51 protein-coding genes and 1 pseudogene (1 of these 52 only partly in view) are annotated in these 55047 nt (G+C 73.5%); 25 read left to right on the forward strand and 27 right to left on the reverse strand.

The genetic code is table 11. The features are described from left to right. Positions 1-104 precede the first annotated feature (104 nt). A complete protein-coding gene (locus tag ACIGFK_RS27895) occupies positions 105-905 on the reverse strand; it encodes a crotonase/enoyl-CoA hydratase family protein (protein ID WP_376659894.1) in 801 nt (266 codons plus the stop codon). A 172-nt stretch (positions 906-1077) separates the two neighbouring features. Between ACIGFK_RS27895 and ACIGFK_RS27900 the strand changes: the two genes are divergently transcribed. Further along, positions 1078-2709 (forward strand): acyl-CoA synthetase, encoded by a 1632-nt coding sequence (locus tag ACIGFK_RS27900; protein WP_376659895.1) that lies wholly within the window; start codon positions 1078-1080, stop codon positions 2707-2709. Between the two features lie 224 nt (positions 2710-2933). Here ACIGFK_RS27900 and ACIGFK_RS27905 read toward each other — a convergent pair whose 3' ends face one another. Next, the gene (locus tag ACIGFK_RS27905; RefSeq protein WP_400054019.1) at positions 2934-3785 is read right to left on the reverse strand and encodes an alpha/beta fold hydrolase; all 852 of its coding nucleotides are present in this window, start codon (positions 3783-3785) and stop codon (positions 2934-2936) included. Positions 3786-3892: 107 nt separating this feature from the next. Between ACIGFK_RS27905 and paaK the strand changes: the two genes are divergently transcribed. The 3 genes from paaK (at position 3893) to ACIGFK_RS27920 (ending at position 7119) form a co-directional block, all read left to right on the forward strand. Further along, a complete protein-coding gene (paaK, locus tag ACIGFK_RS27910; protein ID WP_376659897.1) occupies positions 3893-5200 on the forward strand; it encodes a phenylacetate--CoA ligase PaaK in 1308 nt (435 codons plus the stop codon). A gap of 92 nt (positions 5201-5292) precedes the next feature. After that, on the forward strand, positions 5293-6183 hold the full coding sequence (locus ACIGFK_RS27915; RefSeq protein WP_400054021.1) for a YhjD/YihY/BrkB family envelope integrity protein: 891 nt from the start codon (positions 5293-5295) through the stop codon (positions 6181-6183). A gap of 69 nt (positions 6184-6252) precedes the next feature. Further along, the gene (locus ACIGFK_RS27920) at positions 6253-7119 is read left to right on the forward strand and encodes an oxidoreductase (RefSeq protein WP_400054023.1); all 867 of its coding nucleotides are present in this window, start codon (positions 6253-6255) and stop codon (positions 7117-7119) included. A 374-nt stretch (positions 7120-7493) separates the two neighbouring features. Here ACIGFK_RS27920 and ACIGFK_RS27925 read toward each other — a convergent pair whose 3' ends face one another. Continuing rightward, positions 7494-9092: a fatty acyl-CoA synthetase gene (locus ACIGFK_RS27925; protein ID WP_376659900.1), complete on the reverse strand. Its 1599-nt coding sequence runs from the start codon at positions 9090-9092 to the stop codon at positions 7494-7496. Between the two features lie 157 nt (positions 9093-9249). On the opposite strand from ACIGFK_RS27925, the gene ACIGFK_RS27930 reads away from it, so the two are divergent. Continuing rightward, positions 9250-11685, forward strand: coding sequence for a penicillin acylase family protein (locus ACIGFK_RS27930; RefSeq protein WP_376659901.1), 2436 nt, complete (start codon positions 9250-9252; stop codon positions 11683-11685). 32 nt (positions 11686-11717) lie between these two features. On the opposite strand, the gene ACIGFK_RS27935 is transcribed toward ACIGFK_RS27930, so the two are convergent. Continuing rightward, on the reverse strand, positions 11718-12851 hold the full coding sequence (locus ACIGFK_RS27935; protein WP_376659902.1) for a calcium:proton antiporter: 1134 nt from the start codon (positions 12849-12851) through the stop codon (positions 11718-11720). Positions 12852-12982: 131 nt separating this feature from the next. Between ACIGFK_RS27935 and ACIGFK_RS27940 the strand changes: the two genes are divergently transcribed. Beyond that, positions 12983-13717 (forward strand): hypothetical protein, encoded by a 735-nt coding sequence (locus ACIGFK_RS27940; RefSeq protein ID WP_400054026.1) that lies wholly within the window; start codon positions 12983-12985, stop codon positions 13715-13717. A 12-nt stretch (positions 13718-13729) separates the two neighbouring features. On the opposite strand, the gene ACIGFK_RS27945 is transcribed toward ACIGFK_RS27940, so the two are convergent. Beyond that, on the reverse strand, positions 13730-15283 hold the full coding sequence (locus tag ACIGFK_RS27945) for an acyl-CoA synthetase (RefSeq protein WP_376659904.1): 1554 nt from the start codon (positions 15281-15283) through the stop codon (positions 13730-13732). Positions 15284-15288: 5 nt separating this feature from the next. Then, on the reverse strand, positions 15289-16404 hold the full coding sequence (locus ACIGFK_RS27950; RefSeq protein ID WP_376659905.1) for an NAD(P)H-dependent flavin oxidoreductase: 1116 nt from the start codon (positions 16402-16404) through the stop codon (positions 15289-15291). A 463-nt stretch (positions 16405-16867) separates the two neighbouring features. Between ACIGFK_RS27950 and ACIGFK_RS27955 the strand changes: the two genes are divergently transcribed. Together ACIGFK_RS27955 and ACIGFK_RS27960 are read left to right on the forward strand one after the other, a co-directional pair. After that, a complete protein-coding gene (locus tag ACIGFK_RS27955; RefSeq protein ID WP_386468537.1) occupies positions 16868-18727 on the forward strand; it encodes a serine hydrolase in 1860 nt (619 codons plus the stop codon). A gap of 435 nt (positions 18728-19162) precedes the next feature. Further along, positions 19163-19522, forward strand: a complete 360-nt coding sequence (locus tag ACIGFK_RS27960; protein ID WP_376656463.1) for a hypothetical protein — start codon at positions 19163-19165, stop codon at positions 19520-19522. A gap of 83 nt (positions 19523-19605) precedes the next feature. On the opposite strand, the gene ACIGFK_RS27965 is transcribed toward ACIGFK_RS27960, so the two are convergent. Beyond that, the gene (locus tag ACIGFK_RS27965; protein ID WP_376656464.1) at positions 19606-20160 is read right to left on the reverse strand and encodes a DUF5994 family protein; all 555 of its coding nucleotides are present in this window, start codon (positions 20158-20160) and stop codon (positions 19606-19608) included. A gap of 290 nt (positions 20161-20450) precedes the next feature. On the opposite strand from ACIGFK_RS27965, the gene ACIGFK_RS27970 reads away from it, so the two are divergent. Continuing rightward, a complete protein-coding gene (locus ACIGFK_RS27970; protein ID WP_376656465.1) occupies positions 20451-20945 on the forward strand; it encodes a DUF5994 family protein in 495 nt (164 codons plus the stop codon). Between the two features lie 58 nt (positions 20946-21003). Here ACIGFK_RS27970 and ACIGFK_RS27975 read toward each other — a convergent pair whose 3' ends face one another. Next, positions 21004-22203: a PP2C family protein-serine/threonine phosphatase gene (locus tag ACIGFK_RS27975; RefSeq protein WP_386468541.1), complete on the reverse strand. Its 1200-nt coding sequence runs from the start codon at positions 22201-22203 to the stop codon at positions 21004-21006. Positions 22204-22775: 572 nt separating this feature from the next. On the opposite strand from ACIGFK_RS27975, the gene ACIGFK_RS27980 reads away from it, so the two are divergent. Next, positions 22776-23096, forward strand: coding sequence for a TetR family transcriptional regulator (locus ACIGFK_RS27980; protein ID WP_400054030.1), 321 nt, complete (start codon positions 22776-22778; stop codon positions 23094-23096). On the opposite strand, the gene ACIGFK_RS27985 is transcribed toward ACIGFK_RS27980, so the two are convergent. Then, the gene (locus ACIGFK_RS27985) at positions 22982-23575 is read right to left on the reverse strand and encodes a TetR/AcrR family transcriptional regulator (protein WP_376656467.1); all 594 of its coding nucleotides are present in this window, start codon (positions 23573-23575) and stop codon (positions 22982-22984) included. The genes ACIGFK_RS27980 and ACIGFK_RS27985 overlap by 115 nt on opposite strands. A 77-nt stretch (positions 23576-23652) precedes the next feature. Here ACIGFK_RS27985 and ACIGFK_RS27990 point away from each other — a divergent pair, with 77 nt between their 5' ends. Both ACIGFK_RS27990 and ACIGFK_RS27995 read left to right on the forward strand, forming a co-directional pair. Then, positions 23653-24852 (forward strand): FAD-dependent monooxygenase, encoded by a 1200-nt coding sequence (locus tag ACIGFK_RS27990; protein ID WP_400054032.1) that lies wholly within the window; start codon positions 23653-23655, stop codon positions 24850-24852. Between the two features lie 76 nt (positions 24853-24928). Further along, the gene (locus tag ACIGFK_RS27995) at positions 24929-25378 is read left to right on the forward strand and encodes a nitroreductase family deazaflavin-dependent oxidoreductase (protein ID WP_376656469.1); all 450 of its coding nucleotides are present in this window, start codon (positions 24929-24931) and stop codon (positions 25376-25378) included. A gap of 5 nt (positions 25379-25383) precedes the next feature. Here ACIGFK_RS27995 and ACIGFK_RS28000 read toward each other — a convergent pair whose 3' ends face one another. The 5 genes from ACIGFK_RS28000 to ACIGFK_RS28020 all read right to left on the reverse strand — a co-directional run bounded on the left by ACIGFK_RS28000 (position 25384) and on the right by ACIGFK_RS28020 (position 31259). After that, entirely contained in the window at positions 25384-26946 is a 1563-nt protein-coding gene (locus ACIGFK_RS28000) for a phytoene desaturase family protein (protein ID WP_400054034.1), read from the reverse strand. Further along, on the reverse strand, positions 26943-29042 hold the full coding sequence (locus tag ACIGFK_RS28005) for a tetratricopeptide repeat protein (RefSeq protein ID WP_400054036.1): 2100 nt from the start codon (positions 29040-29042) through the stop codon (positions 26943-26945). The genes ACIGFK_RS28000 and ACIGFK_RS28005 overlap by 4 nt, the downstream gene beginning before the upstream one ends. After that, positions 29024-30052 carry an oxygenase MpaB family protein gene (locus tag ACIGFK_RS28010; protein ID WP_386468549.1) on the reverse strand — a complete coding sequence of 343 codons (1029 nt, stop codon included), beginning with the start codon at positions 30050-30052 and terminating at the stop codon, positions 29024-29026. Before ACIGFK_RS28010 ends, ACIGFK_RS28005 begins: the two co-directional genes overlap by 19 nt. Positions 30053-30117: 65 nt before the next feature. Continuing rightward, complete coding sequence (locus ACIGFK_RS28015) at positions 30118-30828, reverse strand: class I SAM-dependent methyltransferase (protein ID WP_400054038.1); 711 nt, start codon at positions 30826-30828, stop codon at positions 30118-30120. Between the two features lie 152 nt (positions 30829-30980). Then, positions 30981-31259: an SHOCT domain-containing protein gene (locus ACIGFK_RS28020; protein WP_376656474.1), complete on the reverse strand. Its 279-nt coding sequence runs from the start codon at positions 31257-31259 to the stop codon at positions 30981-30983. Positions 31260-31441: 182 nt separating this feature from the next. Between ACIGFK_RS28020 and ACIGFK_RS28025 the strand changes: the two genes are divergently transcribed. From ACIGFK_RS28025 to ACIGFK_RS28035, 3 genes are all read left to right on the forward strand, one after another. Then, positions 31442-31906, forward strand: a complete 465-nt coding sequence (locus ACIGFK_RS28025; RefSeq protein WP_376656475.1) for a Crp/Fnr family transcriptional regulator — start codon at positions 31442-31444, stop codon at positions 31904-31906. A gap of 25 nt (positions 31907-31931) precedes the next feature. Continuing rightward, the gene (locus tag ACIGFK_RS28030) at positions 31932-32576 is read left to right on the forward strand and encodes a CBS domain-containing protein (protein ID WP_376656476.1); all 645 of its coding nucleotides are present in this window, start codon (positions 31932-31934) and stop codon (positions 32574-32576) included. Positions 32577-32677: 101 nt separating this feature from the next. Continuing rightward, positions 32678-33403, forward strand: coding sequence for a response regulator (locus ACIGFK_RS28035; RefSeq protein ID WP_400054041.1), 726 nt, complete (start codon positions 32678-32680; stop codon positions 33401-33403). A 138-nt stretch (positions 33404-33541) separates the two neighbouring features. On the opposite strand, the gene ACIGFK_RS28040 is transcribed toward ACIGFK_RS28035, so the two are convergent. Then, entirely contained in the window at positions 33542-33682 is a 141-nt protein-coding gene (locus ACIGFK_RS28040; RefSeq protein WP_400054043.1) for a hypothetical protein, read from the reverse strand. 166 nt (positions 33683-33848) lie between these two features. Here ACIGFK_RS28040 and ACIGFK_RS28045 point away from each other — a divergent pair, with 166 nt between their 5' ends. Further along, a complete protein-coding gene (locus tag ACIGFK_RS28045; RefSeq protein WP_376656479.1) occupies positions 33849-34514 on the forward strand; it encodes a CBS domain-containing protein in 666 nt (221 codons plus the stop codon). 90 nt (positions 34515-34604) lie between these two features. On the opposite strand, the gene ACIGFK_RS28050 is transcribed toward ACIGFK_RS28045, so the two are convergent. After that, positions 34605-35360: an HAD family hydrolase gene (locus tag ACIGFK_RS28050; RefSeq protein WP_376656480.1), complete on the reverse strand. Its 756-nt coding sequence runs from the start codon at positions 35358-35360 to the stop codon at positions 34605-34607. Between the two features lie 235 nt (positions 35361-35595). After that, positions 35596-36786, reverse strand: coding sequence for an acyl-CoA dehydrogenase family protein (locus ACIGFK_RS28055; RefSeq protein ID WP_376656481.1), 1191 nt, complete (start codon positions 36784-36786; stop codon positions 35596-35598). Between the two features lie 162 nt (positions 36787-36948). On the opposite strand from ACIGFK_RS28055, the gene ACIGFK_RS28060 reads away from it, so the two are divergent. Together ACIGFK_RS28060 and ACIGFK_RS28065 are read left to right on the forward strand one after the other, a co-directional pair. Then, a complete protein-coding gene (locus ACIGFK_RS28060; RefSeq protein ID WP_376656482.1) occupies positions 36949-37500 on the forward strand; it encodes a DinB family protein in 552 nt (183 codons plus the stop codon). A 78-nt stretch (positions 37501-37578) separates the two neighbouring features. Continuing rightward, positions 37579-38271, forward strand: coding sequence for a hypothetical protein (locus ACIGFK_RS28065; protein WP_400054092.1), 693 nt, complete (start codon positions 37579-37581; stop codon positions 38269-38271). Positions 38272-38284: 13 nt separating this feature from the next. On the opposite strand, the pseudogene ACIGFK_RS28070 reads toward ACIGFK_RS28065, so the two are convergent. The 4 genes and pseudogenes from ACIGFK_RS28070 to ACIGFK_RS28085 all read right to left on the reverse strand — a co-directional run. Further along, positions 38285-38635, reverse strand: a pseudogene (locus ACIGFK_RS28070) (LLM class flavin-dependent oxidoreductase); the annotation flags it as partial. A gap of 127 nt (positions 38636-38762) precedes the next feature. Beyond that, on the reverse strand, positions 38763-39287 hold the full coding sequence (locus ACIGFK_RS28075) for a hypothetical protein (protein WP_376656486.1): 525 nt from the start codon (positions 39285-39287) through the stop codon (positions 38763-38765). Between the two features lie 19 nt (positions 39288-39306). After that, positions 39307-40143 carry a class II fructose-bisphosphate aldolase gene (locus ACIGFK_RS28080; RefSeq protein ID WP_376656487.1) on the reverse strand — a complete coding sequence of 279 codons (837 nt, stop codon included), beginning with the start codon at positions 40141-40143 and terminating at the stop codon, positions 39307-39309. Beyond that, positions 40140-41042 (reverse strand): SIS domain-containing protein, encoded by a 903-nt coding sequence (locus ACIGFK_RS28085; protein WP_376656488.1) that lies wholly within the window; start codon positions 41040-41042, stop codon positions 40140-40142. The genes ACIGFK_RS28080 and ACIGFK_RS28085 overlap by 4 nt, the downstream gene beginning before the upstream one ends. Before the next feature lie 172 nt (positions 41043-41214). Here ACIGFK_RS28085 and ACIGFK_RS28090 point away from each other — a divergent pair, with 172 nt between their 5' ends. From ACIGFK_RS28090 to ACIGFK_RS28100, 3 genes are all read left to right on the forward strand, one after another. After that, positions 41215-41994: a DeoR/GlpR family DNA-binding transcription regulator gene (locus tag ACIGFK_RS28090; protein ID WP_386468566.1), complete on the forward strand. Its 780-nt coding sequence runs from the start codon at positions 41215-41217 to the stop codon at positions 41992-41994. A gap of 236 nt (positions 41995-42230) precedes the next feature. Then, positions 42231-42962 (forward strand): IclR family transcriptional regulator, encoded by a 732-nt coding sequence (locus tag ACIGFK_RS28095; RefSeq protein ID WP_400054047.1) that lies wholly within the window; start codon positions 42231-42233, stop codon positions 42960-42962. Positions 42963-43010: 48 nt separating this feature from the next. Then, positions 43011-43340, forward strand: coding sequence for a putative quinol monooxygenase (locus tag ACIGFK_RS28100; protein ID WP_376656491.1), 330 nt, complete (start codon positions 43011-43013; stop codon positions 43338-43340). Positions 43341-43343: 3 nt separating this feature from the next. Here ACIGFK_RS28100 and ACIGFK_RS28105 read toward each other — a convergent pair whose 3' ends face one another. The 3 genes from ACIGFK_RS28105 to tdh form a co-directional block, all read right to left on the reverse strand. Next, positions 43344-44279 (reverse strand): LysR substrate-binding domain-containing protein, encoded by a 936-nt coding sequence (locus ACIGFK_RS28105; protein ID WP_376656492.1) that lies wholly within the window; start codon positions 44277-44279, stop codon positions 43344-43346. 47 nt (positions 44280-44326) lie between these two features. After that, positions 44327-45535: a glycine C-acetyltransferase gene (locus tag ACIGFK_RS28110; protein WP_376656493.1), complete on the reverse strand. Its 1209-nt coding sequence runs from the start codon at positions 45533-45535 to the stop codon at positions 44327-44329. A gap of 169 nt (positions 45536-45704) precedes the next feature. Continuing rightward, complete coding sequence (tdh, locus tag ACIGFK_RS28115) at positions 45705-46733, reverse strand: L-threonine 3-dehydrogenase (RefSeq protein WP_376656494.1); 1029 nt, start codon at positions 46731-46733, stop codon at positions 45705-45707. 213 nt (positions 46734-46946) lie between these two features. On the opposite strand from tdh, the gene ACIGFK_RS28120 reads away from it, so the two are divergent. Continuing rightward, positions 46947-47855 (forward strand): alpha/beta hydrolase fold domain-containing protein, encoded by a 909-nt coding sequence (locus ACIGFK_RS28120; RefSeq protein WP_376656495.1) that lies wholly within the window; start codon positions 46947-46949, stop codon positions 47853-47855. A gap of 9 nt (positions 47856-47864) precedes the next feature. Here ACIGFK_RS28120 and ACIGFK_RS28125 read toward each other — a convergent pair whose 3' ends face one another. Next, the gene (locus ACIGFK_RS28125; protein ID WP_386468571.1) at positions 47865-48626 is read right to left on the reverse strand and encodes a class I SAM-dependent methyltransferase; all 762 of its coding nucleotides are present in this window, start codon (positions 48624-48626) and stop codon (positions 47865-47867) included. A 114-nt stretch (positions 48627-48740) separates the two neighbouring features. Then, a complete protein-coding gene (locus ACIGFK_RS28130) occupies positions 48741-49691 on the reverse strand; it encodes a LysR family transcriptional regulator (RefSeq protein WP_376656497.1) in 951 nt (316 codons plus the stop codon). Positions 49692-49822: 131 nt separating this feature from the next. Here ACIGFK_RS28130 and ACIGFK_RS28135 point away from each other — a divergent pair, with 131 nt between their 5' ends. Next, complete coding sequence (locus tag ACIGFK_RS28135) at positions 49823-51307, forward strand: MFS transporter (RefSeq protein WP_400054052.1); 1485 nt, start codon at positions 49823-49825, stop codon at positions 51305-51307. A gap of 4 nt (positions 51308-51311) precedes the next feature. Then, positions 51312-53459 carry a SpoIIE family protein phosphatase gene (locus ACIGFK_RS28140; protein WP_400054054.1) on the forward strand — a complete coding sequence of 716 codons (2148 nt, stop codon included), beginning with the start codon at positions 51312-51314 and terminating at the stop codon, positions 53457-53459. A gap of 9 nt (positions 53460-53468) precedes the next feature. On the opposite strand, the gene ACIGFK_RS28145 is transcribed toward ACIGFK_RS28140, so the two are convergent. Further along, the gene (locus ACIGFK_RS28145) at positions 53469-53651 is read right to left on the reverse strand and encodes a hypothetical protein (protein WP_386468577.1); all 183 of its coding nucleotides are present in this window, start codon (positions 53649-53651) and stop codon (positions 53469-53471) included. A gap of 618 nt (positions 53652-54269) precedes the next feature. Here ACIGFK_RS28145 and ACIGFK_RS28150 point away from each other — a divergent pair. Further along, positions 54270-55047, forward strand: partial view of an APC family permease gene (locus tag ACIGFK_RS28150; protein WP_376656501.1) — the 5' portion only. Its footprint extends 629 nt past the window's final position; the window shows 778 of its 1407 coding nt (coding positions 1-778); its start codon is at positions 54270-54272; the stop codon falls past the right edge of the window.

The raw sequence follows: 55047 nt of genomic DNA on the forward strand, positions 1-55047 counted from the left end.
CGGCAGCGGCAGCGGCAGCGGCAGCGGCAGCGGCAGCGGCAGCGGCAGCGGCAGCGGCAGCGGCAGCGGCAGCGGCAGCGGCAGCGGCAGCGGCAGCGGCACGGCTACTCGCGGCGGTACAGCGGCGGCCGCTTCTCCGCGAACGCCCGCGCCCCCTCCTTCGCGTCCGCCGTGTCGAAGACCGGCCACCCCCGCAGCAGCTCCGCCGCCAGGCCCTCCGCCTCCGTCAGCCCGGCGGTCTCGTACACGGAGGCCTTCACCGCCTCCACCGCCAGCGGCCCGCACGCGTTGACCTGCTCCGCGATCTCCAGCGCGGCCTCGAGCGCCGTGCCCGCCGGCACCACCCGCCCGACCAGCCCGATCCGCGCCGCCTCCTCGGCGGAGTACGGGCGTCCGGTCAGCAGCATCTCCAGCGCGTGCGTGCGCGGGATCTGGCGCGGCAGCCGCACCGTGGAGCCGCCGATCGGGAAGAGCCCCCGCTTGACCTCGAACAGCCCGAAGGTGGCCCCCTCCCCCGCCACCCGGATGTCGGTGCCCTGCAGGATCTCCGTCCCGCCGGCCACGCAGTACCCCTCGACCGCCGCGATCACCGGCTTGCGCGGCCGGTGGTGGCGCAGCATCGCCTTCCAGTGCAGGTCGGGGTCGGCCTTGAGGCGGTCCCGGTACTCGTCGCCCGCCATGCCCTTGCCCGCGAGCGCCTTGAGGTCCATGCCGGCACAGAAGTCCCCGCCCGCGCCCGTCAGCACCACCGAGCGGATCTCCTCGTCCGCGTCCGCCTCCAGCCAGCCGTCGTACAGGCCCACCAGAAGCGGCAGCGAGAGCGCGTTCTTCGCCTCGGGCCTGTTCATGGTCAGCACCAGCGTGGCACCGTGCCGCTCCACGGTCAGGTGTTCCGTCCCACCCATTGCCGTCCTCCCGTCTCAAGACCTAGAACAGGTTGCAGTAGGGGCGGGTGCAGTTCAATAGTTTTCTGACACCCAGTCAGATTTCTTGGGCGGCGCCCTTCCCAGTTGCCTTCGGCGGCGCTCTAATGACCGCCGAGCAGACAGCCATGCGCGTCACGCGTCAGGAGGAACGGTGGAGTACAACCTTGCCGACCTGTTCGAGTCGGTCGTGGACGTGGTCCCGGACCGCGAGGCCCTCGTGTACGTGGACCACCCCGGCACCGGCGCCGAGCGCCGCCTCACGTACGCCGAACTGGACACGGCGGCGAACCGGATCGCGCACCACCTGCTCGACAGCGGCCTGAAGGCCGGCGAACACCTGGGCCTGCACCTCTACAACGGGGTCGAATACCTCCAGACCGTACTGGCCTGCCTGAAGGCGCGCCTGGTGCCGGTGAACGTCAACTACCGCTACGTGGAGGAGGAGCTGGTCTACCTCTACAACGACGCCGACCTCGCAGCGCTCGTCTTCGAGGGCGAGTTCACCGAACGGGTCGCGGCCGCGCTCCCGCAGACGACGAAGCTCCGCCACCTGATCAGGGTGGGCCCCACCCCCGAGGGCGCCCCGGAGCCTGCGATCGCTCCCCTCTCCTACGAGGACGCCGAGGCGGCCGGCTCACCCGAGCGGGGGTTCCCGCCGCGCAGCCCCGACGACCTGTTCATCATCTACACCGGCGGTACGACGGGCATGCCCAAGGGCGTGATGTGGCGTGCCGAGGACCTCTTCTTCGCGGGGCTGTTCGGCGGCGAGCCGTCGGGCGAGCCGGTGAAACGGCCCGAGGAACTGGCCGAGCGGGTCGCGGCGCGCGGCGCCGGGCTCACCTTCTTCCCCGCGCCGCCGCTGATGCACGGCACCTCGACGCTGACCTCGTTCGTGGCCTTCAACTACGGCCAGCGGATCGTCATCCACCGCAAGTACGCGCCGGAGGAGGTGCTCCGCACGATCGAGAAGGAGAAGGTCTCCAGCGTCTCCCTCGTCGGCGACGCGATGCTGCGGCCGCTCATCGACGCGCTGAACGGGCCGCTGAAGGGCACGGACCTGTCCTCCCTCTTCAGCGTCTCCTCGTCCGGCGCCATCATGTCGGACACGGTGAAGGCGGAATTCCAGCGGCTGGCGCCGAACGTGCTCCTCCTGAACAACTTCGGCTCCTCCGAATCCGGTTCCAACGGGCGCGCGACGGACGACTCCGGCCCGGAGAAGGGCTTCCGCCTGGAGGTCAACGAGCGCACGCAGGTCGTGGACCCGGTCACGCACGAGCCGGTGCCGGTGGGGGTGCCGGGACGCCTGGCGCAGCGCGGCTACGTGCCGCTCGGCTACTACAACGACCCGGCGAAGACCGCCGAGACGTTCTTCCAGCGGGGTTCGGAACGCTGGGTCCTGCTCGGCGACATGGCGACCGTCGACGAGGACGGCATCGTCACGGTGCTCGGCCGTGGTTCGCAGTGCATCAACACGGGCGGCGAGAAGGTCTACCCGGAGGAGGTCGAGCAGGCGCTGAAGTCCCACCCGGACGTGTACGACGCGCTGGTCGCGGGCGTCGCGGACCCGAAGTGGGGCAACCACGTGGCGGCGGTGGTCCAGGTCCGCGCGGGCGCCCCGGAGCCGACGCTGGACGAGATCCAGTCGCACTGCCGCACGAAGCTCGCGGGGTACAAGATCCCCCGCCAGCTGGTGATCGCCCCGGCCATCCAGCGCTCCCCGAGCGGCAAGGCGGACTACCGCTGGGCCAAGACGATCGCCACGCAAGCGGACACGGCCACCTGACCGGCACTTGAGGCGCACCGGCCCCCCCGGCGGGGCCGAATTCCAGCCCCGCCGGCGTTCGAGGCGCGGGGTCCGGGGCGGAGCCCCGGGGAACGGAGGAAGGGCGGGGCGGGGAGCTGCCCCGCGCAGCGGCACCCGCACCGGCCCCGCCCACCCCGCCCCCTCAGCGGCACCCGCACCCCCACCCGGCCCCGCAGCGGCACGCGCACCCGCACCCGCCGGCCTCAGCGGCCGGAGGCCAGGAACCGCTCCACCCGGGACGAGAACCACACCGCGTCGTCCAGCCACGGAAAGTGCACCGCACCGGGCTGCACGTCCACCACACCCCGCGGGAACAGCGCCGCGAGCTGCCCCGCAAGGGCCGGCCGCGGGTTCCCGTCCAGCCCGCCCGCCAGCACCAGCACCTCCCCGGCGACCCGCCGGAGCCCGGCCCGGGTGGCCGGCGGGTCGAAGGCGCCCGGCCCGGCATAGGCCGCCGCGGCCTTCTCGTTCACCTGCTGGTCACCCGCCGCCCAGTCGGCCCGGGCCGCATCGTCCCAGCGGCCGTAGAACAGCGGTGCGGCCAGGTCCCAGGCCTCGTCGCCGTCGGCGCCGCCGCCGAGGATCCCCTCGTAGGCCTCGATGGCCCGGTCGTACAGCTCGGTGCCCGCCCGCAGTCGGGCCGCCTCCAGCCGGTGTTCCGTGGTGACCGGGAGGTCCACGGCCCAGGCGGTGGGGGTGACCAGGACGATCCGGCGCACCCGGTCGGGGTGCGCGGCCGCGTAGAGCTGGGCGAGGTTGCCGCCGGCGGAGTGCGCGAGGAGGTCCATCCGCTCCAGCCCGAGGTGCACCCGCAGCGCCTCGACGTCCGCGACCTGGCGGTCGACGCGGTACGTCGACTCGTCGGCCGGCATGGCGGAGTCACCCGTCCCGCGCAGGTCGAGCAGGATCAGCCGCCGCCCGGCTCCCAGCCCGCCGAGGTCCCCCAGGTAGGCCGAGGCGCGCATGGCGCCGCCGGGAAGGCACACGAGCGGCTCACCCCCACCCTTGAAGTGGTAGGCGAGCTCGGTCCCGTCATACGTGGTGAAGGTAGGCATGCGGACCATCACAACAGACGATCACTCGTTCGAGTCATTGATTTACCTTGCCGGGACCTGGCAATCTACCGAATGATCGTTCGGTTCATTCAGGATGAGGTGGCGACATGGCGGTGCAGGCGGATCTCCACGACGAAGGGGAGCGGCTGAGCCGCGACGAGCTGGCCTCCCTCCAGTTGAGACGGCTGCGTGCGACCCTGGCCCACGCCTACGAGCGGGTGCCGTTCTACCGGCAGTCCTTCGACAAGGCGGGCGTGCACCCCGACGACTGCCGCTCCCTCGCCGACCTCGCCCTGTTCCCCTTCACCGCCAAGACCGATCTCCGCGACCAGTACCCGTTCGGCATGTTCGCCGTACCGCGCTCCGACGTGCGCCGCATCCACGCCTCCAGCGGCACCACCGGGCGCCCCACGGTGGTCGGGTACACCGACGGGGACCTCTCCACCTGGGCCGACGTGGTGGCCCGGTCCATACGGGCGGCAGGCGGGCGGCCCGGCCAGATCGTGCACATCGCGTACGGCTACGGACTGTTCACCGGCGGCCTCGGTGCGCACTACGGGGCCGAGCGCCTCGGCTGCACGGTCGTGCCCGCTTCGGGCGGGATGACGGACCGGCAGGTCCGGCTCATCGAGGACTTCCGGCCGGAGGTCATCATGGTGACGCCCTCCTACATGCTGACCCTGCTGGACGAGATGGAGCGCCAGGGCATCGATCCGCGCGCCACTTCCCTGCGGACCGGCATCTTCGGCGCGGAGCCGTGGACGGAGGAGATGCGCCGGGAGATCGAAGAACGGCTCGACATCGACGCGGTGGACATATACGGGCTGTCCGAGGTCATGGGCCCGGGCGTGGCCCAGGAGTTCGCTTCGACCAAGGACGGGCTCCACATATGGGAGGACCACTTCTACCCGGAGGTGGTCGACCCGCTGACGGGCGAGGTGCTGCCGGACGGGGAGCCGGGCGAGCTGGTGTTCACCTCCCTCACCAAGGAGGCCATGCCCGTCATCCGCTACCGCACCCGGGATCTGACCCGGCTGCTGCCCGGTACGGCCCGCCCGGCCTTCCGCCGGATGGAGAAGATCACGGGCCGCAGCGACGACATGATCATCCTGCGCGGGGTGAACATGTATCCGACCCAGGTCGAGGAGATCCTGCTGCGGACGGCCGGGCTGGCTCCGCACTTCCAGCTGCGGCTGACCACGGAGGGCCGGCTGGATGCACTGACGGTGCGGGTGGAGGCCCGCCGGGAGACGGATGCGGACCGCAGGGCGGCCGCGGCCGCCGAGGTGGTCCGGGCCGTCAAGGAAGGCATCGGGGTCTCCGTCCGGGTGGAGGTCGTCGACCCCGAGACCCTGGAGCGTTCGGTCGGGAAGATCAAGCGGCTGGTGGATCTGCGGGGCGCCGGGGCGGAATGAGACGCGCCCGGGGGCGGGTGAAACCACCCTTTCGGGCCCACTTCGGGATGTCTTCCGGGAGGCAGGCTGCCCGCGCGGGTAGGGCATGAGGCGTGACCTCGATCATCCGGCAGCTCTACGACCGGCTCCAGGGCTCCCCTGCCGGTCTGGCCTGGAGCCGCGGCCGGGAGATGGAGCTCATGCACCGGGCGATGGGCTTCGCGGCCCTCGGCTTCCTCACCCTGGTGCCGCTGCTGATCGTGGTGGCCGCCGCCGCACCCGGCAGCGGTTCGGGGTTCGGCCGCTGGCTCGGCCAGGCGCTCGGGGTGACCCGGGCCTCCCGTGCCCGGGTCGAGCTGCTGTTCGGCGCGGCGGACCTGGCGCTGGAGCGGACCACCGCCTTCGGACTCGCTGCGCTGGCCGTCTTCGGCCTGACCTTCGGATCCGCCGTGCAGACCGGCTACGAGAAGGTCTGGGACCTGCCGACCGCCCGTTGGCACACCATGTGGCGGCACGTCGTCTGGCTGGCCCTGCTGGTCTGCTACCTCGCCCTGCTGGTGGAGATCCCCGCACCGTCGCACCGCATCCTCGGCACGGTCGTGGGCATCCTGGGCGACCTGGTCGGCACCTGCCTGTTCTTCGTCGCTTCGCAGCGGCTGCTGCTCTGCGGCCGGGTCCGCTGGCGCGCGCTGGTGCCGGGTGCGCTCGCCACCAGCCTCGGGCTGCTCGGGCTGCGGGTCTTCTCCCAGCTGGTGTTCTCCCCGCTGATCGCGTCGAACGCGGTGATCTACGGCCCGTTCGGCACCCTGCTGGTCGTGCAGTCCTGGCTGGTCGGAGTGGGCTTCGTGGTCTACGGCGGGGCGCTCGTCGGACGCCTCGTCCACGAACACCTCACGCTGACCCGCCTGCGGCGAACCGGACTCCTCCCCTCCGAGGGCGACCCCGGCGGCGACCCCGGCGGCGGCCCCGGCGGCGGCCCTTCCCATGATCCCGAAACCGGCTGACCACACCGCTCCACGGATGGCAGGATCGGTCCGCACCGCCGTCAACAGGCTTCACGCACAGGGGGATTGATGACAAAGCAGCATGCCGTGAGCGAACCTGCCGGCCGGGTCTGGCTGATCACCGGGGCCTCGTCCGGCTTCGGCAGGACCCTCACCGAGGCCGCGCTCGCGGCCGGTGACACCGTGGTCGCGGCGGCCCGCCGCACCCAGCCGCTCGAAGCGCTGGCGGCCGGACACCCGGAGCGGCTCCTGCCGCTCGCCGTGGACGTCGCGGACACGGCGCGCGCCGAGGAGGCCGTCGCGGAGGCCGTGGACCGCTTCGGCCGGATCGACGTCCTGGTCAACAACGCGGGCCGGGGTCTGATCGGGGCCGTGGAGGAAACCTCGGACGCCGAACTGCGGGACCTGATGGACCTGCACTTCTTCGGCCCGGCGGCGCTCACCCGGGCCGCGCTGCCCCACATGCGGGCCCGCAAGTCGGGTGCCGTCGTGCAGATGAGCAGCATGGGCGGACGGCTGTCGTTCCCCGGGGTCGGGGCGTACTCGGCGACGAAGTTCGCCCTCGAGGGCCTGACCGAGGCGCTCGCCGGCGAGGTCGCGGCCTTCGGCATCAAGGCGCTGATCGTGGAGCCGGGTGCGTTCCGTACCGGCTTCGCGGGCGGGGCCGCGCTGCAGCAGACCGCCACCGAGCTCGAGGCCTACGCGGACACGGTGGGCGGGGTGCGGGCGGGTCTGCCGGACAGCGACGGCAAGCAGCCCGGCGACCCCGTCAAGGCGGCCGCCGCGATCCTCGCCGCGTTGGACGCCGAGCACACGCCGCTGCGGCTCGCGCTGGGCAACGACGCGCTCGACGCGATCCTGGCCCACGCGGATGCGGCTCGCGCCGAGGCCCTGGCCTGGGAGCCGACGAGCCGGGGCACGGACTTCGAGGCCTGACCCCACCCCCGGCTTCCCGCCCCGATCCCGGGACGGGAAGCCGAACCTCGCGGTCGGCCCCGACACCGGGACCCGAGCCCTGGGCCGGAGCCGGAGCCAAGGACGGGGAGCCCGGGACCGGAATCGGGGCCGGAATCGGGGCCGGAAGCCCAGGGCCGAGGCCCGGGGGCGGAGTCCCTCACGCCACTCGGGGCCGGGGCCAAGGGTTGTCAACCCCGGTCGGGGCCAGGGCCGAGGCCCGGACCTCTTCGCCCCGGCCGGGGCCAGGGCCGGGGGCCAAGTCGGGGCCGAGCCGGGGCCAGGGCCGATGGCCGGGGCCAGGGCCGAGGCCAGGGCCGGGGCGGGGGCCGGGGCCGGGGGCTGGGCGGCGGGGGTCAGTGGGAGTCGGCCGGCGGGCGTTCGGCGAAGCGGTCGCGGAGTTCGCGCTTGAGGATCTTGCCGCTGGCGTTTCGCGGGAGGGCGTCCACGAACAGGACCTGCTTCGGGGCCTTGAAGTGGGCCAGCTTCTCGCGCGCGTACGCCATCAGGTCCGCCTCCGTGACCTCCCCGCGCGGTACCACCACGGCCGTCACCGCCTCGATCCACCGCTCGTCAGGCAGCCCGACCACTGCCGCCTCCGCCACCCCCGGGTGCGTGTACAGCACGTCCTCGACCTGCCGGGAGGCGACGAGCACCCCGCCCGAGTTGATGACGTCCTTGACCCGGTCCACGACCGTGAAGTAGCCCTCCGCATCGCGCACCGCGAGGTCGCCCGAGCGGAACCAGCCGTCCCGGAAGGCCTTCTCCGTGGCCTCGGGATCGTTCCAGTACCCGCGGCACAGCTGCGGCGAGCGGTAGACCACCTCGCCCGCCGTCCCGGCCGGCACGTCCTTGCCGTCCTCGTCGACGACCTTCGCCTCCACGTGCCGTACCGTCCGCCCGCAGGAGTCCATCCGCCCCTCGTGCTCGTCCGGCCCCAGCACCGTGGCCAGCGGGCCGATCTCGCTCTGTCCGAAGCAGTTGTAGAACCCCAGCCCGGGCAGCCGCTCGCGCAGCCGCTCCAGGACCGGCACCGGCATGATCGAGGCGCCGTAGTACGCCTTGCGCAGGGCTCCGAGGTCGCGCCGCCCGAAGTCGGCGTGGTTGGCCAGGCCGATCCACACGGTCGGCGGGGCGAAGAGACTGTCCGCCTCCCCCGCCTCCACGAGGTCGAAGACCTCCTCCGCGACCGGCGCGTCCAGGATGGTGTTGCTCGCCCCCACCGCCAGGTACGGCAGCAGGAAGACGTGCATCTGCGCCGAGTGGTAGAGCGGCAGCGAGTGGACCGGCCGGTCCTCCTCGGCCAGGTCCAGCGCCTCGATCGCGCTCTCGTACTCGTGCGCGAGCGCCCGGTGCGTCATCATCGCGCCCTTGGGCAGGGCCGTGGTCCCGGAGGTGTACAGCAGCTGCGCCAGCGCGTCCGGTTCGCTCCGGCCCCCGAAGGGCAGCGGCTCGGCGAGTTCGGCCAGGAAGGATCCCCCGGCGTCCCGCAGCGGCCGTACCCGGTACCCGTCGGGGATCCGCGCGGCGAGGTCCGGATCGGCGAGGACCAGGGCGCTGGCGCTGTTGTCCAGGATGTACGTCAGGTCCTCGCCGGCGAGGTTCTGGTTGACCGGGACGTGCGTGAGCCCGGCGCGGGCGCAGGCGAGGAAGGCGAGCAGGTAGGCGTCGGAGTTGTGGGCGAAGGTCGCGACCCGGTCGCCCTCCGACAGCCCGTACCGCTCCCGCAGGACGGCTGCGCCGGTGGTGGCGGCCCCGTCGAGTTCCGCGTAGGTCCAGGTCCGCTCGCGGTAGCGGACGGCGACCCGGTCGGGCACCCGGTGCGCGCTGTGGCGTACCAGTCCGTCCACCGTCCGGTCCCGCACCGCCCGCTGCGCGCCGTCCCCGCCCTCGACCGGTCCTGCGGGCCCTGCCTGCACTGGCTGCCCTGCCTGCACTGCCTGATCTGGCGTCATGGCGCGATCCTCATGCCCCGTACGCCCAAGGTCAATAACCGGGATACCGAACGGGATGTTGACAGATCATCGGACCGCCTGCATGAGTGTGGGGGCACCGACGCACCGCCTGCCCCACGGGCAACCACGCCCATCCGAAGGCTACTTGGGAGGCACGTTGCACCTCAGGACCCGTCCGATACTCCGGCGCGTCGCCCTCGCCGGCGCCGCGCTGCTCGCCGCCGCGGCCGCGGCGCCCCAGGCCTCGGCGGCGACCGGGGAGCGGAACCCGTCCGGCGGCGGCCTGTCCGCCGTCATCCGCTACACCGAGAACGGCATTCCGCACATCCTCGCCCAGGACTACGCGCACCTCGGCTTCGGGACCGGCTGGGCGCAGGCCGCCGACCAGGTGTGCGTGCTCGCCGACGGGTTCGTGACCCTCGCCGGGGAGCGCTCCCGCTGGTTCGGCCCGGACGCCGCGCCCGACGGATCGCTCTCCTCCGCCACCCGGAACCTCTCCAGCGACCTGTACTTCAAGGGCGTCCGGGAATCCGGCACGGTGGAGCGGCTCCTCGCGACGCCCGCTCCGGCCGGCCCGGGCAAGGACCTGAAGGAGCTGATGCGCGGCTGGGCCGCCGGGTACAACGCCTGGCTCGCCCAGAACAGGATCACCGACCCGGCGTGCAAGGGCGCCGCCTGGGTCCGCCCGGTCACCGCCACCGACGTGGCCGCCCGCGGCTTCGCCGTCTCCGTCCTCGGCGGCCAGGGCCGCGGCATCGACGCCATCACGGCCGCGCAGCCGCCGGTCGCCCCCGCGGCCGCCGCCCGCACCACGGCCCCGCAACAGACCGATCCGGCGGACGCGGCGGAGGCGGCGCGGGAGTTCTTCGACACCTCCCGCTACGACATGGGCTCGAACGCCGTGGCCTTCGCCGGCTCCACCACCGCGTCCGGCCGGGGGCTGCTGCTCGGGAACCCGCACTACCCGTGGCAGGGCGGGCGCCGCTTCTGGCAGTCGCAGCAGACCATTCCGGGCGAACTGAACGTCTCGGGCGGCTCCCTGCTCGGCACCCCCGTGGTCAGCATCGGCTTCAACGAGAAGGTGGCCTGGAGCCACACGGTGGCCACCGGCACCCCGGTCAACCTGCACCAGCTCACCCTCGACCCGGCCGATCCGACGGCCTACCTGGTCGACGGCAAGCCGGAGGCGATGACCCGGCGCACCGTCACCGTCCCGGTGGCGGGCGGCGATCCGGTGACCCGCACCCAGTGGTGGACCCGCTACGGGCCGGTGATCACGGGGCTCGGCCCGGGCCTGCCGCTGCCCTGGACCCCGCAGACGGCGTACGCGCTGAACGACCCCAACGCGGCGAACCTGCGCGGCTCCGACACCGCCCTGGCCATGGGCAAGGCCCGCTCGGTCGCCGGGATCCAGGAGGCCCTGGCCCGCACCCAGGGGCTGCCCTGGGTGAACACGGTGGCCGCCGATTCCGCGGGCGGCACCCTCTTCACCCAGTCCCAGGTGGTCCCCCGGATCACGGACGAGCTCGCCGCCCGCTGCTCCACCCCGCTGGGCCGGGCCACGTATCCGGCCTCGGGGCTGGCGGTGCTGGACGGGGCGCGCGCCGACTGCGCGCCCGGCACGGATCCGGACGCGGTGCAGCCGGGCGTGTTCGGCCCGGGGAAGGCACCGACGCTGCGGGACGCCCCGTACGCCGAGAACTCCAACGACAGTGCCTGGCTGGCCAATGCCGACCGGCCGCTGACCGGCTACGAGCGGATCTGGGGCAATGTCTCCACGCCCCGGTCGATGCGCACGCGCGGTGCGGTCGAGGACGTGTCGGCGATGGCCGCCAGGGGCGGGCTGACGGTGGCCGACCTGGAGCGGCAGCAGTTCGCCGACCGGGTGCCCGCGGGTGACCTGGCGGCGGCCGACGCGGCGAAGGCCTGCGCCGCGCTGCCCGGAGGTACGGCCACGGCGGGCGACGGCACGGCGGTGGACGTCTCGGCGGCCTGCGGAGTGCTGGCCGGGTGGGACCGTACGGCCGACGCCTCCAGCCGGGGCGCGCTGTTCTTCGACCGGTTCTGGCGCAGACTGACGGCCTCGACGGCGCCCAAGGACCTGTGGCTGGTGCCGTTCTCGGCGGCCGATCCCGTCCGCACCCCCCGGACGCTCAACCAGACGGTGCCGGGCATCGGCCGTGCGCTCGCGGACACGGTGGTGGAGCTGAAGGCCGCCGGGATCGCCCTGGACGCGCCGCTGGGCGAGCACCAGTTCGTGGTCCGCGGGGGCCGGAAGCTCCCGGTGGGCGGCGGCACGGAGGCCCTCGGCGTCTGGAACAAGATCGAGGCGCCGTGGAACGCGGCGGCCGGCGGCTACCCGGAGGTCGTGCACGGCTCCAGCCACATCCAGGCGGTCGGCTGGGACGGCAGCCGCTGCCCGGTGGCCCGCACCCTGCTGACGTACAGCCAGTCCTCGAACCCGGACTCGCCGTACTACGCGGACCAGACCCGGCTGTTCTCGGCGGAGCGCTGGGTGACCTCGCGGTTCTGCGAGCGGGACATCCTCACCTCGCCGAAGCTGAAGGTGGTGTGGCCGCGCGAGCGGCGCTGACGGCCGCCGCACCCTGTTCCCGGCCGTGCCGTCTACGGGCTCACGGCCAGGAACAGGTACGCGGCCAGCACCACGAGGTGGACCCCGCCCTGCAGCAGGGTGGCGCGGCCCGGGGCGATGGTGAGGGCGCTGAGCACGACGGTGAGGGCGAGCAGCACCATGTGGGTCGGCCCCAGGCCCAGCAGCAGCGGCCCCGAGAGCCAGACCGAGGCCAGTGCGATGGCGGGGATGGTCAGCCCGATGCTGGCGATGGAGGATCCGTAGGCCAGGTTGAGGCTGGTCTGGACGCGGTCGCGGCGGGCTGCCCGGACCGCGGCCAGGGTCTCGGGCAGCAGCACGAGCAGGGCGATGATCACACCGACGACGGCGTTCGGCAGGCCGGCGTCCGCCACGCCCTTCTCGATGGTCGGGGAGACGGACTTGGCGTCGCCGACCACCGCGACGAGCGCGACGAGCAGCAGGCCGACGCTGATCAGGGCGGCGCGCGGGGTGGGCCGCTCGGCCTCGTCGTCGCCGTCCCCGGCCCCGTCCCCGGTCGCGCCCGCCGCGCCGGTCGGGCGTTCGGCCTCCACGGGCAGGAAGTACGACCGGTGACGGACCGTCTGGACGGCGATGAAGAGGCCGTACAGGGCGAGCGAGGCGACGGCCGCGAAGGTGAGCTGGGCGGTGGAGAACTCCGGTCCGGGCTTGCTGGTCGTGAAGGTCGGCAGCACCAGGCTGAGGGTGGCGAGGGTCGCGACGGTGGCGAGTGCCGCGCCGGAGCCCTCGGCGTTGAAGACGGCGACCCGGTTGCGCAGCGCGCCCACGAACAGGGACAGGCCGACGATGCCGTTGCAGGTGATCATGACGGCGGCGAACACCGTGTCCCTGGCGAGCGAGGCGGTCTTGTCACCGCCGTCGGCCATCAGGGTGACGATCAGTGCCACTTCGATGACGGTGACGGCGACGGCGAGCACGAGGGAGCCGAAGGGTTCGCCGACCCGGTGGGCCACGACCTCGGCGTGGTGGACGGCCGCCAGCACCGCGCCCGCGAGGCAGAGCGCGACCAGGACCACCCCGAGCGAGGGCAGCTCGCGTCCCCAGCTGAAGACGAGGGCGACGAGCGCCACCACGGGGACCAGGACGGTCCAGTCGGTCAGGGGCGATTTGCGGGTTGCCGTACTCATATACGCCAACTTGCCAGAACCATCCCTCCACTGCGGCGCAAGGAGCCCTTCCGGGGCCCTGACGTGTCCCTTCTCACGCGTCACCGGGCGTGGCGGGGCCGCCCGTCCGGTGGTCCGCCCCAGACTGGGGCATGGCTTCAGCGGATGCGCCGTCACCCTGGTCCGAGGACGATCTGGCCGAGTTCCACCGCATCGTCCTGTGGGCATTGCTGCGCTGCGTCTCCCCGCCGCCGGGGGCGGAAGAGCACTGCTCGGGCCGGCCCGTGCGCGGGGTCCTGTGGCCCCCGGGCCGGCCGGAGCACACCCGCATCGTCCTGTGGGACGGCCACGACACGGCGACGTCGGTCGCCTACGACCTGCCGCTGCTCGCCCCCGACGGCTCCAACGTGCCGTGGAGCGCGATCATCGGGATGCTGCGGCAGCTGGCCTCGGGCCCGGGCGCGGCGGAGCTCGCCGCAGCGGGCCCGGTGGCCCGGGACGGCCTGGGCATTCCCGTCGTCGACGCCGGTGCCGAGGCCTCACGGTTCCAGGAGGAGCCCTCGTACGATCTCACCGACGCGCTGCACGCCGCCGTTTCCATGGTCGGGCCCTACGCGTGGGAGCCCGAGCCGGAGCGCGAGGAGCTGCTCACCGGCTTCGTACTGCTCGACACCGGCACGGTGCGGATGTACATGGACCGGCCCCAGGGTCCGCCGGGGCGGATCGGCCTGGACTTCTCGCTGCGGGACGACGCGGGCCGGGTCCGGGAGGGGTTCACCGGGACGATGGCCGCCGTGCCCTCCCTCCTGCGGGACGACCTGTCCTGGGCCCGCTCCCCGGCCGAAGACCCCTACTGCGTCGCCGTGTACGACCTCACCCACTGGTGAGACGGCGCCGGGTCACATGGCCCGGTCGTGGCCCTCCCAGTACGGGTCGCGCAGCCGCCGCTTGTACAGCTTGCCGTTCGGGTCGCGCGGCATCGTCCCGATGAAGTCGAGCGTCTTGGGGCGCTTGTAACCGGCGAGCTGCCGCTCGCAGTGCTGGAGGATCTCGGCGGCCAGCGCGTCGCCCGCCTCGAAGCCCTCCGCCGGTTCGATGACGGCCTTGACCTCCTCGCCCCAGTCGGCGTGCGGAATGCCGAAGGCGGCGGCGTCCGCGACCGCCGGGTGGGTGAGCAGGGCCGACTCGATCTCGGCCGGGTAGATGTTGACCCCGCCGGAGATGATCATGTCGATCTTGCGGTCGCGGAGGAAGAGGTACCCCTCCTCGTCCATCAGCCCGAGGTCGCCGACGGTGAAGAAGTCGCCGATGCGGTTCTTCTTCGTCTTGCCCTCGTCCTTGTGGTAGCTGAAGCCGCCGGTCTTCATCTTCATGTAGACGGTGCCCAGTTCACCGGGGGGCAGCCGGTTGCCGTCGTCGTCGAAGACGGCGAGTTCGCTGATCGGCCAGGCCTTGCCGACGGTTCCGGGCTTCTTCAGCCAGTCCTCGGCGGTGGCGAAGGCGCCGCCGCCCTCGCTCGCCGCGTAGTACTCCTCCACGCAGGTGCCCCACCAGTCGATCATGGCCCGCTTGACGTGGTCGGGGCAGGGCGCGGCGCCGTGGATGGCGTGCCGCATCGAGGAGACGTCGTACGCGTCCTTCGTGGCCTGCGGGAGCGCGAGGAGCCGGTGGAACTGGGTCGGGACCATGTGGGTGTGGGTGCAGGCCCGCGCGTCGATCAGGCGCAGCATCTCCTCGGGGGCCCACTTGTCCATCAGGACCAGCGGGTGCCCGATGTGCAGGGCCGCGCCCGCGAACTGGAGCACCGCGGTGTGGTAGAGCGGCGAGCAGACCAGGTGGACGTTGTCGTCGAAGGGGCGGATGCCGAAGATGCCGAGGAAGCCGCCGAGGTAGGTCTCCTCGGGGAGCTTGCCGGGCAGCGGGCGGCGGATCCCGCGGGGGCGGCCGGTGGTGCCGGAGGTGTAGTTCATGACCCAGCCGAGGGTGCGGTCCGCAGGGGGCGCGGCGGGCTGCCCCTCCAGGAGTTCCGCGTACGGGCGGAAGCCCGGGACGGCTCCGACGGCGTAGCGGTGGCTCGCGGGCAGGCCCGCCTCGTCGGCCGCGGCGGTGGCGGCGTCGGCGAAGCGCTCGTGGGCGACGAGGACCTTGGCGCCGGAGTCGGAGACGATCCAGGCGATCTCGGGGCCCACGAGGTGGTGGTTGACGGGGACGAGGTAGAACCCGGCCTGGGCGGCGGCGAGGTAGGCCGTCAGGAACTCGACGCCGTTGGGCAGCACGACCGCGAAGACGTCGCCCTGCTCCAGACCCGCGGCGCGCAGGCCGTGGACGAGCCGGTTGACGTCGGCGTGCAGTCGGCCCGCGGTCCATTCCTCGCCCTCGGGGCTGACGAGTACGGTCCGCCCGGGGTCTGCGGCGGCCTGGGCCCAGAAGCCGTTGGGGGGCTGGTCGGTCACGCTGATCACGCCTCTCGGACTCGGCCTGCGATGCGGTTGATGCGGTCGATGGCTCGTTCGAAACCACTGGTGAGGTCGTCGAAGACGGCCTGGACGCTGCGCTCTTCGTTCATCCGGCCCACGATCTGGCCGACGGGGGTGCCGAGGAGCGGCTGCACCTCGTACTTCTGGATCCGCGAGACGGCTTCGGCGACGAGCAGCCCCTGGAGCGGCATGGGGAGGGCGCCCGGGCCCTGCGGGTCGTCCCAGGCGTCGGTCCACTCGGTGCGCAGCTGGCGGGCGGGCTTGCCGGTGAGCGCGCGGGAGCGGACGGTGTCGCCGGAGCCGGCGGCGAGCAGCTTCTCGGTGAGGGCCCGGGAGTGCAGGTCGGCCTCGGTGGTGGTGAGCCAGAGGGAGCCGAGCCAGGCCCCCTGGGCGCCGAGGGCGAGTCCGGCGGCGATCTGCTCGCCGCTGCCGATACCGCCGGCGGCGAGGACCGGGAGCGGGGCGACGGCTTCGGCGATCTCGGGGACCAGGACCATGGTGGAGATGTCGCCGGTGTGGCCGCCGGCCTCGTAGCCCTGGGCGACGACGATGTCGATGCCGGCTTCGGCGTGACGGCGGGCGTGCTTGGCGCTGCCGGCGAGGGCGGCGACGAGGACCCCGTGCTCGTGGGCGCGGGCGATGACGTCGGCGGGCGGGGAACCGAGGGCGTTCGCCAGGAGTTTGATGGGGTAGTCGAAGGCGACGTCGAGCTGGTTGCGGGCGACCTGCTCCATCCATCCGGTGATCCGCCAGCCGGAGGCCTCGCCCTCGGGGAGCTCGGGCACGTGGTGCTTGGCGAGGGTGTCGCGGACGAAGGCGCGGTGCGCAGCCGGGATCATCGCCTCGATGTCGGCTTCGCTGATGCCGTCGACGGCCTTCTTGGCGGGCATCACGACGTCGAGGCCGTAGGGCTTGCCGTCGGTGTGCTCCTGCATCCAGTCGAGGTCGCGCTTGAGGTCGTCGGGAGCGGTGTAGCGGACCGCTCCGAGCACGCCGAACCCGCCCGCGCGGGTGATGGCAGCGGCGACCGCCGGGAAGGGCGTGAAGCCGAAGATGGCGTGCTCGACTCCCAGTTTCTTGCTCAGCTCCGTCTCCATGGGCGGCAGGATGCCGCAGCCCGGTCATCGAGGGAAGAGATTTTCTGATGCAGTGTCAGATTCTTTACAGGCCTGTCGATGGGGAGGTCGCCCGCAGGGCGGGCACATACCCACTAACGTGCGGGCACAGCCGTCCCCGCGGGCACTCCCACCCGACGTCACCGACCCGCTCAACCCCGCCACCACGCAAGGCGGGACCACACCCGGCCCCGCCACCACATGAGGCCGGACCGCACTCGGGCCCGCCGCCACATGAGGCCGGACCGCACTCGGCCCCGCCGCCACACAGCGCGGGACCCCACCCGGCCCCGCCGGCTTGGAGGCGGGCCATGTACGACCTCGCCGCCCTTGGAGGCGGCGGGGGCACATCCAGCCTCGCCGGCGTTTGAGGCGCGGAGTCCGGGGCGGAGCCCCGGGAGACGGCGCCGCAGGCCGGCTCGGACAGCAGACAGGAGGGCCGGACATGGCAGCGACAACGGGGGCCGGCGGGACGGCGGCCGAAGGGGCCGCAGCCGCCGACGGGCACGGGCACGGGCACGGAATCAGCCGCCGCAGGCTGGGCGCCCGCCTGCTCGCACTCGGCGGCGTACTGGTGCTCCACGCCGCCCTGCCGGGAGGCCCCGGCGCGGCCGCGGCCGGGAACCCGGCCGAGCGCCGCGCGCTCCAGGGGCTGCGCCTGCGGTACGGCTCCGCGCGCCAGGCCGGCCTGGTGGAGCGGCACCTCGACGGGGTGGCGGAGGAGGCGCGGCGGTTCCTGGGCCCCTCCCCCGAACACCCCTACTACGCCGGGGCCGTGGTCCTCGCCGGCCGGGGCCGCACGGTCGCGCTGCACCGCGCGATGGGTGACGCCGTGCGGTACGCGGACTACGACGGGCGGACCGACCGGGTCCGGGAGTTCCCGGCGGCCGAGCGGATCGCGATGGCCGAGGACACGGTGTTCGACCTGGCCTCGCTGACGAAACTGTTCACGTCGATCCTGGCCGTGCAGCAGATGGAGCGGGGGCGCCTGGCGCTGGAGGCTCCGGTACGGGAGTACCTGCCGGAGTTCACGGGCGGCGGCAAGGAGCTGATCACGGTCCGTCAGCTGCTGACCCACACCTCGGGGTTGCGCTCCTGGGCTCCCTTCTACCAGCAGTCGACCCGCGAGGGGCAGCTGAAGCTCCTCTGGTCGGTCCGGCCGCAGGAGACGCCGGGAACCGTGTACCGGTACTCCGACCTGAACCTGATCTCTCTCCAGCTGCTCCTGGAACGGATCACCGGCCGCACTTTGGATGTGCTGCTCCACGACGAGATCACCGCTCCACTCGGGATGCACCGCACCCGTTACAACCCACCGCTCTCCTGGCGCCGCATCACCGCCGCCACCGAGGTGCAGCGTCCGCCCTGGTCCGGCCTGGACCGCGGGCTGATCTGGGGCGAGGTCCACGACGAGAACGCCTACGCGCTCGGCGGAGTCGCGGGCCACGCCGGGGTGTTCGGCACCGCCTGGGACCTGGCCGTCCTCGCCCGGACCCTGCTCGACGGCGGGGCCTACGCGGGCAGGCGCATCCTGTCCCCCGCCTCCGTCGAGCTGCTCTTCACCGACTACAACACCGCCTTCCCCGGCGACGACCACGGGCTCGGCTTCGAGCTCTACCAGCACTGGTACATGGGCGCGATGGCCACCCCCCACTCCGCCGGCCACACGGGCTTCACCGGGACCTCCCTCGTCCTGGACCCCTCGACGGACTCCTTCCTGATCCTGCTCGGCAACTCGGTCCACCCCGTCCGCACCTGGCGGGCCGGCAGCGCGCCGCGGGTCGCCGTGGGCAACCGCTTCGCCCGCGCCGTCCCCGTCCGTACGAAGCACGGCGGGGCGGCCTGGTTCTCCGGCATCCAGCCGGGCGCCTCGGGCACGCTCACCCTGCCTCCGCTCACCCCGGCCACTGCGGCCGCCAAGCTGCGCTGCGCCGTGTGGTGGGACACGGTGCCGGGCGAGGGCGCCCTCCACCTGGAGGCCTCACCCGACGGGGAGCACTGGGAGCCGCTCCCCTTCACCACCCTGCGCACCACCGGCGGCACCCCCGAGGAGTGGCCCCGCGGCGCCGCCACCGGCTGGTCGGGCCGCATCTGGCACCGCCTCGAAGCCCCCCTCACCGCCGCCTGGGCGGGCCGGGAGGTCCGGCTGCGCCTGCGCCACTCCGCGACGGGCCGCTACGTCGGCCGCGGGATCTACGTGGACGTCATCCGCGTCGCGGAACCGTCCCGCCTCCTCTTCGCGGAGGACCGCCCGTCCGACGCCGCCCGCCTCGTGGCGATCGGCTGGACCCGGTCCGGGGACTAGGCGTTCAGGCCGTCGAAGCGGCGGTCGCCGGGCGAGGGCGGCTCGGGCAGACTGGGGCGATGGACTTCGGGGCGGGGCTGGGCGAGGGCGGCCGGGACGGTGACGGGGCCCTCCGGGCCTCGCTGAGGCGTTCGGCCGAAGGGCTCGGGCTGGTCCTGCCCGGGTCGGACCGGGAGTGGGGCCGTCTCGCGGAGTACGTCGACGCGGGGAGCGGCCGGCGCGTGATGGTGTACCCGCCCGACGGGGACGCCGGGCCTTCCGGGCTGCGGCGCCTCATCCGCCAGGCCGAAACCGGACTCGACACCCTCGCCACGCAGGAGCGTGAGGAGATCCGGCAGGCCACCGCAATCCAATCCTGCGCAAGACCCGAACCGTCCAGCTCGGCATGCCGACCGTCCGACCCGCCGCGAGCGACGTCCGACTTGGACGGGAACCATGAGCCGACCGGGGCCGGCCGACCAGCTCGCGAGGGCCCGCGCGGATGACTCGGCCCGTAGGGGTCACCGCGTGCTGGCCGCCCCGGACGACTTGACCCGCGACGGCCTGACGATCACCGTGTCCGCTGTGGCGCGCATGGCCAACGTCCACCGCAGCCCGGTCTACCCGCACAGCGATCTCCGCGCCGGTGTACTGGCCCGCGCCTCGCGACCGCCGGAAGGGCCCACCGGACCGCAGGTCAGCCGCCAGTCCCTCCTGGCCGACCTCGCCAACCTGACCGCCCGCAGTACCGGCCAGGCCCAGCGCATCGCCCAGCTCGAACAACGCCTGTCCCACGTCCTCGGCCCCGTGAGTTGACGGCCACCTCAACAGCGGTCCACACCGGCGTCACGGATCTTGAACGGAGTGGGGGAGTCAGCGGGGCTTCGGAACCGCTCCTCTCACCTCCGCATGTTCCAAGGCAGGGGGATCATCCGTGCTCCGACGACCGGGTGCCGCTCGGGCGTTGCGGCGGTCCCGCCGTCGGTCTCCTCGACCTCTTCGCTGCTTCGAACATTGCGGATGCGGAGGCTGGTGGCGGCTTCGTCAGTCATGAGGGTGCCGACGGCCCGGACGTTGCCGGGGAGTGCGGCAGCGGCCATAAGACGGCCTGCTGCTGCGGCTTCGGTATCGGGCGGAATCACCAGCAGGTCGCAGCGACCGACAGCATAGGAGAGCAGGGTCAACTTGTCGGAATCCTGCTCCGAGAACCAGCCCACCTGCACGATGTGGCCCTCGGCGACGGAGATCCCGTGCGGGAACTCCAGCCAGCAGGTGGGGTTCGCCGTGATGCGCGTGATGCGCCCGAAACTGCCATTCAGCGCGTCGACCAGGAGCGGAAGCTGTGCTGCCAGATCGCGGGACCTGGGCCACCAGGCGCCGTCCAACAGGCCAGCGAGGGCGGTCTTCGGTGTCAGGGCCAAACGTACCGGGGACACGAAAGCGGTGCTTGTCATGATCGCGGGCTCATTCCCGGGCTGCCCAGCAGGGGCGGCGCCATGCTCGATCGCCGGAAACGACGTCCGCGTGGAAGCGGGTGTGCGAGTTACTCCCGGTAATCCGAGTCTACTCCGTGGCGTGTCAGACGACTGAATCCCAGAAAGGTTGGCATCCAACGGGATGCCCCCGGTGCCCCCGGCCGACTCTCGCGTACGACCTGATCACGAACGTGCGGAGTACCGTGAAAGCACAGCGGTAATGCGCCGGCACGAAGCGTCGGCTGCCCCCGCAGGACAAGGCGGACCCCGTGGCCGAACCCAACCCCCCCACCCCGTCGAAGCTCCTTCCGGACGAGATCCACCAAGCGGTCAAGCCAGGAACAGCCCTTCTCCGGTTGCAGACGACGCACTCCCGCGAAGGTGTCCTGGACGGCGCCTGGTGGCCCCGGTCTCGGTCCATCAGGGCAGAGCTGCCCGCCCTGATCCAGGTTCTCACCGACCACCTCGGCCCCATCACGAGAGTCGGCCTGGACAGCGGTGCCTGGGGCGAACTGCCCACGCGCCTCGTCATCGACGCCCGCGTCGTCCACCTGGACTCGTTTCCTGTCGGCGACGACACCGTCCTCATCACCCGCGGCGACAACGATCACTTCGCCCTGTTGGTAGTCCCGCCCCAAGCCCATGCTGATGCAGCCCGGCAGGCAATGGCCCGTGCAGTGGACGCCGACAACACCACCCAGGCCGCAGAGATCCTCCTCGCCACACTTGCCGAACCCTCGATCGAAGACGAGGGGCCGGCGTAATCCCGGGCGTAGCCCCTCCGGCGCTACGTGACGCCCTGCCCCTCCGGCACGCCATCCGTCATTCGCGCCATTCGACCAGCACGAGGGTTGCGTCGTCGGAGGTGACGTCGCCACGTGCCCGCGTAAGCGTGTGGGAGAGATCCCGTGCCACCTCGCGGACCCCTCGGTCCGTCTTCTCCAACTGGTTCACCCAGTCGATGAGCTGGTCCTCGCCGAACTGCTGCTGCCCGCTCTCATGTTCCTCGATCAGCCCGTCGGTGAAGCAGAGGATGCGATCTCCCGGTTCGAGCGCCACCTCGCTGACCTGCGGCTGCGCTCCCCCGAAACCGACAGGCAGGGTAGTGGGACTGTTCATGCGGCATATGACGCGGTGACCGCGAATCAGCATGGGGTCAGGGTGTCCTGCGTTGACCCACTGGAGGTGGCCCGTGTCAGTGTCCAGGCGCATCATCTGCGCGGTGACGAAGTGGTCAGGGGCAAACTGCTCGGCCACCGCCCGGTCCATGAAGTGGTAGATCTCGGCGAGCTCGATGCTGATCCGGCGGGCGTGGCGGTACGCGCCGATCGCCACCGTCGCCATCGTGGCCGCGTTCAAGCCGTGTCCCATGGCGTCGATCATGGCGAGGTGAAAGGTGTCCCCGTTCAGCGCGTAGTCGAAGCTGTCACCCGCCACGTCGTAGGCGGGTTCCAGGGCTCCGGCAACGCTGACCCGCGGCGTCACCATGGCCAAGGGCGGCATCAGCGACCACTGGATCTCCGCGGCAACGCTCATCGGCTCGCTGCGCCGAGTGCGGAAGAAGAGGTCGGTATAGCCGTTCTTGCTCTCCAGCACGGAGGCGATCAGGCCCGCGATCCTGCGCAAGAGCCGGCGGTAGTCGTCATTGATCCGGTCCAGCGTGACAGCCAGCACTCCCACCTGGTCGCCACCGCCCCACAGCGGCGCATAGACCCGTACCCCCTCGCTCAGCACACGTTCGACGGGCATGGAGGTGAGGAGGCACCGGCCCGCTTCCGAACCGTCGATACGCAGCGGTTCACCACCTGCCAGCCCCTCGCCCTCCAGAGGGACGAGCCTCTTCTGCCCGTAGTCCTGGAGGAGAATCTGCGGCTGCCGTCCTCCCAGCCGGGCCACGATGCCGGCCAGGACCGGACCGACCAGGTGAGGTGGCAGCTCCGGAGCGAGGTCCAAGAACCCGCCCAGCAAGTCCTCCCCGAAATTCGCGGAGCGATCCGGATCCCCACGCTGTCCGACTGCCATCCAGGCGCCTCCAACCGCACACGCTGCGCAACCCTGATCCGGCACTCCCTCAGAACGATGCCGGCACGGGCTCCGCCATCCCGTGCCCGGAGCCGAACAGCCACTGCGTTGGAACCCGCACCAGGGTTCCCACCATCAAGAATGCGCCTCGGCTGCCAGACGGGCCACACCGCTACCAGGAACGACCGGGCCGGCGCCCCCTCAGAGGACGATCACTGTGTGGCCGAACATGATCGATTCACCGGACGCCCTGTCGTGTTCCCCAAGCCCGCCCTCCGTCGCCACGTCCCGCCCCAGGCTTCCGCCAGCCCGCCTGCGGTCCCGGTTCAGCGCCTGGCTCGCCACCGGCATCAACAGACTCGGCTCCGCCTCGCCGAAGCGCGTGAGGGGAAGACCCGCTGTCCACGACACCTGTCGCACACCGGATGAACCCATCACCGGGACAGCCGACCAGGGCAAACGTGGATCGCCAGCGCCGATCCGCCGTCCAACCCAACAGAAAGGACGACTTGGGCGAACCGCTCCTCGAGGGCGGCCCGTCGCCGTCATCGACGAGGAAGGGCGGGAGACACATGGGTGGCGCACAGGAGCGCCCCCTGCGGGCGGACGCGGCCCGCAACCGGGCCAGGCTGCTCGACACCGCCACGGAGGTGTTCACCACCCGCGGCGTCGGCGTGCCGACCGAGGAGATCGCCCGCGCCGCCGGGGTCGCCGTCGCGGCCCTCGGCGACCACCGCCCCACCGCCCCCTTCGCCGCCCCGGCGCGCCCGAAGGCCCGTCACCCCGCCTGGGGCGCCAGCGCAGCGTCGATCATGCGGCGGGCCACGACGGTGAGTTCGGCCAGGTCCGGGGCCGGGCGGGAGCGGGCGAGGGCGCCCGCCAGGCGGTCGTAGAGGAGTCCGTCCGTCCAGGCGGCGACGAGTTCACCGGCCTCCCGGGGACGGTCGGCCCCGAGCGCGGCGAGCAACGCGGCCGCACGGGATCGGGACCCTTGGCCCGCGCGGTGGAAGTCGGCCTCCAGTTCGGGGTTGCGGGCGGCCTCCAGGCTGAGTTCGAACCGGGCCAGCTGGCGTTCGCGCCCCGCCGTCAGCCAGTGCATCAGCAGTCCGGCGAGCGCCGCCGCGGCCCCGTCCCGGCCGGCCAGGGCGGTGGCGGAAGGGTCGTCCGCGCCGAGGTCGCCCAGGTCCAGCTCCGCCAGCCGCTGGAAACAGGCGCCGATCAGGGCCGCCCTCGTACGGAAGTAGTACGAGGTGCTGCCCGCCGGCAGCTGCGCGGCGGCGTCGACCGCCCGGTGGGTGAGCCCCCGGAGGCCTGCGGCGGCCACCAGGCCGATCGCGGTGTCGGCGATCAGGGTTCTGCGATCCGTTGACATGAGCTCACTCTACAGCTGTAGAGTGAGCTCATGGGCCTCTACGGATGTAGAGGATCGCGGAAAGGGGAGGGATTGCCATGTCGGGACTCCGGCGTCATGCGGTCGTGTCGGGTGCGGGGATCGGCGGACTCACCGCGGCACTGGCCCTGCACCGGCGCGGCTGGAGGGTCAGCGTGTGCGAGCGTGCGGCCGGGCCGACCGCCGTCGGCGCCGGGATCGTCCTCGCCCCCAACGCCCTGCGCGCCTTCGACACCATCGGGTTCGACGCCACCCGCGCCGGGGGCCGTACGGTCCCGGCCGCGATGGGCGTGCGGCGCGCGGACGGGCGCTGGCTGACCCGCGCCGACACCGCGGCGCTCACCGCGCGCTACGGCCGCCCGCCGCTCGCCCTGCACCGTTCGGCCCTCGCCGACGCCCTGGCCGCCGCACTCCCCGAGGGCACGATCCGGTACGCCACCGCCGTCACCGCAGTCACCTCCGCGGACGGCGCGGCCGGCCGCCCGGTGGTCCGCACCGCCGAGGGCGACCTCGAAGCCGACCTCGTCCTCGCCGCCGACGGCATCCACAGCCCGCTGCGCCGCCAGTACTTCCCGCACCACCCCGGCCTGCACTACAGCGGGGAGACCGCCTGGCGCACCGTCCTCCCCGCGTCCGCCGCGGCCGGAGCCGGAGTGGACACGGCCGAGACCTGGGGCCGCGGGGAGCGCTTCGGCACCGTTCCGCTCGCCGACGGCCGCGTCTACGTCTACGCCACCGCCGTCGTCCCCGAGGGGTACCGCCCGGCCGACGTCCGCGCCGAACTCCTGCGCCGCTTCGGCACCTGGCACGACCCGGTCCCCGCACTGCTGGAACGGATCGACCCGGCCGCCGTGCTCCAGCACGACCTCCACGACCTGGCCGCCCCGCTCCCCCGCTTCCACCACGGCCGCCTCGCCTGGCTCGGCGACGCCGCGCACGCCATGACCCCCAACCTCGGCCAGGGCGGCTGCCAGGCCGTCGAGGACGCCGCCGTGCTCGCCCACCTGCTGGGCGACGCCGAGGACGCCCGCGACGTGCCGGCCGCGCTCGCCGCCTACAGCGCGGCCCGCTGCGCGCGCACCGACGCCATCCGCGTCCGGGCCCGCCGCACGGGCCGGGTCGCCGCCCTCACCCATCCGCTCGCGGTCGCCCTGCGCGATCTCGCCGTCCGCGCCACCCCGGCCTTCGCCACGAACCGGGCGATGGACGGGATCGTCGACGGCTTCCGGCTCCCCGGACTGCCCGCGCGCCCGGAATGAACCGCGTGTCCCCCGGTGTTGGCACTCGTTGTCGAGGTTCGTTGGCCATTCAACGCACGAAGGCAGGCTGAATACCGTGACGACCGACATCGACTGGGACCACCCGACCGATCCGAAGCCGGGCAGCTGGCAGCTCGACCACGTCAAGCTGTACGTGGAGTCGAACGGGGCCGAGGGCCAGTACTGGAACGGCACGCAGACGCTGCTGCTCACCACGGTGGGCAGGGTCTCCGGCAATCCGGTGCGCACGCCGCTCATCTACGGGGAGGACGACGGCCGCTACCTCGTCGTCGCCTCCAAGGGCGGCGACCCGGCGCACCCGCTCTGGTACCGCAACCTCACCGAGCACCCCGAGGTCCGCATCCAGGTCGGGCCCGAGATCCTGCAGGGCACGGCCCGCACCGCGACGGCCGGGGAACGCGCCGCGTACTGGCCCCTGATGCTGCGCCACTGGCCCTCGTACGACGAGTACCAGGCCAAGACGGACCGCGAGATCCCGATCGTCGTGATCGAGCCCGTCCGGTAGCGGGGTCAGTGCCCCAGCACGGCCATCGCCGCGTTGTGGCCCGGGACCCCGCTGACGCCGCCGCCGCGGACCGCCCCCGCACCGCACAGCAGTACGTTGCGGTGGGCGGTCTCCACCCCCCAGCGGCCGCCGCCCGCTTCGGCGTACGGCCAGGACAGGTCGCGGTGGAAGATGTGGCCGCCGGGCAGGCGCAGTTCCCGCTCCAGGTCGAGCGGGGTCTTCGCCTCGATGCACGGGCGGCCGTCGCCGTCGAAGGCGAGGCAGTCGGTGAGCGGTTCGGCCAGATGGGTGTCGAGCTGCGCGAGGGTGGCGGCGAGCAGCACCTCGCGGGCCTGGCGGTTGTCCTTCTCGAACAGGCGGGCCGGGGTGTGCAGTCCGAAGAGGGTGAGCGTCTGGTAGCCCTGCTCCACCAGCTCCGGCCCCAGGATCGTGGGATCGGTCAGCGAGTGGCAGTAGATCTCCGAGGGCGGTACGGACGGCAGTTCGCCGGACGCCGCCTCCGCGTAGGCCCGGGCCAGCTCGCCGTACCCCTCGGCGATGTGGAAGGTGCCGCCGAACGCCTCGCGGGGGTCCACGGTGGTGTCCCGCAGCCGGGGCAGTCGGCGCAGCAGCATGTTGACCTTGAGCTGGGCGCCCTCGGGGGCCTTCTCCTGCGGTGCCTCGCCGAGGAGTTCGGCCAGCGCCTGCGGGGAGGCGTTCACCAGCACCGTGCGGCCGACGACCCGCCCCTCCCCCGTGGCCGTGCGGAACACGACCTCCGCCGGTGAGGTCCCGTCCGTGTCGATCCGCAGTACCTCGTGCCCGGTGGCGATCTCCGCCCCGGCGGCCCGCGCGGCGGCGGCCAGGGAGTCCGTCAGGGCCCCCATGCCCCCCACGGGCACGTCCCAGTCCCCCGTCCCGCCGCCGATGACGTGGTAGAGGAAGCAGCGGTTCTGCGCGAGCGAGGCGTCGTGGGCATCGGCGAAGGTGCCGATCAGGCCGTCCGTCAGGACGACTCCGCGCACCAGGTCGTCGGCGAAGTGCGTTTCCACCGCGCGGCCGAGCGGCTCCTCGAAGAGCATCCGCCAGGCGGCCTCGTCGTCGATCCGGGAGCGCAGCTCCGCCCGGGTGGGCAGGGGTTCGGTGAGGGTCGGGAACACGGCGCGTGCCACGTGCCCGGTGGTCCCGTAGAACGCCCGCCAGCTCTCGTACTCGCGCTCCGAGCCGGTCAGCCGCGCGAAGGACTCCCGGGTGCGCTGCCCGTCGCCGCCGACGAGCAGTCCGCCGGGCCGGCCGTCGCGTTCGACGGGGGTGTACGAGGACACGGTGCGGCGGCGGACGGCGAACCGCAGGCCCAGATCGCGAACGATCTTCGACGGGAGCAGGGAGACGAGGTAGGAGTAGCGCGAGAGCCGGGCGTCGACGTCGGCGAAGGGGCGGCTGGAGATGGCCGCGCCGCCGGTGTTCCCGAGCCGTTCCAGGACGAGGACCGCGCGGCCCGTCCTGGCCAGGTACGCGGCGGCCACCAGGCCGTTGTGCCCGCCGCCCACGATCACGTCGTCGTATACGTCCCGCCCGAAGGTCGTCATGGCTCTTGGTAGCACACCTGGCCGAGCCGCTCCAGACAGTAGGCCTCGTCGGCGTGGGCCAGCACCGTCTCGGGGTGCTCGTCGCCCAGGGAGCGCTCGCGGATGCCCGAGAGCTCGCGGTAGATGGGCAGCGCTTCGTCCCAGCGGCCCAGCCGGCCGAGGCCGACGGCGAGTTCGCGGCGGCTGACCAGGGTGTCGGGATGCTCGGCGCCGAGCACCTTGGCCCGTACGGTCCCCACCTGCCGGGCCTCGGCCACCGCCTCCTCCCAGCGCTCGAGGCGGCCCAGGTTGACGCCGAGGACGTGCCGGGCGCGCAAGGTCTCCGGGTCGGTGGCGCCGTAGGCGCGGGTGCGGTCGCGGACCAGTGCCTGGAACAGGTCGAGGGCCTGGGCGCTGTTCCCGGTGCGGCCGAGCGCGATGCCGACCTCGTAGCGCGCGGCCAGGGTGCCGGGGTGGTCGCGGCCGAGCACCTGCTCGCGGACCGCGGCGACCTCGCGGAAGCCCGCGAGGGCCTCCTGCCAGCGCTCCAGGCGGCCGAGGGCGTACGCCACCTCGTAGCGGGTCAGCAGGGTGTCGGGGTGCTCGGCGCCGAGGACGGCCGCCCGGTCCGCGGCGACCGCGGCCGCGGTGGCGTGGGCGTCCGCGTACCGGCCGAGGGCGCCCAGGGCGCAGGCCAGGTTGTGGCGGCAGCGCAGGGTGTCGGGGTGGCGCGGTCCGACGGTCCGGTCGCGGGCGACGAGCACGGCGCGGTAGATGTCGTGCGCTTCCTGGTGACGCCCGAGCCGGCCCAGTTCGTACGCCGCTTCCTGGCGCGCGGCAAGGGTGTCGGGGTGGTCCGCGCCGAGCGCGCGGGCGCGGCCCTCGGCCACCGCCGTGTACGCCGCGAGGGCCTCCTCCGGGTGGCCCGAGCGGCTGAGCGCGAACGCGCGGGTGTGTCCGGCGGTGAGCGCGTCGGGGTCGGTCTCGCGCGGCCCGGGGATGCGCAGGACGCCGTACGCCACGGTCAGGCGCGGGTCCTCGGCGGGCGCGGGGCGGCGGAGGGCCGGGGGCCGGCCGGTGTGCGGGGCGTGGTGCGGGGCGGGCTGTTCGCCGCTGGGGCGTGCGGCCGTCCAGGAGCCGGTGAGGACGGCCCATTCACCGCTCGCGGGGCGGGCGTCGATCCCGGCCTTGCGCCCGGCGGTCATTCCGCGGGCCCAGGCGGGGAGCGGGGCGAGGGCGCCGGGCAGCCCGCCGGGGCCGAGGCGTGCCTCGACGAGCCGGCGGTGCAGGTGGCGGGCGTCGCCCGGCCGGTCCTCGGGGCGCTTGGCGAGGAGCTCGAGGACGAGCTCATCGAAGTAGGCGGGAAGTTCGGGGCGGTGCTGCCGGAGCGGCACGGGGGCGTTGTCGCGGTGGCCGACCAGCACGGACCAGGAGTCGCCGAGGTCGAAGGGCGGGGCGCCGGTGGCGATCTCGTACAGGACGCAGCCCAGGGAGTAGAGGTCGCTGCGGTGGTCGACCTCGCCGCCCGCGATCTGCTCCGGCGACATGTAGTGGGGGGTGCCCATGGCCATGCCGCCGCCGGTGAGCTTGGCGGTGAAGCCGATGTCGTGGGCGAGGCGGGCGATGCCGAAGTCGCAGATCTTCACCGTGCCGTCGGTGAGCCGCATGATGTTGGCGGGCTTCAGGTCGCGGTGGACGACGCCCTGGTCGTGGGTGTAGCCGAGGGCGGCGGCCATCTGCTCCGCGATGTCGACGACCACGTCCACGGGGAGCGGGCGGGTCTCGTTCTCCTCCAGGAGCTGGCTGAGGTTGCGGCCCTCCAGGAGCTCCATCACCAGGTAGAGGCAGCCGCCCGAGGCGCTGTCGTCGCCGAAGTCGTGGACGACGGTGACGCCCCGGTGCTGGAGGGAGGCGGCCACGCGGGCCTCGCGCCGGAACCGTTCGCGCAGCACCTGGGTGAAGTGGGCGTCCTGGTCGGCGCCGATCGGCTTGAGGCACTTCACGGCGACCTGCCGGCCCAGGGATTCGTCCCGGGCGCGCCATACCTCGCCCATGCCACCGCGCCCGATCAGGTCGAGCGACCGGTACCGGCCCTGGATCAGTCTGGACTCCGCCATGTCTTAAAGCCGCCCCCGTCGTCGTGCGATGCCCTCCCCGGCCCGTCCAGTATGGAGGCTGCCGCGCGCAGCCCGTGCGTCGAGGGGCGGCTCCCGGGGCCCATGCGACGCATCGCTTTCAAGATGTGACCTGGCGGCAGCTTCCAGCGTAGACCTGCGGGAATGCTGCGCAGCACGCGCCCTGTGAGGCGCAGGCGCCTGGTGACCGCGCGCGGGGGCGGTGCGGGCTTCCCGTACAACCGGTGCGCCCAGCCGGGGAGGGAACCGTACGCGAGGGCGGCGACCGGGCGCCACAGCAGGTTTCGGCCAGGTATGAGAAGGGAAGGGACCGGCGGGCCCTGCAGGAAGTCGTACACGGCGTGGGCATCGGGGCCGGCGGCGAGCCCGGGCCGGACCCGCTCGAAGTAGGCGGCGAGCCCGGCGGTGTCGGCGGGGACCCCGGCCGGATCGAGGCCGACGAGGCGGGCGTTCACCCTGTTCTCGTCGACGTAGCGGTCGGCCTGTGCCGGGGTGAGGCGGACGCCGGAGCGGCGCAGCACGTGCAGGAAGCTGTCGATCTGGGCGCAGTGGACCCAGAGCAGCAGCTCGGGGTCGTCCACGGGGAACCGCTCGCCGGTGACCGGGTCGGTGGCGGACAGCCTGCGGTGGATCGCACGGACGCGGGCGCCCGCTCGCTCGGCGGCCTCGCCGGTGCCGTAGGTGAGGGTGCCGACGAAGTCGGCGGTGCGCAGCAGCCGGCCCCAGGCCTCGTTCCGGCCCCTCTGACCGGTGAAGGCAGCGGAGTTCTCCATGACCCCGCGGACGGCCCGCGGGTGGAGCGCCTGGAGGTAGAGGGCGCGGACGCCGGCGATCCACATGACGGGGTCGCCGTGGCAGTGCCAGGTGACGGACGAGGGCCCGTACAGCCCGGGATCGGGTCCTGTGGGGCGGTTGGGGCTGGTGGAGCCAATGGGGCCGGTGGGGCTCGTGGGTTCCGCGGGGTTGGCGGGTCCGGTCGTGGTGTCGCCCATCCCCGTACCTCCCTGCCACAGGCGCCCGGAGCGTCCAGCCTAGCCGAGGCGCGCCCTCGGCCGTCTCAACCCGCGCCCCCGGACGACGCGTCCCCCGGTACGGCCTCGGGCTGCCGCTCGGGCAGGGTCTGGGTGATCCGCCACAGGCGCCGGGGCAGCTCCCCCTCCTCGAAGGCGTGCACCTCGTCGAGGCGCCAGCCTTCGGCGAGGGCGTCGACCAGGCGCCGGGAGAAGAAGTGGACGGCGAAGCCGCCGTGTTCGTGGATGTCGTCGCCGTGCGCGGTCCCGGCGCCGTAGTGCGCGTCGCCCGTGTGGCGCACGGTGTAGACGAAGGTGCCGCCGGGCCGCAGCACCCGGCGGACCTCGTCGACGAGGGCGTGGATCTCCCCGGTGGACAGGGCCATGCACAGCAGCATGTGGGCGAAGACGGCGTCCACGGAGCGGGAGGGCAGGGCGAGGGGTTCGCGCACGTCCTGGACGGCGGTGGCGACCCGCTCCTCCAGGCCCTGGTCCCGGGCCGCCTGCCGGAGCTGCTCCAGCCCGGTGGCGCTGACGTCGGTGGCCCGGACGGCGAAGCCGCTGCGCGCGAAGTACAGGGCGTCGCGGCCGTGCCCGGCGCCCAGCTCCAGGACCTCCCGCGCGCCGGCCGCCCGGAACACGGCCGCCGCGTGGACGGCGGGGCCGGAGGGCTGCTGTCCGTACATGCCGGGGTGGGCGGCGTAGGTGGCCTCCCAGTGGGCGCGCTGCGCCGCGGCCAGGTCTTCCTCGTCGGTCACTGCCGCCCGCCTCGCCCTCGCGTCCGCCCCGGCTCGGGCCGGGGCCGCTCGACACGCATACGTGAAGCGTACGAGCCGGGCGGCCGGAGCGGGGGCGCCGGGCGGGAGGGGCCGGGCGGGAGGGGCCGGGTCCCGTCCCCGCCGTCGCCGTCTCACGGGGCCGTCGGGCCCCGGGCACGGCGACGGAGCACGGCGAGCCGCCGCTCGTACTCCTCGTCGTCGATCTCACCCCTGGCGTACCGCTCCGCGAGCAGGGACTCGGCCTCCCCGGCGGAGGGGGCGTCCGGGACCCACGCCCGTCCGGCCGCACCGTCGCGCCTGAGGGCACGGACCACGAGGACGGCAGCGGCGGCGATCAGGCCCCAGACGAGCAGCGTCGTGAGGGACATCGCGAACCAGCCCCAGGCACCCATGTGATCGTTCCAGTACATCGCGCACCTGCCGGATCCGAAGGGACGGGGCGGCCGTGGTCGTTCGGCCGTCTGCTGCCAGGATCCCCGGGCGGGCCGGCACCGGGCATGGGCCGGTCGGGCCGACCAGGGGACCACAGGGCCCATGCCCCGAGCGGGGCGGGCGGCGAAGACTGGAGGCGACTCGACCCTGGAGGCCTTCCATGAGCACCCCCTCCTCCACCCGTATCGCCACGGCGCTGCCCGCCGACCACCGTTCCCGGCTGATGGAACAGGCCCGGGAGGTCGCGTTCGCCGAAGGCGCCCGGCTCTTCCGCGAGGGCGGCCACGCCGACCGGTTCTGGATCGTCCGGTCCGGCACCGTCATGCTGGACGTGCACGTGCCCGGCCGCCGCGCCGCCGTCATCGAGAACCTCGGGGCCGGCCAGCTGGTCGGCTGCTCGTGGCTGTTCAAGCCGTACACCTGGCGGCTGGGCGCCGAGGCCGTGACCCCGGTACGCGCGTACGAGTTCGACGCGGAGCGCGTCCGGCTGCTGATGGACGCCGACCCCCAGTTCGGCTCGGCCGTCGGGCACTGGGTCGGGCAGGTGCTCGCCCATCGCCTCCAGGCGGCCCGCGTCCGGCTGCTCGACCTGTACGCGCCGTACGGCAGCGGCATCCACCTCTGATCACAGCACGCCGAAGGAGCCGGCCATGCCCGCATCCCGCTACACCGTCAGTGACGTCATGACGCACACCGCCGTCGCGATCGGCCGCGAGGCGTCCTACAAGGAGATCGTCGAGCTGATGCACCAGTGGAAGGTGAGCGCGGTGCCCGTGCTGGAGGGCGAGGGCCGCGTCGTCGGTGTCGTCTCCGAGGCGGACCTGCTGCCGAAGGAGGAGTTCCGGCGTACCGAGCCCGTCCTCCCCGACCAGCTGGAGGAGGCCTCCAAGGCCGGCGGGGTGCTGGCCGAGGAGCTCATGTCGAGCCCGGCGATCACCGTGCACCCCGGTGCGACCGTTGCCGAGGCCGCCCGGATCATGGCCCGGAAGGGCGTCAAACGCCTGCCGGTGGTGGATGAGGTCGGCATGCTGGAGGGCGTGGTCAGCCGGAGCGACCTGCTGAAGGTCTTCCTGCGGCCCGACGGGGAACTCGCGGAGGAGATCCGCGAAGCGGTGCTCGCCGGGTCGGCACCGGGTAAGGCCCTGGACTGCACCGTCGAGGACGGCATCGTCACGCTGCGCGGCCCCGTACGCGACCGCACGCTGCTGCCCCTGCTCGCCCGGGCGGTCCGCGCGGTCGAGGGCGTCGTGGACGTCCGGGTCGAGCTGGACAGCCCCGTCGGCGCCACCCCCTGACCGGTGGCGCTCCGTCCGCGTCGGCTGCCACGGGGTGCGCCGCACGGCTTCCTGAGACAATGCGGGTGGAAGCGCACAGCGCGGCTGGACCAGGGGCGATCATGTCCGACGAGCCGAATGCCTCCCCCGAGGCGCCGGTCAGGGTGTTCCTCCTCGACGACCACGAGGTGGTCCGCCGCGGGCTGCGGGACCTCCTCGACTCCGAACCGGACATCACCGTCGTCGGCGAGGCGGGCACGGCCGAACAGGCCCTGGCCCGGGGGCCGGCGCTCCGTCCGGACGTCGCCGTGCTCGACGTGCGGCTGCCCGACGGCAACGGCATCGCCGTCTGCCGGGAGCTGCGGTCCCACATGCCGGAGCTGGCGTGCCTGATGCTGACCTCCTTCGACGACGAGGAAGCCCTGCTGGACGCGATCATGGCGGGGGCGGCCGGGTACGTGCTGAAGCAGATCAAGGGCTCCGACCTGGTCTCCGCCGTACGCACGGTCGCCACCGGGCAGTCCATGCTGGACCCGGCCACGACCGCCCGCCTGATGCACTCCCTGCGCGACCCGGAGGCGGCCGGGGAGCCCGAGGACGCTCGCCTGGCGGTCCTCACCGAGCGGGAGCGGGCCGTCCTGGAACTCATCGGCGAGGGCCTCACCAACCGGCAGATCGCCAAGCGGCTCTACCTGTCCGAGAAGACCGTGAAGAACCACATCTCCCGGTTGCTGGGCAAGCTCGGCGTGGAACGCCGGGTCCAGGCGGCGGTGATCGCCGCTCAGGTCCACGAGCACGAGCACGACCACGGCGGCGAGCACGACCACGGCGGCCGGGCCGGGCGGTGAGACGCCGGACGGCCGTTCCCGTCCGTACGCCGGACGGAAAGAGCCCATCCGCTTCTCGCGGATCCCGATTGTGCGGTGCACGGCCGTGAGCCGCTTCTCCGCATCCTTTCAGGGACTCTTCCCGTCACCTCCATGACATCACAGCTCCTGGCGGCCCACCAGGGAGGTCGGGTCCTCGGCGTCGCGGCGCCGGTCCGCCGGCTCCAGCGCCAGGGTGGCCTGGCCGGCGAAGCCGGGGAGCGCGGCGGTCTCCGCGGGTCCGCTGGGGGCGCCGCCCACAGGGGCACCGGGCCCGCGGGGGAAGAGGGCCGCCCGGGACCCTTCCGGTCCCCGGCAGGGACCGTTCGGCCCTCGATCCGCGGCCCGCCCCGGCGGATGGTGGGTGGCACACGCACCCCACGGCAGCCGCGCGCCCGACGCGGCACGGGTGAAGCAGGAGGACCTCATGAAAAGCCTCAAGGTGGCGGACCTGATGACCGACGAGGTCGTCTCCGTGGCTCCTGCGACCGCCTTCAAGGACGTCGTGAAGCTGCTCGCCCAGTACGACATCAGCGGTCTCCCCGTCCTGGACGAGGAGGACCGCGTGGTGGGCGTGGTCTCGCAGACCGACGTACTGGCCCATGCCGCACCCGGTGCGCAGGCGCCCCCGCACGACGCCGCGCCGTCCCGGCCGACCACGGCGGGCGAGATCATGTCCGCCCCCGCGGTCACCGTCCTCGCCGGCGAGACGGCCGCCGACGCGGCCCGGCTGCTGACCCGCCGCGGCATCGAGCGGCTGCCCGTCGTGGACGAGGAGGACCGGCTCGTCGGCATCGTCACCCGGCGGGACCTGCTGCGGATGTTCCTGCGCCCGGACTCCGAGATACGCCACCGCGTCCAGGAGGTCCTCATGGACGTGGCGGGCGCGTCGGCCGACGACGTCGAGGTGCACGTGGTGAACGGCATCGTCACCCTGGAGGGCCGCGTGGCGCTCCGCAGTCAGCTGCCCGTGATCCTCGGTCTCGTCGAACGGCTCGACGGCGTGGTGGCAGTGGCACCGCGGATCACGGCCCGCACCGACGACGCGACGGCCACGGGTGCCGGCCCCGTCCGCCATGCGATGCCGTGGTGACTCCCGGCCCGCCGCCGGGTTCGCCGCCACTGAGGTGCCCTCGGTGGCGGACGGGATCGCAGTGCCGGTACTCCCGGCTCCAGTCCGTGTTCACGGCCCGGGTCCGTCGAGCGCGGCGGGGAGTCCGAGGAGATCCGGCAGGACGAGGTGGGCGCCGTGCGCGCGCAGGGCGAACGCCGTGCGCGGGTCGTGGCTGCGGTCGAGCCCGATGACCGGCCGGAAGCGGCCGCTGCGGCCGGCCTCCACGCCGACGAGGGCGTCTTCCACGACGGCGGTGTGCCCGGGGGCGGCGCCCAGCCGGCCGGCTGCTTCGAGGAAGAGGGCGGGGGCGGGCTTGCCCGGAAGGGCCAGCGCCTCCGCGTCCAGGCCGTCCACCACCGCGCCGAAGAAGGCGATGAGGTCTGCGGACCGGAGGAGGGCGCGGGCGTGCCGGGAAGCGGAGACGGCCGCGCATCCGACCCCCCTCTCCCGCAGCAGCCGGAGGGCGGGCCGGACGTCGTCGAAGGCGTCGACTCCTGCGGTCCGCACCATCTCGGAGAAGACCGCCTCCTTGCGGGCGGCGACCGCGTGCGCGGTGGCGCATCCGGGCGGGTCCTCCGGGGTTCCGGGCGGGAGGCCGATGCGGCGCGCCGTGAGGAAGGCGCGCACGCCGTCGAGCCGGGACCTGCCGTCGACCAGGTCACGGTAGTCGTGGACGGCGTCGAAGGGGCGCTGCCGTTCTCCGGACCGCTGCCCCCACTCGGCGAGGCAGCCGTCGAAGGTCTCCTTCCAGGCGGCCGCGTGACGGCCGGCCGTGTCCAGGAGCACTCCGTCGGTGTCGAAGACGACCGCGCCCGCCCTGCTCATGACCGGTGGGTCACGCACGCGGTTCCCGGGCTGCCCTTCACGGTGCTCACTCCTCGGCGGCACGCGCACGATCACCGGGAGCGGGCTGCTCGCCGGCTGCGGACTCTTCCAGGGTGCCGCGGACCTGCCGCACCGCAACCGGGGCGGGCCGCCCGGCGACGCCGCCGGGCCCGCGGCGGCGGAGTTCCGCGAGCACCGGCCCGGGGCGGCTCGGTGATGCCCGGTCCGCAGGGCCCTACCGGCGTACGCGGGGCATGCCGAGGCCGATCCAGGAGATGATCTCGCGCTGGATCTCGTTGTTGCCGCCGCCGAAGGTGAAGATGACGGCGCTGCGGTAGCCGCGTTCCAGTTCCCCGTGCAGCACCGCGCCGGCCGAGCCGTCCTTGAGGGAGCCCGCCGCGCCGACGACCTCCATCAGCCAGGCGTACGCGTCCCTGCGGGCCTCGGAGCCGTACACCTTGACGGCGGAGGCGTCCTGGGGGGTGAGCGTGCCCTCCTGGACCGCGTTCACCATCTGCCAGTTGAGGAGCTTCATCGCGTCGAGCCGGGCGTGGGTGCGGGCGAGGCGGCCGCGGACCCAGGAGAGGTCGATGACGCGGCGGCCGTCGGCGAGTTTGGTCGCGGCGGCCCAGCGCTGGACGTCGTGGAGGGCGCGGATGGCCATGGTGCCGTGGGCGGCGAGGGTGACCCGCTCGTGGTTGAGCTGGTTGGTGATCAGGCGCCAGCCCTTGTTCTCCTGCCCGACGCGGCGGCTCGCGGGGACGCGGATGTCCTCGTAGTAGCTGGCCGTGGTGTCGTGCGAGGCGAGGGTGTTGATGAGGGTGCAGGAGTACCCCGGGTCCGAGGTGGGCACGAGGAGCATGGTGATGCCCTTGTGGGCGGGAGCGTCCGGGTCGGTGCGCACGGCGAGCCAGACCCAGTCGGCGGTGTCGCCGTTGGTGGTCCAGATCTTCTGGCCGTTGACCACGTAGGTGCCGGTCTCCTCGTCGCCCTCGCGGACGGCCTTGCACTTGAGCGCGGCGAGGTCGGTGCCGGCGTCGGGCTCGCTGTAGCCGATGGCGAAGTCGATCTCGCCCGCGAGGATCTTCGGGAGGAAGTACGCCTTCTGCTCGTCGGTGCCGAACTGCATGATGGTCGGACCGACGGTGTTGAGCGCCATCAGGGGCAGCGGTACGACGGCCTGCGCCGCCTCGTCGAAGAAGATGAACTGGTCCATCGGGGTCATGCCACGGCCGCCGTACTCCTTCGGCCAGCCGACCCCGAGCCAGCCGTCCGCCCCGAGGCGGCGGATGGTCTCCCGGTAGAAGCGCTTCTGGGCGGCCGGGTCCTCGTAACGGGAGTAGACGTCCTCAGGCACCAGCTCGGCGAAGTAGGCGCGCAGCTCGGTGCGCAACTGCTGCTGTTCAGGCGTGTATTCGAGGTGCACGGCCCCTCCGGGAGTCTCGCGGTCCAGCCGGTTCGCTGCGGCGGCGGTGATGGCGGCGGTCAGAGTAGAACCTGTTCCAAAGAATCGGAAGGGCCGGTGGCGGTCGGCCGTTCCGGGGAATCCCCGTGCCGCCGTTCCGGTGCAGCGCGCATACTTTCGACCATGACCACCCAACAGAGCAGAGCGGACTTCTTCGTCGACCCGGAGCGCGACCGCCGCTTCACCGGCCCCGCGACCGGTGACGAACGGCGCATGCTGGCCGCCTTCCTGGCGGACCACCGCGCGACGCTGGAGCTGAAGTGCTCAGGGGTGGATGCCGAGTTGGCGCGGCGGTCGGTGGAACCGTCCACGCTCTCCCTGCTCGGGCTGGTCCGGCATCTCGCCGACACGGAGCGGCGCTGGTTCCGCAAGGTCCTGGCGGGCCAGGACGCCGATCCCCTCTTCTCCTCGGCGGAGGCACCCGACGGGGACTTCGACGGAGCCGTCGACGACCCCGCGGTGGTGGCGGCCGCCTGGGAGGCGTGGCGCAGCGAAGTGGCTTTCGCCGAACGGTTCGTCGCGGACGCGCCCGACCTCGACGTCGAGGGCGATGACGAGTGGCGGGGGAAGGTGTCGCTGCGCTGGGTCCTGATCCACCTGGTCGAGGAGTACGCCCGGCACAACGGCCACGCCGACCTGCTCCGCGAGCGGATCGACGGGGCCATCGGCATCTGATCCACGCGTGGCGGCCCCGGACACCGGCGGCCTGCCGCACAATGGCCGTCCGGGCGAAGGAAACGGGGGCGGACCGACGTGGACCACGGGGCAAGGCGCCGGGAGAACCCCGAGTACGGCGTGGCGGTGACCCAGATCCACGAGCCGGGCGCCCTGCCCGTGGACGCGGAGATCCCCGCCCGCCACCAGTACTGGGAAGAGCGGCTGCCCCGGGACGTCCGGGCCCGGCTGCTGGAGAAGGCCGGCCGGACGTTGACCTGGTGGGCCGGGCCCGATGCCGACGGGCGGCCCTCCGCCCTGGTGGTGGGCGGTCGCGGGCTGTGCCGGCTCCGGCAGGAACTGCGGGACGGCACACCCGAGTTCCGGGGGCAGCGGGTCCGGGTGGAGCCGGGCTCGCTGCGCAGCCGGTCCTTCGACGCAACGCCCTCGCCCGACGGGCGGGCCGCGGCGCCCGGGGCTCCGGTGGTACGGCTCGCCCTGGGGGCCCAGGCGCAGGGGGTCCTCGGCCATTTCCCCCTCCCCGTGCAGGACTTCCTGCAGCGTCCCTTCCTGTCCGGCGCCGCCGGGACCGGAGGGGTCACGGCCGACTGGTACTACGACGAGACGGTCGGGCCCGAGCGGACCACCTGGTTCCTCGCCGTCTGCCTGTCCACCGGCCACGCCCTGACGGTCGCCGAGGGCACCCGGACCCTTGCCCGGGGCGCGCGCCCGGAGCGGGCCGAGAGTCGGCCATCATCTCCCGCGAGCGCAGCGGGTCGACGCCCATCATGAAGGCGTCGGAGGGCAGTTGCCCCGGCCCGACGCCGAGCATGGCCCGGCCGCGGGACTGCTGGTCGAGCTGGCAGATCCGGTCGGCGAGGATGAGCGGCTGGTGGTACGGGAGGGAGTTGACCCCGGTGCCGAGCATGATGCGGCCGGTCCGCTCGGCCGCAGCCGCCAGGAACAGTTCGGGTGAGGCGATGATCTCGTATCCGGCGGAGTGGTGCTCCCCGGCCCATGCCTCCTCGTACCCGAGCCGGTCGAGGGCGCCGACGAGGTCGAGGTCGCGGCGCAGCTGGAGCGCCGGGTCGCGGTCGGGCCGGTGGTAGGGGGCGAGGAACACCCCGAAACGGCCGGGGAGTCGGTGCTGCGGCATGGAGGTCAAGCCCTTCCGTCGTACGGATCGGCAGGTCTGCCGTACGACGGAACACCGTGGGCGGCGCACGTTCAACGGTGCCGCGGGCGTCCTCCCGCTGAGTGGGACATCAGGGGCGTCGGGGGCTTCAGGAGAAGAGGTAGAGCACGTCGAAGCGGACGAGGTCGCGCTCCACGTCGAAGTGGTACTCGCCCGACGTGCTCGTCGCGTCCGAGCTCCTGCCGTTCAGGTGGGCGTCGAACTCCGGGCTGTGCTGCCAGGCCGCCGCGGCGGGCACGTACGTCTTCAGCCGTTCGGGCAGCGCGGAGGGCTCGGCGGGCGCGAAGGTGCGGCCGGGGGCGCGGACGACCGCGGCCGCGCCTCCCGGCGGCAGGTGGGCGATGCCGACCAGCCGGATCCGGGAGTCCGGGCCCGGGATGGTGCGGCTGTCGTGGCCGGCCTCGTCGATGTCGTAGCCCAGCCAGTGGGCCTCGCTCAGTGCGCCCAGGTCGGGCCCGAACCGCTCGTTCAGCGGCTCCAGGTCCGTGCGGACCGGGTTGCGGTACGGCTCGGGCCACAGGAGGTACGTCATGCCGCCGCCCACCGCCAGCAGCGGGAGGCCCGCGATCAGGAGGAACCGCCGCCGGTTCGTACGTCCCCGCTGCGTGTCCACGATCGCCCCCCGGTACCGGTCAGTTCAGGGCGCTGATCATAGCCGCGGCCGTCGCGGTCATCGCCGTGCGGGCTGCCGTCAGGTACGGCCGCGGGTCCGCCGGGGTCAGGTGGGCGCGGATGGCCCCGGTCATGGCCACGTTGAGCGCGGTGCCGATGTTGACCTTGCGGATGCCGCCCGCGACGGCGGCCGCGAGTTCGGCGTCCGGCAGCCCCGAGGAGCCGTGCAGGACGAGCGGCACCTCCACGCTCTTGGCCAGCCGGGCGAGCAGCACGTGGTCCAGGGCTGCGGTCCGGGTGGTCATGGCGTGGCTGCTGCCGATGGCGACGGCCAGCGCGTCGACCCCGGAGTCGGCGACGAACCGCCGTGCCTCGTCGGGATCGGTACGGGCGCCGGGCGCGTGCGGGTCGAGCGGGGCCGCGCCGTTCTTGCCGCCGACCTCGCCCAGCTCGGCCTCGATCCACAGCCCGTTGGCGTGCGCCCAGTCGGCGGCGGAGCGGGTCGCCTCCAGGTTCTCGGCGTAGGGGAGCTGCGCGGCGTCGTACATCACCGAGCTGTAGCCCGCGTCGCAGGCCTGGCGGAGCAGTTCGGAGCTCTTGACGTGGTCGAGGTGCAGGCCGACGGGGACCGCGGCGGCTTCCGCGCAGGCGGCGGCCGCCCGGGAGATGGGGAGCAGGCGCCCGCCGCGGAACTTCACCGCGTTCTCGCTCAGTTGGAGGATGACGGGCAGACCGGCCGCCTCCGCCCCGGCGACGACGGCCTCGGCGTGCTCCAGGGTGATGATGTTGAAGGCGGCGACGGCGCGGCCTGCCCGGGCCGCCTCCAGGACCAGGGGGCCCGCGGGAACGAGGCTCATCGGACCGCCTCCTCTCCGGCGGTGAGGACCACCGAGCGGGTGAGGTGGCGCGGCGCGTCCGGATCGAGCCCCTGCTGGGCGGCGACGGCGAGGGCGAGGCGGTGCACCCGGACCAGTTCGGCGAGCGGGTCGAGCCGCCCGGCCACCCACTGGGAGCCGGTGGCGCGCACCTGTTGGGCGAGCCCGTCGGGGGCCTCGTCGAGCGACCAGGTGACGGTGCCGGGCCCCGAGACGCTGATGGGCCCGTGCCGGTACTCCATTGCCGGATAGGACTCGGCCCAGGACAGCGAGGCCTCGCGCATCTTCAGCGCGGCTTCGTTGGCGAGCCCGACGCTCCAGCCGCGGCCGAGGAAGGTGAACTGGCCGTGGCTCTCCAGCCCGGCGGGCAGCGGCTCGGCGAGGGCGGCGCGGGCGTCGGCGACCACGGAGTCGGTGTGCAGGCCGAGGTGGGCGCGCAGGAGGGTGAGGGCGGTGGTGGCGAAGCGGGTCTGGACGACGGACCGCTCGTCGGCGAAGTCGAGGACCACGGCCTCGTCGGCGAGGGTCATCACGGGCGTCGCCGGATCCCCGATGACGGCGGTCGTGGGGACGCCCGCCTCGCGCAGCCCGGCCAGCAGGTCGAGCACCTCGGTGGTGGTGCCGGAGCGGGTGAGGGCGACGACCCGGTCGTAGCGGCGCCGGCGCGGGAACTCCGAGGCGGGGAACGCGTCGGTCTCCCCCTGTCCGGCCTCCTCGCGCAGCACGGCGGCCGCCTGTGCCATGTAGTACGAGGTCCCGCACCCGACGATCGCGATCCGGTCGGCGGGCCGGGGCAGCACCGGCCGCTGCGCCGGGGCCAGTTCGGCCGCCCGTTCCCAGCATTCGGGCTGAGTGCTCAACTCGTACGCGACGTGACTCATGGGGCTCCCTAGCGGGTGGGTGCGAGTGTGTCATCCTTGCGTGTTTCTGCAAGATAGCGGCGAGTTTCACGCAACTTCAAGCATCATGGGGGGTGATCGGCTGAGTTAATGTCGGCGTGTAGGCCAATGGAGAACATGCCGGAAGGCGGCGCAACACCCGAGGGGGCTGCTGATGACCCGCAAAGAGCGCTGGCAGGGGCTGCTGGATCTGCTCGTGGAACAGGGCGGGCTGGAGGTGGAACCGGCCGCGGACGCCCTCGGCGTGTCCGCCGCGACGATCCGCCGCGACCTCGACCAGCTGGCCGAGCAGCAGCTACTGGTCCGCACGCGCGGCGGGGCCGTCCCGCACGGGGTCTCGTACGAACTCCCCCTGCGCTACCGGACGTCACGGCGGGCCGCCGAGAAGCAGCGGATCAGCAGCGCGGTGGCGGCCCTGATCAGCCCGGGCGAGGTGATCGGCCTGACCGGCGGCACCACGACCACCGAGGTGGCCCGCGCTCTGGCCGGGCGTCCGGACCTGGCCTCGGGCTCCCCGGCGCTGACCGTGGTCACCAATGCCCTCAACATCGCGAGCGAGCTGGTGATCCGCCCGCAGTTCAAGATCGTGCTGACGGGCGGCGTGGCCCGGCCCCAGTCGTACGAGCTCACGGGCCCCCTCGCCGAACAGGTGCTGGGCCGGCTCGCGGTGGACACCGCCGTGGTCGGCGTGGACGGCTTCGACCCGGCGGACGGCGCGGCGACCCGCCACGAGGACGAGGCGTCGATCAACCGCCTGCTGTGCGAACGGGCCGGCCGGGTGGTCATCGCCGCCGACTCCAGCAAGCTCGGCGTACGGGCCTTCGCCCGTATCTGCGACACGGCTTCGGTGGACGTCCTCGTCACGGACACGGGCCTGTCGGCCGAGGTCGCGGAGCGTTTCGCGGGGGCGGGGGTGGAAGTGGTGAGGGTGTGAGGGCGGCCGGTGGGCCGGCCCCGGCATCCTCGGCGGCCCCGGTCTCCGACCGTGGGCCCGGGTTCCCGACCACGGGCCCGGGTTCCCGGCCGCGGGCCCGGGTTCCGGGCCGGGCCCGGGTTCCCGGCCGCGGGCCCGGCCCGGATGGTGACGCCGGAGCCGTCGTGACCACCGGCACCGCCGGCCGCGGGCGGCGGTACGCTCGTGGGTCCGACGCCCCCGAAAGGACCGACGCCATGTCCGTGCCGCAGTCCGTGGACCGCGCGCTGGCCCTGCTGGACCTGGTGGCCGATGCGCCGGGACCCGTGAGCGCCAAGGCGCTCGCGCGGGGCGCGGGGTGCTCGCTGTCGACCGCGTACCACCTGCTGGGCCCGCTGACGGCGCGCGGATATCTGGTACGGGGACCGGAGGGGTACGCCCCCGGGCCCCGGGTCCCCGCCCTGCACCGGTCCTTCCGGCGGCACTTGGGCGCCGGGACCGCGGTCGCCGCGCTACTGCCGCACGTACGCCGGGTCACAGGCGCCGAGGCGTACTTCACCGCCTACAGCGGCGGACGCATCACCGTCATCGACAGCACCACGCCCCTGACCGGCTCCGAGGACCCGTTCGCGCCCGGGCCGGAGACCCGGGCGCACGCCACCGCGCACGGCAAGGTGCTGCTCGCCCCGCTCTCCCGGGCCGAACGGCGGCGCTACCTCTCCGACCACGGGCTGGCGCGCCTGACCGAGCGCACGATCACCGACGAGGAGCGCTTCGAGGCGGAGCTCGCGGCTGTCCGGAACCGGGGCGTCGCGGTCTCCGTCGGTGAGGCGGACCCGGCCTACACCTGTCTGGCCGTGGCGCTGCCCTCTCGTCCGGACCGGGCCCTGTCCGTCTCCCTCCCCCTCGAGGAATTCCGGCGCCGCCGGGACGAGATCAGCTCCCTCCTCGTGCTGGCCGCGGCCGCGTTTCCGGCAGGGTCGGAATGAGCCCGTACTCGGCTGGCCGGAGGCCGCCGGGGACGGCATCGTGGAGCCATGATCTTCATCGCCGTGCGCTTCACCGTCCGTCCCGAGCACTCCGACGAGTGGCTGTCCCTCGTGGGCCCCTTCACCGAGGCGACCCGCGCCGAACCGGGCAACCTCTTCTTCGACTGGTCCCGCAGTGTCGACGACCCGAACCGGTTCACCCTGCTGGAGGCGTTCGCGGATGACGACGCCGCAGTCGCCCATGTGAAGTCCGGGCACTTCACGGCCGGGCTCGCCGCGATGGCCACCGCCATCGCCGAGACGCCCGAGATCATCAACGTGAACGCCCCCGACCAGCACGGGTGGGGCCCCATGTCCGAGCTCTCCCCGCAGGCGTAGGCCTCAATGCTCCGGCAGCCGCTCCGACTCCCTCACCAGGGCCGCCAGGACCGGGGCGATCAGCGGGTGCGATTCGGCGCCGCGGCGGGTCGCCGCGAAGACCCGGCGGGTGGCGGCCGGGCCCGATGCAGGGCCCCCCGCCGGGGCCACCGGGCGGACCTGGACCTCCTTGAGGTCCATGCCGCGCAGGGCGGACCGCGGGACCAGGGCGACCCCCGCCCCGGCGCCCACCAGTGCCGTGACCGCGCGGAAGTCGTCGGAGGAGTGCACGAACCGGGGCTGGAAGCCCGCCAGTTCGCAGGCCAGCAGTGTCACGTCGTGGCACGGGTTGCCCGGGTACTGGCCCACCCAGTCCGAGTCGGACAGGTCCGCCAGCGACACCGCCGGGAGGTCGGCCAGCGGGTGCCCCGAGGGGAGCACCGCGTCGAAGGGTTCCGCGTACAGCGGCAGCACCGACAGCCGCCCGTCGTCCGCTCCCGGCGCGCCCCGGTACTCGACGGCGAGGGCCACGTCGGCCTCGCCGTCCAGGAGCAGCGGCAGGCTCTGGTCGCCCTCCGCGTCCCGGACCCGCAGCCGGATGCCGGGGTGTTCGAGGGCCAGCCGGGCGATGGCCGGGGCGAGCACCTCCGCGATGCCGGTGGCGAAGGCGGCCACCGTGACCTCGCCCGCGGAGCCGCCCGCGTAGGCGGCGAGTTCGGCCTCGGCCCGCTCCAGCTGGGCCAGTACCTCGTGGGCGTGCCCGAGCAGGATCTCGCCGGCCGCGGTGAGCCGTACGCCCCGGCCGCTGCGGGTGAGCAGCGCGTGGCCCGTCTCCTGCTCCAGTGCCGCGAGCTGCTGGGAGACGGCCGAAGGGGTCAGGTACAGGGCTGCGGCCGCGGCGGTCACCGTACGGTGGTCCGCCACGGCCCGCAGGATGCGCAGCCGGCGGGGGTCGATCACCCCACCATTGTCTCAGGCACCGCAGGTCACCCGACCCGCGCGTCCCCTCAGGCCTCCTGGCCCTCCAGCGCCGCCCGGGCGTCCGTGAACGCCGCCACCGCGCGCTCCACGTCGGCCGTGGAGTGGGCCGCCGAGAGCTGGACGCGGATGCGGGCCGCGCCCATCGGCACCACGGGGTAGGAGAAGCCGATCACGTACACGCCGCGCTCCAGCAGGAGCTCCGCCATCCGGGCCGCCTTCGCCGCGTCGCCGATCATCACGGGGGCGATGGCGTGGTCGCCGGGCAGGATCTCGAAGCCTGCCTCGGTCATCTTCGTACGGAAGAGCGCGGTGTTGGCGGCGAGGTGCTCGCGCAGGTCACCCGCGGACTCCAGCAGGTCGAGGACCTTCAGCGAGGCCGCCGCGATGACCGGGGCGAGGGAGTTGGAGAAGAGGTACGGGCGCGAGCGCTGGCGCAGCAGCTCGACGATCTCGGCGCGGGCCGCGACGTAGCCGCCGGACGCGCCGCCGAGGGCCTTGCCGAGGGTGCCGGTGATGATGTCGACGCGGTCCATGACGCCGTGCAGCTCGGGGGTGCCGCGGCCGCCGGGGCCGACGAAGCCGACGGCGTGCGAGTCGTCGACCATCACCATGGCGTCGTAGCGCTCGGCCAGGTCGCAGATCTCCCCGAGCGGGGCGACGTAGCCGTCCATGGAGAAGACGCCGTCGGTGACGATCAGCTTGCGGCGGGCGCCGCCCTCGGTGGCCTCCTTCAGGCGCGCCTCCAGCTCGGCCATGTCGCGGTTGGCGTAGCGGAAGCGGCGGGCCTTGGACAGCCGGATGCCGTCGATGATCGAGGCGTGGTTGAGGGCGTCGGAGATGACCGCGTCCTCGGCGCCGAGCAGGGTCTCGAAGACGCCGCCGTTGGCGTCGAAGCAGGAGGAGTAGAGGATCGTGTCCTCCTGGCCGAGGAAGGAGGACAGGCGCGCCTCCAGCTCCTTGTGCACCTCCTGGGTGCCGCAGATGAAGCGGACGGAGGCCATGCCGTAGCCCCAGCGGTCCAGGGCGTCCTTCGCCGCGGCGACGACCTCGGGGTGGTCGGCCAGGCCGAGGTAGTTGTTGGCGCAGAAGTTCAGGACCTCACCGGGGGCACCGCCGGCGGTCACGGCGACGGCGGCGCTCTGCGGGGTGCCGATGACGCGCTCGGGCTTGTGCAGGCCGGCGGCGCGGATCTCGTCGAGGGTGGCGCGGAGGTCTTCGCGGACGGTCTCGAACATACTGCGTTCTCCTTGTGCGGCGGAGGCGAGGAAGGCGACGACGTGAGGGGGCCGGGCCCCGCGGAGGGGGGAGGGTGTGCGGAGCCCGGCCGGAGGGAGATGGTTCAGGGGGACCGGTGTGCCGGCGCGCGGCGGAGCGGCACGGCGGTGGGGCGGGAGGCGGGAGGCCTTACGCCGTCCAGTCCAGGATGATCTTGCCGCTGCGGGCGGTGGACGCCTCGTCGAAGGCGGCCTCGAAGTCGCGGTGCGAGTAGCGGCCTGTGATGACCGGGGTGAGGTCGAGGCCGCCCTCGAGCAGCACCGTCATCGCGTACCAGGTCTCGAACATCTCGCGGCCGTAGATGCCCTTGATGGTGATCATCGAGGTGACGACCTTCGCCCAGTCCACCGCGAACTCCTGCGCGGGCAGGCCCAGCATGGCGATCCGGCCGCCGTGCGTCATGTTGTCGATCATGTCGCGCATGGCCTCGGCGCGGCCGGACATCTCCAGGCCGATGTCGAAGCCCTCGCGCAGGCCCAGCTGCGCCTGGGCGTCGGCGATGGAGCGCTCGGCCACGTTCACCGCGAGCGTGGCGCCCGCCTTGCGGGCGATTTCCAGCCGCTCGGGGCTGACGTCCGTGATGACCACGTTGCGCGCGCCGGCGTGCCGGGCCACGGCCGCCGCCATGATGCCGATCGGGCCGGCGCCGGTGATCAGCACGTCCTCGCCGACCAGCGGGAAGGACAGCGCCGTGTGCACGGCGTTGCCGAACGGGTCGAAGATCGCGGCGACGTCGAGGTCCACCGCGGTGCGGTGCACCCACACGTTCTGCGCGGGCAGGACCACGTACTCGGCGAAGGCGCCGTCACGGCCGACCCCGAGGCCGATGGTGCTGCGGCACAGGTGGCGGCGGCCGGCCAGGCAGTTGCGGCACTTGCCGCACACCAGGTGGCCCTCGCCGCTGACGAGCGCGCCGATCTCGATGTCGCGGACGTCCGCGCCGAGCGCCGCGACCTCGCCGACGAACTCGTGGCCGAGGACCAGGGGCGTCTTGACCGCGCCCTGCGCCCAGCCGTCCCAGGCACGGATGTGCAGGTCGGTTCCGCAGATGCCGGTGCGCAGCACCTTGATCAGCACGTCTCCGGGGCCGTACTCGGGCTCCGGTACGTCCATGAGCCACAGCCCGGGCTCGGCCTTGTGCTTGACGAGTGCCTTCATGGGGGTGGCTCCAGGCATGCGGAAGGGGGCGCGCCGGGCGTGCGGGCCCGAGCGGCGTCGGTGACGGCACCAATCTGCCGATCGGCACGGTGATCAGTCCATCGAGACTTTCTTAAGCGGGTCGACAGCGCAGCTTCACGCCTATGCTCCTCCAGTGACGGGGCAGGGTCCCGGGCCGGAACGACGGCCCGGGGAAAAGGGGAGGTGAGGGGCGTGCCGAGTCTGCGCAGCAGGGCGCTGTCGGCGGCGCTGATCGCGGCGGGCCGGCGAAGACGGTTCGCGAGCGCCGAGGCGGTACGGACCCGGGTCGCCGAGTCCGCACGGCGGCCCGCATCGCATCTGCCGCCCCGCGCTCTGGGCCGGGTCTCCGAGATCTCCCGGACGTTCGTCGGAGCCTGGCCGGTGTACGACGTGTCGCCGCTCGGGAGCGAGCCGGAGTCCCAGGTGCTGTACGTGCACGGCGGCGGGTACATCAACGAGCTGGTGCGCCCGCACTGGGCGCTGGTCCGGCAGCTGGTCACGCAGGCGCGGGCGCGGGTGGTCGTGCCGGCGTACATCCTGGCCCCGCGCGGGACCGCGGACCGTACGGTCCCGGTGGCCGCGGACCTGCTCAGCGGCCTGATCGAGAGCGGCGGCGCGGGCGGCACGGTGCTCATCGGGGACTCCGCCGGCGCCGGGCTGGCGCTGGCCGCCGCGCAGCGGCTGCGCGAGCGGACCGGGGCGCAGCCCTCCCGGATCGTGCTGATCTCGCCCTGGCTGGACGTGTCCATGAGCCATCCCGACCAGGCGGGGATCGAGGCCGCCGATCCGGTGCTGGCCCGCCCGGGGCTGCGCGAGGCCGGGCGGCTGTACGCCGGGACGCTCGCCGCGGACGATCCGCGGGTGAGCCCGCTGCACGGGTCCTTCGCGGGGCTGGCGCCGCTGACGGTGTTCACCGGGACCCGGGACGTGCTGACCACGGACAGCAGGGAGCTGCTGAGCCGGGCCCTCGCCGCCGGGGTGGACGTGGAGTTCCACGAGGAGGACGGGCTGCCGCACGGGTACCCGCTGCTGCCGGTGCCGGAGGGGCGGGCCGCGCGGGAGCGGATCGTGGCCCTGGTCCGGGCCGCGGCGGACGCCTGAGTCCCACGCCTACGCCGTGCAGGTCATCAGCGAGCTGACCGGCCAGGCCCGGTACCCCGTCCAGTACTCCTCGTCGCGTACCGGGTCGGCCGGCGGGGTCCGGGTCGGCTGCCAGCCGACGGTGGCGAAGCCGGCCTCGACGGCTGCCTCGGCGAGGTCGGCGTGGGTCCATTCGCGGAACTCGAAGGGCACCGGCGGCTCGGTCAGGAAGTGCGCCTTGAGCAGGGGTGCGTCGCCCTCCGGGAGCCGGTCGAGGATGCGGAGCCCGTACGGGGACCAGTCGACGCGGGGGAACGCCCCGGCATTGGGCACGATGGCGAGGAGTTTGGCCCCGGCCCGCAGATTGGCGCGGACGGACCGGAACATCGCGTGCAGGGAGCTGCGGTCGGGGGCGTGGTTGAACAGGTAGACGGCGGTGGCGAGGTCGAAGGGGCCGAGGTCCGGCAGGCCCGCGGCGTCGGCGACGTGGTACTCGATCTCCGGCCGGCCCCCGTCCGGCTCGTCCGTCCCGTGCCCGGTCGTCTCGTGCGCGCGGGCCAGCCTGATCATCTCCTCCGAGATGTCCACGCCGACGGTCCTGCGGGCCCCGCCGCGGGCCAGCAGCCGGGTGTTGTGGCCGTGTCCGCAGGCCAGGTCGAGGGTGTCCAGGCCGCGGACCCCGCCGAGTTCGTCGAGGGCTCCGAGGAGGGTGTGGGTGTCGGCCGCCGAGAAGGCCGCCGTGCTCTTGGACTCCGCGTAACGCTCGCCGATGGCGTCGTACTGGTAGCGCATGCTCTGCCTTCCGGTGGCCCGCCGGGGTGTGGGACGCGTGCGTATGGTGCCCCGCCGTGCGGGCGGTGGCGGTCCGTACGGCCGTGCGTCCCCCGGACGAGGTAAGCGGTCGGCCTATTGCGGTGGCCCGGCCGGCACCGGTCGCAGGGCACGTGCGCAGTCGCGCAGCCAGGCATGTGCCGGGTCGGCGTCGTGGCGGGGGTGCCAGGCCATGCCGAAGGGCAGCGCCGGCAGATCGAGCGGGATCTCGAAGACCTCCAGCCCGAGTGCTTCGGCGAGCGGCACCGCATGGGTGCTGAGCAGGCCGACCAGGTCGCTCTCGCGCAGCACGAACAGGGAGGTGGGGAAGGTGCCCACCGCCCCCACCACCCGCCGGGACAGGCCCTGCTCGGCCAGGGCGGTGTCCACCGGGCCCTCCAGGCGGCCGCGCCGGGAGGCGATCAGGTGGTCGGCGGCGGCGAACCGGCGCGGGGTGACGCGGCCGCGGAGCAGCGGATGGCCGGGGCGGGCGACCGCGAGCATCCGCTCGTCGAAGAGGTGCTCGACGTGCACTTCCGGGGAACGGGTGTCGACGACGCCGAGTTCCAGGTCGGCCACGCCCTCGCGCAGGGCCGGGACGTCCACGTGGCTCTCCGCGAGGAAGCGCAGCCGGACCCCCGGCGCCTCACTGGTCACCCGGGTGAGGAGGGTGGCTCCGTAGACGGCGGTGAAGGCCTCGTTGGCCAGCACGGTGAACGTCCGGCTGAGGGTGGGCAGGTCGACCCGGCCGCCGGTGAGGAAGAGGGAGCGGGCCCGTTCCACGACGGCGCGGACCTCGCCCTGGACGGCGAGGGCGTGCGGGGTGGGGACCATCGTCCGGCCGGCCCGGACCAGGACGGGGTCGCCGAGGGCCTTGCGGATGCGGCCGAGGGTGCGGCTCATGGCGGGCTCGGACAGGTGCAGGCGCGCGGCGGCCCGGGACACGCTCGACTCCTCCAGGAGGACGTCGAGGGCGACGAGGAGGTTGAGGTCGAGGCCGACGCCGGAGCCCGGGCCCGGAGTCTTCACGGATTGCGTCACACGCATTCATCCCTTGCACAACTTGCACTGGAACGCAGGTCACTCCAACTCTACGGTGAGGAGCGGGGGATGGCCGCGCCGCGGTCCCGCTCCGCCGCCTCCCCCTTCCCCCTCACCACCGACTCCTAGGAGGAGCCGTGCTCCGCCCTGCCCTGGATCGCCCCGCCCCCGCCGGGACGGCGCAGCAGCCCCCGCCCCTGTCCCGGCCCGCCCTGTTCGTCCTGTTCGCCTGCGTCCTGGTGGCCCAGGGCATGGTCGCCGCCGTCAACCTGCTGATCCCGCAGCTCGCCGCCTCCGCGCTCCGGCCGAGCCCCGGCGAACTGCTGTGGTCGGTCGACGCGTACGTCATCGTCTTCGCCGCGCTGCTGATCCCGGCCGGGGCGCTCGGCGACCGGTACGGCCGCAAGGGCGCGCTGCTCGCCGGACTGGCGCTGTTCGCCTCGGGCGGGGCGGTCAGCGCGCTGGCCCAGGCGCCGGGCGTGCTGATCGCCGGGCGCGGGCTGTGCGGGGCCGGAGCGGCCCTGATCATGCCGGCGACCATGTCCGTGCTCGTGCACCTGACCCCGCCCGAGCGGCGCGGCCGGGCCCTCGCCACCTGGACCCTGGCCGCGGGCCTCGGAGGGCTGGCGGGCAATGTCGGGGGCGGCCTCGCCGGGGAGTTCCTGACCTGGCGGGCCCTGTTCTGGGCCGTCGTCCCGCTCGGTGCGCTCCTCGCGGCGGCGGTCGCCCGTACGGTCCCGCGTACGCCGTCCCGGGCCGACGCGGCTGTCGACCCGCTCGGGGCGGCCCTGCTCGCGGGGGCCCTGCTCTCGGCGGTCTACGGGATCATCGAAGGGCCTGCGTACGGCTGGGGATCGGTACGGGTGCTGGCCGCGTTCGGCGGCGGCGCCGGGCTGCTCGCCGCCTTCACCGGGTACGCGCTGCGCGCGGCCCGTCCCCTGCTCGACCCGCGGATCTTCGCCTCGCGCAGGCTGCGCGCCGGGACCCTCGGCATCGGCGCCGCCTTCTTCGGGCTCTTCTCCCTCTTCTTCGTCAATGCGCAGTACCTCCAGTACGCCAAGGGCTTCTCCCCGGTGCAGACCGGCTTCGCGATCGTTCCGCTGACCGTCGGCATGGCCCTGGTGCCCCGGTTCGGTGCCCGGCTCCAGGAGCGCACCGGGCCGCGGCTGCCCGTCGGCGCGGGGCTCGGGCTGATCGGGGCGGGACTGCTCATGGTCTCCACCGCCGGCACGGGCACTCCGTACGCGGTCTACGCCTGCTACCTGTTCGTGCTGTCGGTCGGCACCGGGCTGTGCGCGCCCTCGCTGACCCTGACGGTGGTGACCGAGCTGCCCGCGCACCAGGCGGGGCTCGGGTCCGGGCTGAACACGGCGGCCCGGGAGATCGGCGCGGCCCTGGGGGTGGCGGTGGTCGGCACGGTGCTGGCCTCCCGCTTCCACGGCGACCCGGGCGATCCGGCGCAGACCGGCGCCTTCACGGATGCGATGGGCTCGGCGCTGCGCACCGTGGCGGTGGTGCTGCTGCTGGTGTCCGCCGGGGTGGTGGCCGGGTACCGCGCCTCCGGCCGGGGGCGGCGGGGCGAACGCCGGGGTGCGGCGCCCGTCGCCGAGGGCGCATCCTGACGGTGTGACCGCGAGAGGGGACAGCCCAGGACCGGCCCCCGACGCCACGGCCCAGGCGCTCGCACGTGGCACGGCGCGCGCCGTGGAGGCCGTCGGCGGGTACGCGGGCGGGGTCTACTTGCGCTCACACACCGACGAGCTGCTGCTGGCCGTACTCATGGGTCTGCCGGGGCAGCTGTTCCGGTCCTGGTGGCGGATGCAGGTCAACCGCCCCTACCCGGTGGCCGAGGCGTACCGCTCCGGGCAGTCCGTGCACCTGCCGGATGCGGAGGCGGTCATGCGGCGCTTCCCGCAGCTGTCGGCCGGGCTGCCCTTCCCCTTCGGTTCGCTGTTCGAGCCGGTCACCGCCGGGTCGGAGCGGTTCGGGGTGCTGATGGTGGTGCGCCCGGCCACCCCCGGTGTCCCGGTCCGAGCCGCCGACCGGGAGGCCATGCGCGACGCCGCGGCCGCCATGGCCGCGGAGCTCGCGCACCTGACGGCGGCGGGGGCGCCGGCGCTCTGGTCCGGGGACCCGGTGTGCATGCCGTCGCCCGACCCGGCCGGGGGTGCCCGCGCCGCCGTGGACCGGCTCACTCAGGCGGTGCTCTCCGTGGACCGCCAGGGCAGGATCCGTTTCGCGAACGCGGCCGCCGCGACGGTGCTCGGCCTCGGCCGGGAACGGCTGCTGGGGCAGGTGCTGTGGGAGGCCCTGCCCTGGCTGGGCAAGCGCGCCTACGAGGACCATTTCCGGGCCGTGTTCCTGTCCGGCGAGACGGTGCACTTCCCGGTCCTGCGCGGCCGGCACCGGCCCCGGGAATGGCTGTCGGTGGACCTGTACCCCGGTTCCGGCGGGGTCACCGTGCTGATCGGCGCCGCCGAGCAGCCCGACTACCCTCCCGAGTCGCCAGCCCAGCCGAACCCGAACGTCGGCTCCGTGGCCGACCGTGCCTCGGCGCTCTACCGTCCGGTGGCCCTCGCGATCGCGCTGACGGAGGCGGTCACGGCCCGCCAGGTGTCGGCGGTCGTCACCGACGAACTGCTGCCGGCCTTCGGCGGCCGCCAGCTGGCGATCTACATGCTCGACGAGCGGCACCTGTACCTCGCCTGGGAGACGGGGTTCCCGAAGGGCTTCCTCGACCGGTTCGACGGCGTCTCGCTCGAGGCGGAGCTGCCCGGCGTGGAGACGCTGACCTCGGGGCGGCCGATGTTCTTCGAGTCGATGGAGAAGCTGGCCGCCGCCTATCCGGGGATCCCGCTGGACGCGCACGTCGGTGCCCGCGCCTTCCTGCCGCTGATCGCCTCCGGCCGGCCGGTGGGCTCCTGCATCCTCGGCTTCGACGCGCCGCGCGGCTTCAGCCCGGAGGAGCGTACGGTGCTGACCGCGCTGGCCGGGCTGATCGCGCAGGCCCTGGAGCGGGCGAAGCGGTACGACAACGAGGCGGCGCGCGCCCGGGGACTCCAGTCGGCCCTGCTGCCGCACCGGCTGCCGGTGCGCGAGCACGTGGACACCGTGGCCCGCTACCTGCCGGGCTCGGTCGGCATGGACGTCGGCGGCGATTGGTACGACGTGATCGAGACGGACGACGGGCTGCTGGCGCTGGTCATCGGCGACGTCCAGGGCCACGGCGTGGCGGCCGCGGCCACGATGGGGCAACTCCGCAGTGCGGTACGGGCCTTCGCGCTGAGCGGCAGTTCCCCGCAGGAGGTGGCGAGCGGCACCAACCGGCTGCTCATCGATCTGGACCCGGGTCAGTTCGCCAGCTGCTGCTACGTGTTGCTCGACCCCGTGTCGGGCCACGCGCGGGCGGTGCGCGCCGGGCACCCCCAGCCGCTGATGCGGCACCCCGACGGCCGGACCGAGGTGCTCGACCTGGCGGGCGGAGTGGTGCTCGGCATCGACCCGAAGGCCTCCTATCCGGTCACGGAACTGCGGCTGGCGACCGGCTCGGTGCTGGTCCTGTACACGGACGGGCTGGTGGAGAGGCCGGGCACCGACATCGACGTCGGTGTGGAGCGGCTGCGGGCGGCGCTGGCGGCGACCGGGCCGGCTCCGCTGACCGAGATGGCCGACCGGCTCATCGGGGACGCGGGCAGCTCCGCCGACCGGCCGGACGACATCGCCCTGCTGCTGGCGTCCCGTACGGGCGGTGACGCGGACAACGGCGAGCCGTAGACCGGGACTTCAGGCGGCGGACCGGCCCGGGGTGGCGCGGGCGTACGCGTCACCGGCGAGCAGGGCGTCCGCGGGCATCTCGGGGGCGACCGGGAACGGCATGTCCGGCTCTTCGGTCGGGGCGCCCTCCACGACCAGCCGGGCGGGGGCGTCGACGTTGACCTTCTCCCCGTGCATCATGCCGCGCATCATGCCGCACACCTTTGGGCGAGACGGTCAGGCCGTCGTGGATCCCGTGCGCGGCGGCCGGGCCGCAGGTCGGCCGCGCCTGCCGTGGCGCCGGAAGCTGCCGGGGAGGCCGCGCAGGGGGCCGGGGCCGCGCGGGCGACCCGTACGGGCCGGGTCGGGGTGGTCCTGGTCTGGCACAGCGAAGGCCGCCTCAGCCGTGGCAGTGCCGTACGACAGGGGCAGCGCGTGCCGACCCTGAGGTCGCTGCCGGCCGAGAGCCCACCCCGCCGCGGCCGAGGACGCCCGCCGGTACCGCGAGCGCTGAGCGCACGGACGCACACAGCCGGACACCGCCCTGCATACCGGGCGGCGTCCGGCAAAGCGGAGGGAAATTCTTCGGCGGGAGAGCTGCGGTTATCGCACCCGCCGCCTACGCCGTCTTAACACGGCCTTTACGCCGCGCAGGGGTGCACGGAAGGGCCCGGGACAACGGAATCCGCAGGTGAACAGCTCTTGACCTGCGGTTCTCGCAGAGATTCCATGTCGGCCCGGGAGCCACCGAACAACTTGCTCATCACCGCCTCGGAGGCGATACAGCTCCCGCGCTCATTTCCCAGCTCTGCCGATCGGAACACCGCACCGATGACTGACACGATCAGCGCACCTCAGGCCCTCTCCCCCGCCACGGGGCCCGCCCCTCAGAAGCTCAAGCGTTCCATCGGCGTCGTCGGCGGCACTCTGCTGACCCTCTCGTGCGTGACGCCCGCCTCCACCCTGTTCGTCGTCGTTCCCGACCTGTTCTCGAGCCTCGGCACGTGGACGGCTCTGACCATCGCGATCGGCTCCCTGCTCTGCATCGGCGTCGCGTTCTGCTACTCGGAGCTCGGGACCCTCATCCCCAGCGCCGGCGGCGAGTACGCGATGGTGTCCACCATGGCGGGCCGTCTCGCCGGGTGGCTGGTCTTCGTGATGTCCCTGCTGGTCGTGATGATCGTGCCGCCCGTGATCGCCATGGGCACGGCCGACTACCTGGCCCCGGTGGTCCACATACCGGCGCCGGTCGCCGGCGGCGCCGTGATGCTGCTCGCCACCCTCGCCGGCCTCCTCGACCTGCGGGCCAACGCCTGGATCACCGGCATCTTCCTGGTGCTCGAGGTGATCGCCGCGGCGCTCGTCGCCGTACTGGGCTTCGCCCACAGCGAGCGCGGCGCCGACGCGCTGGTGCACGGCACGGTCGCGGCCGAGGGCGGCGGCACCTCCGCGGTCACCGCGATGATGGTCGTCTCCGGACTCGCCATCGCCCTGTTCGTCACCCAGGGCTTCTCCACGGCCGTCTACCTCTCCGAGGAGCTGGAGAACCCCAAGCGCAACGTGGCCCGGACCGTGCTCCTCACCCTCGCCATCTCCAGTGCCGTCATCC

Source organism: Streptomyces sp. NPDC085524, from assembly GCF_044541755.1.
Classification (GTDB): domain Bacteria; phylum Actinomycetota; class Actinomycetes; order Streptomycetales; family Streptomycetaceae; genus Streptomyces.

Excerpts from the sequence above, each read along its gene's own strand:
- ACIGFK_RS27895 (WP_376659894.1), bottom strand. The coding sequence starts at position 905 with ATGGGTGGGACGGAACACCTGACCGTGGAGCGGCACGGTGCCACGCTG.
- ACIGFK_RS27905 (WP_400054019.1), bottom strand. The coding sequence starts at position 3,785 with ATGCCTACCTTCACCACGTATGACGGGACCGAGCTCGCCTACCACTTC.
- paaK (WP_376659897.1), top strand. The coding sequence starts at position 3,893 with ATGGCGGTGCAGGCGGATCTCCACGACGAAGGGGAGCGGCTGAGCCGC.
- ACIGFK_RS27920 (WP_400054023.1), top strand. The coding sequence starts at position 6,253 with ATGACAAAGCAGCATGCCGTGAGCGAACCTGCCGGCCGGGTCTGGCTG.
- ACIGFK_RS27925 (WP_376659900.1), bottom strand. The coding sequence starts at position 9,092 with ATGACGCCAGATCAGGCAGTGCAGGCAGGGCAGCCAGTGCAGGCAGGG.
- ACIGFK_RS27935 (WP_376659902.1), bottom strand. The coding sequence starts at position 12,851 with ATGAGTACGGCAACCCGCAAATCGCCCCTGACCGACTGGACCGTCCTG.
- ACIGFK_RS27940 (WP_400054026.1), top strand. The coding sequence starts at position 12,983 with ATGGCTTCAGCGGATGCGCCGTCACCCTGGTCCGAGGACGATCTGGCC.
- ACIGFK_RS27950 (WP_376659905.1), bottom strand. The coding sequence starts at position 16,404 with ATGGAGACGGAGCTGAGCAAGAAACTGGGAGTCGAGCACGCCATCTTC.
- ACIGFK_RS27955 (WP_386468537.1), top strand. The coding sequence starts at position 16,868 with ATGGCAGCGACAACGGGGGCCGGCGGGACGGCGGCCGAAGGGGCCGCA.
- ACIGFK_RS27960 (WP_376656463.1), top strand. The coding sequence starts at position 19,163 with ATGAGCCGACCGGGGCCGGCCGACCAGCTCGCGAGGGCCCGCGCGGAT.
- ACIGFK_RS27965 (WP_376656464.1), bottom strand. The coding sequence starts at position 20,160 with ATGACAAGCACCGCTTTCGTGTCCCCGGTACGTTTGGCCCTGACACCG.
- ACIGFK_RS27975 (WP_386468541.1), bottom strand. The coding sequence starts at position 22,203 with ATGGCAGTCGGACAGCGTGGGGATCCGGATCGCTCCGCGAATTTCGGG.
- ACIGFK_RS27980 (WP_400054030.1), top strand. The coding sequence starts at position 22,776 with ATGGGTGGCGCACAGGAGCGCCCCCTGCGGGCGGACGCGGCCCGCAAC.
- ACIGFK_RS27985 (WP_376656467.1), bottom strand. The coding sequence starts at position 23,575 with ATGTCAACGGATCGCAGAACCCTGATCGCCGACACCGCGATCGGCCTG.
- ACIGFK_RS27990 (WP_400054032.1), top strand. The coding sequence starts at position 23,653 with ATGTCGGGACTCCGGCGTCATGCGGTCGTGTCGGGTGCGGGGATCGGC.
- ACIGFK_RS28000 (WP_400054034.1), bottom strand. The coding sequence starts at position 26,946 with ATGACGACCTTCGGGCGGGACGTATACGACGACGTGATCGTGGGCGGC.
- ACIGFK_RS28005 (WP_400054036.1), bottom strand. The coding sequence starts at position 29,042 with ATGGCGGAGTCCAGACTGATCCAGGGCCGGTACCGGTCGCTCGACCTG.
- ACIGFK_RS28010 (WP_386468549.1), bottom strand. The coding sequence starts at position 30,052 with ATGGGCGACACCACGACCGGACCCGCCAACCCCGCGGAACCCACGAGC.
- ACIGFK_RS28020 (WP_376656474.1), bottom strand. The coding sequence starts at position 31,259 with ATGTACTGGAACGATCACATGGGTGCCTGGGGCTGGTTCGCGATGTCC.
- ACIGFK_RS28025 (WP_376656475.1), top strand. The coding sequence starts at position 31,442 with ATGAGCACCCCCTCCTCCACCCGTATCGCCACGGCGCTGCCCGCCGAC.
- ACIGFK_RS28030 (WP_376656476.1), top strand. The coding sequence starts at position 31,932 with ATGCCCGCATCCCGCTACACCGTCAGTGACGTCATGACGCACACCGCC.
- ACIGFK_RS28035 (WP_400054041.1), top strand. The coding sequence starts at position 32,678 with ATGTCCGACGAGCCGAATGCCTCCCCCGAGGCGCCGGTCAGGGTGTTC.
- ACIGFK_RS28045 (WP_376656479.1), top strand. The coding sequence starts at position 33,849 with ATGAAAAGCCTCAAGGTGGCGGACCTGATGACCGACGAGGTCGTCTCC.
- ACIGFK_RS28050 (WP_376656480.1), bottom strand. The coding sequence starts at position 35,360 with ATGAGCAGGGCGGGCGCGGTCGTCTTCGACACCGACGGAGTGCTCCTG.
- ACIGFK_RS28060 (WP_376656482.1), top strand. The coding sequence starts at position 36,949 with ATGACCACCCAACAGAGCAGAGCGGACTTCTTCGTCGACCCGGAGCGC.
- ACIGFK_RS28080 (WP_376656487.1), bottom strand. The coding sequence starts at position 40,143 with ATGAGCCTCGTTCCCGCGGGCCCCCTGGTCCTGGAGGCGGCCCGGGCA.
- ACIGFK_RS28085 (WP_376656488.1), bottom strand. The coding sequence starts at position 41,042 with ATGAGTCACGTCGCGTACGAGTTGAGCACTCAGCCCGAATGCTGGGAA.
- ACIGFK_RS28090 (WP_386468566.1), top strand. The coding sequence starts at position 41,215 with ATGACCCGCAAAGAGCGCTGGCAGGGGCTGCTGGATCTGCTCGTGGAA.
- ACIGFK_RS28095 (WP_400054047.1), top strand. The coding sequence starts at position 42,231 with ATGTCCGTGCCGCAGTCCGTGGACCGCGCGCTGGCCCTGCTGGACCTG.
- ACIGFK_RS28100 (WP_376656491.1), top strand. The coding sequence starts at position 43,011 with ATGATCTTCATCGCCGTGCGCTTCACCGTCCGTCCCGAGCACTCCGAC.
- ACIGFK_RS28110 (WP_376656493.1), bottom strand. The coding sequence starts at position 45,535 with ATGTTCGAGACCGTCCGCGAAGACCTCCGCGCCACCCTCGACGAGATC.
- tdh (WP_376656494.1), bottom strand. The coding sequence starts at position 46,733 with ATGAAGGCACTCGTCAAGCACAAGGCCGAGCCCGGGCTGTGGCTCATG.
- ACIGFK_RS28125 (WP_386468571.1), bottom strand. The coding sequence starts at position 48,626 with ATGCGCTACCAGTACGACGCCATCGGCGAGCGTTACGCGGAGTCCAAG.
- ACIGFK_RS28130 (WP_376656497.1), bottom strand. The coding sequence starts at position 49,691 with ATGCGTGTGACGCAATCCGTGAAGACTCCGGGCCCGGGCTCCGGCGTC.
- ACIGFK_RS28145 (WP_386468577.1), bottom strand. The coding sequence starts at position 53,651 with ATGATGCGCGGCATGATGCACGGGGAGAAGGTCAACGTCGACGCCCCC.